67 protein-coding genes and 2 pseudogenes are annotated in these 56,500 nt (G+C 35.8%); 15 read left to right on the plus strand and 54 right to left on the minus strand.

Going from position 1 to position 56,500, the window contains the following annotated elements; genetic code table 11:
- Positions 1-430 precede the first annotated feature (430 nt).
- The 3 genes from BALCAV_RS04230 to BALCAV_RS04240 form a co-directional block, all read right to left on the minus strand.
- A complete protein-coding gene (locus BALCAV_RS04230; protein WP_003324620.1) occupies positions 431-748 on the minus strand; it encodes a hypothetical protein in 318 nt (105 codons plus the stop codon).
- A 341-nt stretch (positions 749-1,089) separates the two neighbouring features.
- Positions 1,090-1,554, minus strand: coding sequence for a GNAT family N-acetyltransferase (locus BALCAV_RS04235; RefSeq protein WP_003324621.1), 465 nt, complete (start codon positions 1,552-1,554; stop codon positions 1,090-1,092).
- 210 nt (positions 1,555-1,764) lie between these two features.
- On the minus strand, positions 1,765-2,853 hold the full coding sequence (locus BALCAV_RS04240) for a citrate synthase/methylcitrate synthase (RefSeq protein ID WP_003324622.1): 1,089 nt from the start codon (positions 2,851-2,853) through the stop codon (positions 1,765-1,767).
- A gap of 124 nt (positions 2,854-2,977) precedes the next feature.
- On the opposite strand from BALCAV_RS04240, the gene BALCAV_RS04245 reads away from it, so the two are divergent.
- Positions 2,978-3,856, plus strand: coding sequence for a LysR family transcriptional regulator (locus tag BALCAV_RS04245; protein WP_003323957.1), 879 nt, complete (start codon positions 2,978-2,980; stop codon positions 3,854-3,856).
- Positions 3,857-3,888: 32 nt separating this feature from the next.
- On the opposite strand, the gene BALCAV_RS04250 is transcribed toward BALCAV_RS04245, so the two are convergent.
- From BALCAV_RS04250 to BALCAV_RS04265, 4 genes are all read right to left on the minus strand, one after another.
- Positions 3,889-4,503 carry an NUDIX hydrolase gene (locus tag BALCAV_RS04250; protein ID WP_003323958.1) on the minus strand — a complete coding sequence of 205 codons (615 nt, stop codon included), beginning with the start codon at positions 4,501-4,503 and terminating at the stop codon, positions 3,889-3,891.
- A gap of 81 nt (positions 4,504-4,584) precedes the next feature.
- Positions 4,585-5,088, minus strand: a complete 504-nt coding sequence (locus BALCAV_RS04255; protein WP_003323959.1) for a hypothetical protein — start codon at positions 5,086-5,088, stop codon at positions 4,585-4,587.
- Positions 5,089-5,184: 96 nt separating this feature from the next.
- Complete coding sequence (locus BALCAV_RS04260; protein WP_003323960.1) at positions 5,185-5,727, minus strand: histidine phosphatase family protein; 543 nt, start codon at positions 5,725-5,727, stop codon at positions 5,185-5,187.
- Between the two features lie 185 nt (positions 5,728-5,912).
- Positions 5,913-6,704, minus strand: coding sequence for a MerR family transcriptional regulator (locus BALCAV_RS04265; protein WP_003323961.1), 792 nt, complete (start codon positions 6,702-6,704; stop codon positions 5,913-5,915).
- 129 nt (positions 6,705-6,833) lie between these two features.
- On the opposite strand from BALCAV_RS04265, the gene BALCAV_RS04270 reads away from it, so the two are divergent.
- Entirely contained in the window at positions 6,834-7,040 is a 207-nt protein-coding gene (locus tag BALCAV_RS04270; protein WP_003323962.1) for a DUF4017 family protein, read from the plus strand.
- Positions 7,041-7,043: 3 nt separating this feature from the next.
- Here the strand turns inward: BALCAV_RS04270 and BALCAV_RS04275 are convergent, their stop codons facing one another.
- From BALCAV_RS04275 to BALCAV_RS04300, 7 genes are read right to left on the minus strand one after another with little or no spacing between them, the layout of a single operon-like run.
- Positions 7,044-7,244: a hypothetical protein gene (locus tag BALCAV_RS04275; RefSeq protein WP_040323582.1), complete on the minus strand. Its 201-nt coding sequence runs from the start codon at positions 7,242-7,244 to the stop codon at positions 7,044-7,046.
- A 25-nt stretch (positions 7,245-7,269) separates the two neighbouring features.
- On the minus strand, positions 7,270-7,380 hold the full coding sequence (locus BALCAV_RS23215; protein ID WP_003323963.1) for a VOC family protein: 111 nt from the start codon (positions 7,378-7,380) through the stop codon (positions 7,270-7,272).
- Positions 7,381-7,836 (minus strand): NUDIX domain-containing protein, encoded by a 456-nt coding sequence (locus tag BALCAV_RS04280; protein WP_003323964.1) that lies wholly within the window; start codon positions 7,834-7,836, stop codon positions 7,381-7,383.
- Positions 7,837-7,846: 10 nt separating this feature from the next.
- Positions 7,847-8,302, minus strand: coding sequence for a GNAT family N-acetyltransferase (locus BALCAV_RS04285; RefSeq protein ID WP_003323965.1), 456 nt, complete (start codon positions 8,300-8,302; stop codon positions 7,847-7,849).
- Complete coding sequence (locus tag BALCAV_RS04290; protein WP_003323967.1) at positions 8,295-9,164, minus strand: serine/threonine-protein kinase; 870 nt, start codon at positions 9,162-9,164, stop codon at positions 8,295-8,297. Before BALCAV_RS04290 ends, BALCAV_RS04285 begins: the two co-directional genes overlap by 8 nt.
- 42 nt (positions 9,165-9,206) lie before the next feature.
- Positions 9,207-9,494 (minus strand): hypothetical protein, encoded by a 288-nt coding sequence (locus BALCAV_RS04295; protein WP_003323968.1) that lies wholly within the window; start codon positions 9,492-9,494, stop codon positions 9,207-9,209.
- Between the two features lie 31 nt (positions 9,495-9,525).
- A complete protein-coding gene (locus BALCAV_RS04300; RefSeq protein ID WP_003323969.1) occupies positions 9,526-10,512 on the minus strand; it encodes an HD domain-containing protein in 987 nt (328 codons plus the stop codon).
- Positions 10,513-10,726: 214 nt separating this feature from the next.
- Between BALCAV_RS04300 and BALCAV_RS04305 the strand changes: the two genes are divergently transcribed.
- Both BALCAV_RS04305 and BALCAV_RS04310 read left to right on the plus strand, forming a co-directional pair.
- Positions 10,727-10,945, plus strand: a complete 219-nt coding sequence (locus BALCAV_RS04305) for a helix-turn-helix transcriptional regulator (protein WP_003323970.1) — start codon at positions 10,727-10,729, stop codon at positions 10,943-10,945.
- A complete protein-coding gene (locus BALCAV_RS04310) occupies positions 10,932-11,696 on the plus strand; it encodes a hypothetical protein (RefSeq protein WP_003323971.1) in 765 nt (254 codons plus the stop codon). Before BALCAV_RS04305 ends, BALCAV_RS04310 begins: the two co-directional genes overlap by 14 nt.
- A gap of 18 nt (positions 11,697-11,714) precedes the next feature.
- Here BALCAV_RS04310 and BALCAV_RS21505 read toward each other — a convergent pair.
- From BALCAV_RS21505 to BALCAV_RS04320, 3 genes and pseudogenes are all read right to left on the minus strand, one after another.
- Positions 11,715-11,798: pseudogene (locus BALCAV_RS21505) on the minus strand (IS200/IS605 family transposase); the annotation flags it as partial.
- A 247-nt stretch (positions 11,799-12,045) separates the two neighbouring features.
- Entirely contained in the window at positions 12,046-12,306 is a 261-nt protein-coding gene (locus BALCAV_RS04315) for a PspC domain-containing protein (RefSeq protein WP_326938287.1), read from the minus strand.
- A 49-nt stretch (positions 12,307-12,355) separates the two neighbouring features.
- Positions 12,356-13,111, minus strand: a complete 756-nt coding sequence (locus tag BALCAV_RS04320; RefSeq protein WP_003323974.1) for a class I SAM-dependent methyltransferase — start codon at positions 13,109-13,111, stop codon at positions 12,356-12,358.
- A gap of 307 nt (positions 13,112-13,418) precedes the next feature.
- Between BALCAV_RS04320 and BALCAV_RS04325 the strand changes: the two genes are divergently transcribed.
- Positions 13,419-14,159: a hypothetical protein gene (locus BALCAV_RS04325; RefSeq protein ID WP_003323976.1), complete on the plus strand. Its 741-nt coding sequence runs from the start codon at positions 13,419-13,421 to the stop codon at positions 14,157-14,159.
- Positions 14,160-14,244: 85 nt separating this feature from the next.
- On the opposite strand, the gene BALCAV_RS04330 is transcribed toward BALCAV_RS04325, so the two are convergent.
- The 5 genes from BALCAV_RS04330 to lysS form a co-directional block, all read right to left on the minus strand.
- Complete coding sequence (locus BALCAV_RS04330; protein ID WP_003323977.1) at positions 14,245-14,487, minus strand: hypothetical protein; 243 nt, start codon at positions 14,485-14,487, stop codon at positions 14,245-14,247.
- A gap of 120 nt (positions 14,488-14,607) precedes the next feature.
- Positions 14,608-14,883: a hypothetical protein gene (locus BALCAV_RS04335; protein ID WP_003323978.1), complete on the minus strand. Its 276-nt coding sequence runs from the start codon at positions 14,881-14,883 to the stop codon at positions 14,608-14,610.
- A gap of 241 nt (positions 14,884-15,124) precedes the next feature.
- Positions 15,125-16,474, minus strand: a complete 1,350-nt coding sequence (locus tag BALCAV_RS04340) for a gluconate:H+ symporter (RefSeq protein WP_003323979.1) — start codon at positions 16,472-16,474, stop codon at positions 15,125-15,127.
- 24 nt (positions 16,475-16,498) lie between these two features.
- A complete protein-coding gene (gene gntK / locus BALCAV_RS04345; RefSeq protein ID WP_040323595.1) occupies positions 16,499-18,034 on the minus strand; it encodes a gluconokinase in 1,536 nt (511 codons plus the stop codon).
- A gap of 309 nt (positions 18,035-18,343) precedes the next feature.
- Positions 18,344-19,903, minus strand: a complete 1,560-nt coding sequence (lysS, locus tag BALCAV_RS04350; protein ID WP_003323981.1) for a lysine--tRNA ligase — start codon at positions 19,901-19,903, stop codon at positions 18,344-18,346.
- A 585-nt stretch (positions 19,904-20,488) separates the two neighbouring features.
- On the opposite strand from lysS, the gene BALCAV_RS04355 reads away from it, so the two are divergent.
- Together BALCAV_RS04355 and BALCAV_RS04360 are read left to right on the plus strand one after the other, a co-directional pair.
- Positions 20,489-20,749, plus strand: a complete 261-nt coding sequence (locus BALCAV_RS04355; RefSeq protein WP_003323982.1) for an autorepressor SdpR family transcription factor — start codon at positions 20,489-20,491, stop codon at positions 20,747-20,749.
- Positions 20,750-20,760: 11 nt separating this feature from the next.
- The gene (locus BALCAV_RS04360; RefSeq protein WP_003323983.1) at positions 20,761-21,381 is read left to right on the plus strand and encodes an SdpI family protein; all 621 of its coding nucleotides are present in this window, start codon (positions 20,761-20,763) and stop codon (positions 21,379-21,381) included.
- Positions 21,382-21,445: 64 nt separating this feature from the next.
- On the opposite strand, the gene BALCAV_RS04365 is transcribed toward BALCAV_RS04360, so the two are convergent.
- Both BALCAV_RS04365 and BALCAV_RS04370 read right to left on the minus strand, forming a co-directional pair.
- Complete coding sequence (locus tag BALCAV_RS04365; protein ID WP_003323984.1) at positions 21,446-21,748, minus strand: hypothetical protein; 303 nt, start codon at positions 21,746-21,748, stop codon at positions 21,446-21,448.
- Between the two features lie 17 nt (positions 21,749-21,765).
- Positions 21,766-23,343: a tetratricopeptide repeat protein gene (locus BALCAV_RS04370; RefSeq protein ID WP_003323985.1), complete on the minus strand. Its 1,578-nt coding sequence runs from the start codon at positions 23,341-23,343 to the stop codon at positions 21,766-21,768.
- Between the two features lie 284 nt (positions 23,344-23,627).
- Here BALCAV_RS04370 and BALCAV_RS04375 point away from each other — a divergent pair, with 284 nt between their 5' ends.
- Positions 23,628-24,551, plus strand: coding sequence for a TPR end-of-group domain-containing protein (locus BALCAV_RS04375; protein ID WP_003323987.1), 924 nt, complete (start codon positions 23,628-23,630; stop codon positions 24,549-24,551).
- A 263-nt stretch (positions 24,552-24,814) separates the two neighbouring features.
- Here BALCAV_RS04375 and glpX read toward each other — a convergent pair whose 3' ends face one another.
- The 7 genes from glpX to BALCAV_RS04410 all read right to left on the minus strand — a co-directional run bounded on the left by glpX (position 24,815) and on the right by BALCAV_RS04410 (position 31,815).
- On the minus strand, positions 24,815-25,783 hold the full coding sequence (gene glpX, locus BALCAV_RS04380; RefSeq protein ID WP_040323585.1) for a class II fructose-bisphosphatase: 969 nt from the start codon (positions 25,781-25,783) through the stop codon (positions 24,815-24,817).
- A 160-nt stretch (positions 25,784-25,943) separates the two neighbouring features.
- Entirely contained in the window at positions 25,944-26,591 is a 648-nt protein-coding gene (dhaL, locus tag BALCAV_RS04385; RefSeq protein WP_003323081.1) for a dihydroxyacetone kinase subunit DhaL, read from the minus strand.
- 18 nt (positions 26,592-26,609) lie between these two features.
- The gene (locus BALCAV_RS04390) at positions 26,610-27,614 is read right to left on the minus strand and encodes a dihydroxyacetone kinase subunit DhaK (protein WP_003323080.1); all 1,005 of its coding nucleotides are present in this window, start codon (positions 27,612-27,614) and stop codon (positions 26,610-26,612) included.
- Positions 27,614-28,078, minus strand: coding sequence for an RpiB/LacA/LacB family sugar-phosphate isomerase (locus tag BALCAV_RS04395; RefSeq protein ID WP_003323079.1), 465 nt, complete (start codon positions 28,076-28,078; stop codon positions 27,614-27,616). Before BALCAV_RS04395 ends, BALCAV_RS04390 begins: the two co-directional genes overlap by 1 nt.
- Positions 28,079-28,267: 189 nt before the next feature.
- A complete protein-coding gene (locus BALCAV_RS04400) occupies positions 28,268-29,536 on the minus strand; it encodes an MFS transporter (protein ID WP_003323078.1) in 1,269 nt (422 codons plus the stop codon).
- Between the two features lie 78 nt (positions 29,537-29,614).
- Entirely contained in the window at positions 29,615-30,703 is a 1,089-nt protein-coding gene (locus BALCAV_RS04405) for an erythritol/L-threitol dehydrogenase (RefSeq protein ID WP_003323077.1), read from the minus strand.
- A 335-nt stretch (positions 30,704-31,038) separates the two neighbouring features.
- The gene (locus BALCAV_RS04410; protein WP_326938288.1) at positions 31,039-31,815 is read right to left on the minus strand and encodes a DeoR/GlpR family DNA-binding transcription regulator; all 777 of its coding nucleotides are present in this window, start codon (positions 31,813-31,815) and stop codon (positions 31,039-31,041) included.
- 199 nt (positions 31,816-32,014) lie between these two features.
- Here BALCAV_RS04410 and BALCAV_RS21510 point away from each other — a divergent pair, with 199 nt between their 5' ends.
- Positions 32,015-32,203, plus strand: coding sequence for an aminoglycoside 6-adenylyltransferase (locus BALCAV_RS21510; RefSeq protein ID WP_081939211.1), 189 nt, complete (start codon positions 32,015-32,017; stop codon positions 32,201-32,203).
- A gap of 306 nt (positions 32,204-32,509) precedes the next feature.
- Here the strand turns inward: BALCAV_RS21510 and BALCAV_RS04415 are convergent, their stop codons facing one another.
- The 11 genes and pseudogenes from BALCAV_RS04415 to BALCAV_RS04460 all read right to left on the minus strand — a co-directional run bounded on the left by BALCAV_RS04415 (position 32,510) and on the right by BALCAV_RS04460 (position 41,322).
- Entirely contained in the window at positions 32,510-33,121 is a 612-nt protein-coding gene (locus BALCAV_RS04415) for a class I SAM-dependent methyltransferase (RefSeq protein WP_003323075.1), read from the minus strand.
- Positions 33,114-34,034, minus strand: a complete 921-nt coding sequence (locus BALCAV_RS04420; protein ID WP_003323073.1) for an NAD(P)/FAD-dependent oxidoreductase — start codon at positions 34,032-34,034, stop codon at positions 33,114-33,116. The genes BALCAV_RS04415 and BALCAV_RS04420 overlap by 8 nt, the downstream gene beginning before the upstream one ends.
- A gap of 12 nt (positions 34,035-34,046) precedes the next feature.
- Positions 34,047-34,466: an Rrf2 family transcriptional regulator gene (locus tag BALCAV_RS04425; RefSeq protein WP_003323071.1), complete on the minus strand. Its 420-nt coding sequence runs from the start codon at positions 34,464-34,466 to the stop codon at positions 34,047-34,049.
- A 415-nt stretch (positions 34,467-34,881) separates the two neighbouring features.
- A complete protein-coding gene (locus tag BALCAV_RS04430) occupies positions 34,882-35,214 on the minus strand; it encodes a TIGR04104 family putative zinc finger protein (protein ID WP_003323070.1) in 333 nt (110 codons plus the stop codon).
- 89 nt (positions 35,215-35,303) lie between these two features.
- Positions 35,304-35,844: pseudogene (locus BALCAV_RS04435) on the minus strand (GNAT family N-acetyltransferase).
- Positions 35,845-36,101: 257 nt separating this feature from the next.
- On the minus strand, positions 36,102-37,547 hold the full coding sequence (locus BALCAV_RS04440) for a serine hydrolase domain-containing protein (RefSeq protein WP_003323069.1): 1,446 nt from the start codon (positions 37,545-37,547) through the stop codon (positions 36,102-36,104).
- A 320-nt stretch (positions 37,548-37,867) separates the two neighbouring features.
- The gene (locus tag BALCAV_RS22530; RefSeq protein WP_168771621.1) at positions 37,868-38,032 is read right to left on the minus strand and encodes a hypothetical protein; all 165 of its coding nucleotides are present in this window, start codon (positions 38,030-38,032) and stop codon (positions 37,868-37,870) included.
- Positions 38,033-38,124: 92 nt separating this feature from the next.
- Positions 38,125-38,526: a VOC family protein gene (locus BALCAV_RS04445; protein WP_003323068.1), complete on the minus strand. Its 402-nt coding sequence runs from the start codon at positions 38,524-38,526 to the stop codon at positions 38,125-38,127.
- Positions 38,527-39,099, minus strand: coding sequence for a GNAT family N-acetyltransferase (locus BALCAV_RS04450; RefSeq protein WP_003323067.1), 573 nt, complete (start codon positions 39,097-39,099; stop codon positions 38,527-38,529).
- Between the two features lie 42 nt (positions 39,100-39,141).
- The gene (locus BALCAV_RS04455; protein ID WP_003323066.1) at positions 39,142-39,861 is read right to left on the minus strand and encodes a metallophosphoesterase family protein; all 720 of its coding nucleotides are present in this window, start codon (positions 39,859-39,861) and stop codon (positions 39,142-39,144) included.
- Positions 39,862-40,320: 459 nt separating this feature from the next.
- On the minus strand, positions 40,321-41,322 hold the full coding sequence (locus BALCAV_RS04460) for a glycosyltransferase family protein (RefSeq protein ID WP_003323065.1): 1,002 nt from the start codon (positions 41,320-41,322) through the stop codon (positions 40,321-40,323).
- A gap of 394 nt (positions 41,323-41,716) precedes the next feature.
- Between BALCAV_RS04460 and rsgA the strand changes: the two genes are divergently transcribed.
- Positions 41,717-42,769 (plus strand): ribosome small subunit-dependent GTPase A, encoded by a 1,053-nt coding sequence (gene rsgA / locus BALCAV_RS04465; protein ID WP_003323064.1) that lies wholly within the window; start codon positions 41,717-41,719, stop codon positions 42,767-42,769.
- 212 nt (positions 42,770-42,981) lie between these two features.
- Here the strand turns inward: rsgA and BALCAV_RS04470 are convergent, their stop codons facing one another.
- Positions 42,982-43,515, minus strand: a complete 534-nt coding sequence (locus tag BALCAV_RS04470) for a GNAT family N-acetyltransferase (protein WP_003323063.1) — start codon at positions 43,513-43,515, stop codon at positions 42,982-42,984.
- Between the two features lie 121 nt (positions 43,516-43,636).
- Positions 43,637-44,185 (minus strand): GNAT family N-acetyltransferase, encoded by a 549-nt coding sequence (locus BALCAV_RS04475; RefSeq protein ID WP_003323062.1) that lies wholly within the window; start codon positions 44,183-44,185, stop codon positions 43,637-43,639.
- A gap of 174 nt (positions 44,186-44,359) precedes the next feature.
- Between BALCAV_RS04475 and BALCAV_RS04480 the strand changes: the two genes are divergently transcribed.
- Both BALCAV_RS04480 and BALCAV_RS04485 read left to right on the plus strand, forming a co-directional pair.
- Positions 44,360-44,953, plus strand: coding sequence for a PIN domain-containing protein (locus BALCAV_RS04480; RefSeq protein WP_003323060.1), 594 nt, complete (start codon positions 44,360-44,362; stop codon positions 44,951-44,953).
- Positions 44,954-45,264: 311 nt separating this feature from the next.
- Positions 45,265-45,582: a hypothetical protein gene (locus BALCAV_RS04485; RefSeq protein ID WP_003323059.1), complete on the plus strand. Its 318-nt coding sequence runs from the start codon at positions 45,265-45,267 to the stop codon at positions 45,580-45,582.
- A 365-nt stretch (positions 45,583-45,947) separates the two neighbouring features.
- Here the strand turns inward: BALCAV_RS04485 and BALCAV_RS04490 are convergent, their stop codons facing one another.
- The 3 genes from BALCAV_RS04490 to BALCAV_RS04500 form a co-directional block, all read right to left on the minus strand.
- Positions 45,948-46,388 carry a GNAT family N-acetyltransferase gene (locus BALCAV_RS04490; protein ID WP_003323755.1) on the minus strand — a complete coding sequence of 147 codons (441 nt, stop codon included), beginning with the start codon at positions 46,386-46,388 and terminating at the stop codon, positions 45,948-45,950.
- 37 nt (positions 46,389-46,425) lie between these two features.
- The gene (locus tag BALCAV_RS04495; protein ID WP_003323753.1) at positions 46,426-47,043 is read right to left on the minus strand and encodes a GNAT family N-acetyltransferase; all 618 of its coding nucleotides are present in this window, start codon (positions 47,041-47,043) and stop codon (positions 46,426-46,428) included.
- A gap of 197 nt (positions 47,044-47,240) precedes the next feature.
- A complete protein-coding gene (locus tag BALCAV_RS04500) occupies positions 47,241-47,864 on the minus strand; it encodes a LysE/ArgO family amino acid transporter (protein WP_003323752.1) in 624 nt (207 codons plus the stop codon).
- Positions 47,865-47,978: 114 nt separating this feature from the next.
- Here BALCAV_RS04500 and BALCAV_RS04505 point away from each other — a divergent pair, with 114 nt between their 5' ends.
- Positions 47,979-49,358, plus strand: a complete 1,380-nt coding sequence (locus tag BALCAV_RS04505) for an aminotransferase-like domain-containing protein (protein ID WP_003323751.1) — start codon at positions 47,979-47,981, stop codon at positions 49,356-49,358.
- A gap of 397 nt (positions 49,359-49,755) precedes the next feature.
- Here BALCAV_RS04505 and BALCAV_RS04510 read toward each other — a convergent pair whose 3' ends face one another.
- Positions 49,756-49,971: a helix-turn-helix domain-containing protein gene (locus BALCAV_RS04510; RefSeq protein ID WP_003323750.1), complete on the minus strand. Its 216-nt coding sequence runs from the start codon at positions 49,969-49,971 to the stop codon at positions 49,756-49,758.
- A 10-nt stretch (positions 49,972-49,981) separates the two neighbouring features.
- A complete protein-coding gene (locus BALCAV_RS04515; protein WP_003323749.1) occupies positions 49,982-50,458 on the minus strand; it encodes a DUF2975 domain-containing protein in 477 nt (158 codons plus the stop codon).
- Positions 50,459-50,626: 168 nt separating this feature from the next.
- Between BALCAV_RS04515 and BALCAV_RS04520 the strand changes: the two genes are divergently transcribed.
- Positions 50,627-50,809 (plus strand): DUF4083 family protein, encoded by a 183-nt coding sequence (locus BALCAV_RS04520; RefSeq protein ID WP_003323748.1) that lies wholly within the window; start codon positions 50,627-50,629, stop codon positions 50,807-50,809.
- Positions 50,810-51,293: 484 nt separating this feature from the next.
- Here BALCAV_RS04520 and BALCAV_RS22685 read toward each other — a convergent pair whose 3' ends face one another.
- The 3 genes from BALCAV_RS22685 to BALCAV_RS04535 all read right to left on the minus strand — a co-directional run bounded on the left by BALCAV_RS22685 (position 51,294) and on the right by BALCAV_RS04535 (position 53,470).
- A complete protein-coding gene (locus BALCAV_RS22685; protein ID WP_003323747.1) occupies positions 51,294-51,539 on the minus strand; it encodes a hypothetical protein in 246 nt (81 codons plus the stop codon).
- Positions 51,517-52,146 (minus strand): TetR/AcrR family transcriptional regulator, encoded by a 630-nt coding sequence (locus BALCAV_RS04530; protein ID WP_003323746.1) that lies wholly within the window; start codon positions 52,144-52,146, stop codon positions 51,517-51,519. Before BALCAV_RS04530 ends, BALCAV_RS22685 begins: the two co-directional genes overlap by 23 nt.
- Positions 52,147-53,065: 919 nt before the next feature.
- Positions 53,066-53,470, minus strand: coding sequence for a carboxymuconolactone decarboxylase family protein (locus BALCAV_RS04535; RefSeq protein WP_003323743.1), 405 nt, complete (start codon positions 53,468-53,470; stop codon positions 53,066-53,068).
- 123 nt (positions 53,471-53,593) lie between these two features.
- Here BALCAV_RS04535 and BALCAV_RS04540 point away from each other — a divergent pair, with 123 nt between their 5' ends.
- Complete coding sequence (locus tag BALCAV_RS04540; RefSeq protein WP_003323742.1) at positions 53,594-54,007, plus strand: Lrp/AsnC family transcriptional regulator; 414 nt, start codon at positions 53,594-53,596, stop codon at positions 54,005-54,007.
- A gap of 153 nt (positions 54,008-54,160) precedes the next feature.
- On the opposite strand, the gene BALCAV_RS04545 is transcribed toward BALCAV_RS04540, so the two are convergent.
- The gene (locus BALCAV_RS04545) at positions 54,161-54,730 is read right to left on the minus strand and encodes an alpha/beta fold hydrolase (RefSeq protein WP_052044337.1); all 570 of its coding nucleotides are present in this window, start codon (positions 54,728-54,730) and stop codon (positions 54,161-54,163) included.
- Positions 54,731-54,818: 88 nt separating this feature from the next.
- The gene (locus tag BALCAV_RS04550; RefSeq protein ID WP_003323740.1) at positions 54,819-56,498 is read right to left on the minus strand and encodes an ABC transporter permease; all 1,680 of its coding nucleotides are present in this window, start codon (positions 56,496-56,498) and stop codon (positions 54,819-54,821) included.
- Between the last annotated feature and the right edge of the window lie 2 nt (positions 56,499-56,500).

Raw genomic sequence — 56,500 nt, forward strand, 5'->3', positions numbered from 1 at the left:
GCTTTGACGGAATTACGGTGCGTATTATCTGGAATACGTAATGAAATAGACGCGTTGAACGAATTACGGTGCGTATTATCTGGAATACGTAATGAAATAGACGCGTTGAACGAATTACGGTGCGTATTATCTGGAATACGTAATGTCATTGCCGCTTTGAACGAATTATGGTGCGAATAACTAGTGACGCAAATTAACAGTACGTGACTTCAACAAATGATATTGCAAATAAAAAAGCTACTCAAAAGCTCTTGATGAACTTTTAAGCAGCATACATATTCCAGCACTTAATTCTAATCCTTTAGTTTCATTTCCCATTAAAAAAGTCATCATCATGTCCTTCGAAAACATAACCAAGGGTCACAATAATAACATGAGAAAAATCTATGGAAAGCTCTTACCTTTATTCACAGCTGATAATTTGCTCTAGTCAAATAGGCGTATTTGATACAACATCCTTACTTTTTTTATAAAGAAAAACCGTTAACAATAGTTGACTCAAAATGATTAGGAAAATCGCTAGTGTTGCTCCACCAAAAAACAAAAGAGGATCCTTTTGAAACGAGTAAAAGAACCAAATTACTACAAGCAAAACATTTACAACAAAGTTAAACAGAGCAGTATGAAAAAGATAGGGAAATAATTTCTTGTTTGTCTCAATTCTTTTGGCACCTAAGTGATAACTGACGAAAAATGAAATCAAATAACCAAGGACAAAAGCGAAATAAGCTAAATCAATAGCTGTCATTTTGAATTCCCCCTTATTATGCTCCTTTTTTATTTACTTGTTTTGAAGACTTGTACAGAATGAAAGTTTATAAATTACTTCTCCATCCATAGGTTTTTCACCTGCTTCTCTATGAATATATCTCTTCTACAAACTACTTAATCTCTATTAAGCTTATGAACGTTTTGCGATAATCATGAGTGATTTCCATTAACTTATCAACATGAAAGACTTATTTTATAACCAGCCTGTTCCTTGACAATGTATTTCCCTCAACAATTAGTGAGCCTAATGGAAATAACTTAAAGTAGATAAAAAAGCCGAATCTAAAAAACATTAGACTCGACTGCTTGTTATCACACTTATTCAGGCAATTGTTTCACCATTTTGACAATTTCTGCTTCATACTGCAAATGTTCATAAAATTGAACCGCTCTTTCATTGCCTGTAAAGACATCCAAGACAATTTGCTTAAACCCTTTATCTTTTGCCCATTCTTCAGCAGTATTCATTAACTTTTTTCCGACACCTTTTCCTTCTCCTTGAGTAGAAACGGCAACAGAGGAGACATAGCCTTGAACTTTTCCAGTAAAATAATCTTCACTTGATCCAAGTTCAATATACCCCATCAATTCCCCATTATTTTCTTCCGCCACAAATATTTCTGTTTGAGTAGACCTTGGCTCCAATGACTGTCTTGCAATTTCAAACTGAACCCTTTTCATCTGTTCTTCATCTCGATAGCTCATAAGCTTAAAATCACTAAAGCGGCTAGATAATTTTAAAATAAACGTTCGATCTGTTTCTTGGTACGGTCTGATTTTCATCCATGTGAGCCACCTTTCATCTGTCATTCTTTAACAAATAAATATTTCTCGTCTATCTTACCTTATTTAAGGAAGCTCGTTATCATTCTAGAAAAATAATGATAGACAAAAAACGACAGAGCTCAACAGTTCTTGAACAGGTAGCGTCTGACCTATTTGCTTTTCACAAAACCCCTTCTCCTCAACAAACAACCAAAACAGTTGAACCGTTTATCTGTCCAATCTCCCAATATATTCTGCTTGTGGTCGATAAATCGTATTAAACTCGGCTTGCTCTAACACATGTGTCGTCCAACCGACAATTCGACTGGCTGTAAAAGTTGGTGTAAAAAGCTCGACGTCTAACTGGATTGACTTCATAATCGCTGCTGCGTAAAATTCCACATTCGTATACAGAGCTCGACCAGGTTTAAATTCTTCTAATAACCTCACAGCCACTTGTTCCACATGAACAGCTAAATCCAATGAAGCATCCTGTCCTTGTGATTGCTGTAACTTTTCTTTTAAAGCAACAGAGCGTGGATCATGTGTTTTATAAACACGATGACCAAATCCCATTAATTTTTCACCTTTTGTTAACTTTTCTCTAATAACTTTATCCGCTCTTTCTTTAACAGAAATTTCATCGAGAAGGTCCAAGACTCCCGATGGAGCTCCACCATGCAATGGTCCTTTCATTGTGCCAATCGCCGAAGTCATTGCTGAAACGAGGTCTGATTCTGTCGATGCCGTCACTCGTGCCGAGAAAGCTGAAGCATTTAAGCCGTGTTCTAATGTTAATATCATATAAGCTTCAAGTGCTTTTGTGATCGCAACAGATGGTATTTCTCCTGTCAACATATATAAATAATTTTCAATATGATTCAAATGTGACAATGGTTCATTGTACTTTGTCCCCTTCATAAAATGGTAACGGTAAGCAATAATAGATGGCACCAGGGCACTGATTTGAATCGCCTGATCTAATGTTGGTTTCCACTGAAATTCATTTGTTCCTAATAAAGATATAGTTGTTCGTAATACACTCATCATATCCATATTCCGAGGTAGGGAACAAATCCATTCCTTTAACTTTGGTGACAGCACACGATCCTGTTTCAACTTTTGTTCTAATTGAATAACCTCATCTTCTATCGGTAACTTAGCGTACCATAATAAATAAGCAACCTCTTCAAAGCGATAATTGTTTGCTAATTCTTTTGCATCATATCCACGGTAGATTAACTTTCCCTTTTCTCCATCAATATCGCTAATTTCGGTTTGTGTAGCAATAACTCCTTTTAAACCTTGATTGAACATAATTGATTTCCTCCCTAAATGTGAATAACCCTTCAATAAACTCATTTTATATCGTATAATCGATTAATAAAATTAAATAATATTAATTAATTTAATTAAAAATATTAATTATAGGGTGAATTAGATGGAGCTCACTTGGCTACAAACCTTTATTACCGCAGCAGAAAACCTTAATTTCAGAAAATCAGCAGAACAACTGTTTATTTCCCAACCATCTGTTACAGTCCATATTAAACAACTGGAAAAAGAGTTAGGGACGCTTTTATTTGAACGAAATGGAAAGAAGCTAAAGCTTACCGAGGCAGGAAGAAGATATTATCTCCATGCCAAACAGCTCGTTTCAATTTATAAAGAGGGCATTTCTGACCTTCAATCATATAATCAAGGTTTTTCCCGTAAGCTAACGATCGCCATTTCTCCATTAATTGCTGATACGATTCTTCCTTATGTTTTAAAACAATATGTAAAACATTATCCAGAGGTTGAGATTTCAGTAAAAATTATTGAATCGGTTGATATTGAAAATGCCGTCCTAGAAGAAATAGTTGATATTGGTTTTTCTTGTTTAGAAAGCTATCATCCACAAATAACGAATCAATTACTTTATGAGGATAAAGTTATTTTTGTCGCACCACATGATGGACAAGATTTTGAATCTGCTCTTCCCCTAGATGAAGAGGAACTTTTATTAAATAACTATCTCCTCACCCATCATCACCCTGGCTATTGGAATGAATTAATGAATCACATCAAAGTCTTTTACCCTTCTACCAAAACAATGAAGGTTTCACAAATTCATATTACGAAACGGTTTATCGTGGAAGGTTTAGGTGTGTCTTATTTGCCTGAATCTACTGTTCGCCGTGAGCTCATGGAAGGTCGTTTGCTTGAAGTCGAAACGTATTCCTTTCCTTTACCAACAGCAAAAACCTTTGCTGTGATGAAATATGAACACCAGCAGCAAAGGGATTTTTTATCCTTTGTTTCAAAATACCGTTTTTAATTCGGAGCGACTTTTACCTTAGCCATTTCCTTTTATATATGTAGACGAATGAGTTGCAGAAGCTTTTGATAAAAGCCTTGATCATGTGGAACAAACTGCTCAAGGCTTACTTCTTGTTCAATCCTTTCCATCTCTCCATCAACTGTTCTTTCAAAACCTTCTACTTTTAGATAGTTCTCATTTTTTAAACAAAGGTTTTCAAAATCATCTAAATATGCTCGGTAAACACCTGACACTTCTTCTTCCTGCAAATCAAAATCGCTCCATGAGCCAGCAAAAGTATAAAGAAAAACGTGAGCTATTTCTTTATCGATAAAATTTTCCTTTGTTGCACAATAATCAAGAACCCCAAGTGGAATGAGGTCTTCCATTTTGACTTCTATACCAAGCTCTTCATGAACTTCTCGAATTCCATCATTAATTGTTTCTCCTGCCAGCAAATGACCGGCGGCCGTAATATCAAATAGCTCCGGGTAATCTTGTTTGAGCTTACTTCTTAATTGAAAATAAATGACCGGTTTGTCCGCTTCTTCACCAACGAACCAACAATGAAAGGTTTCATGCCAATAACCAAAACGATGCACCTCATCCCGTGACTTGATTCCCACTGGCTCTCGTATATCGTTAAAAACTTGTAAGTATTCCATCTCCAAAAAAACTCCTTTTGCTATGTAAACCTTTTTCACTAAAAAATGCTAATTGGAGCGAGTGACATTCCTTTTCCATTATTAAAAAAATCGAATTCTTTTTTCTAGTTCAGAAGCAAAATGTCGATATTTAATCACTACTTCTCTTATGTTATCATTATGTACAATATGTATTGCGTATGTATCTACTTCACTTTCTTCAACTTGTCCCGTATACATCTCCTCGAGTTGCTTTTTCGGATTCGTATTACGAGGAATCTGAGCCTCCGCAATCGGAATAAACACGTGACCTTCATCGCTATCTACTAAAACATCGTTTGTCAAAAAACCTCTCTTAACATTACTCTGTTGGATTTTAACTCCTAAAGGAATTTCATTATCATTAATTAATACTTCTACAAACCGAATATTCCCGATTCTACTTTGATTACCTACGGATACGATTTGAACCTGCTTTCCATCCAAATGGATAGGGAGACTAGGTGTAGCAATTAATGGGGGGCGATTTGCCATGTAAAAAAAGGCTCCTGCTGAAGCTATTAATAAGACAAATAAAATGAATAAAACGTTCTTGCTTTTAAACAACCACTCTTCCTCCTTGCATTATGTTAATTGAATTCAATCCCCAATTTGATGCTACAATCATTTAGTTAAAACCCTCTTAGTCAATAAAAGTTATTATTAAGACCAGACTCTTCTAATAGTAGGACTTTCTTTCTGTATTTCTAGTACAAAAACATCCGGATTACTCAGCTTTTGCCACTGCTCAAAACCAAAGCTTTCATCAAAGTGATTCAAAATTAATGACAGGGCCCCTCCATGTGTAACGACAACAGCATGATTAACACCCTCGTCCATTATAAGACTTTCAAGAACAGCCATCACTCTTATCGCTGCTTCGTTATTAGATTCACCGCCTGCAAATTTCAAATCCCTATCATCATATGTATCTCTTAATCTTTCAAACCAGTCAGGCATATCCTGCGTACTTAACACTCGTTCTCTTAAATTATTTTCGACTTGAATCGTTTTCCCCTCTTGTTCACAAAAAGGTTCAATCGTTTGTAAGGCCCGCTTAAATGGACTAGAAACGACTCGGTCAATATTCTTATCAGAGAAAAAATCAACTAACATCTTCGCTTGCTCAATACCCACTTCCGTTAGTTCAGCTTCAGGCTCTTGACCAATAGCTGAGCAATGACGAACGAGATAGATTTTTTTCATTTCGGCTCACTCCTTTCCTTTCATAAAACTATAAATCTCAACAATAATGCTCCCCTTTTTGTAACTTTTATTCACTACCTTATTATAATGTACCTATCCACCTCACCAAAAGAAAAGAGATAAGATCTCCTACATGAGACCTATCCCTTCTATTCTATCCGATCTATCACTCTATAAAAAGTAAATTACTCAAATTTTGATTGTTTAAACTGTTCCTCCATTGCCTTACCAACCTCATCTAACCAAACTTCTTCCTCTTTCGTAAAAAAATTCGGTACTTGAAACTCAGCCTCAGACATAACAAATTCTACTTCAAATTTTTCAAATTGCTCAAGTAGTGCTTCTTTATCCTCAATGTTTCTTGTCATGATATCGGTCATCCGAATTACCACTTGGAATGCTTCGTTAGAATTTGGTGCTACCCCATTTTTCATTAACTCTTTTATCGTTGCCAACACATCAAGCATTTCCATATCGACTGCTTTTTGTTGTTCTTTTGGTAAATTAAAAAACTGTTCAACTAACTCCCTAGGCATATTCTCCTTCATCCACTCTTTTTGCTCTTGTTCATGTTCCATTTGATATAACAAGGCACTTAAAACGGTCCATGTCACAGGCTTTCCCTCTTTAATTAAAGTTTGTACGTGCTCTACCGCTTCAATTGCCTGATTTAATTCATTTCGCTTTTCTGTTAATAGTTGATGCTGCATCGGAAGTGAATTTTCAAGTTTGGCTAAAGCATCCTCATCTTTTCCTAACAACTCTTTAATTTCTTGAAGGGAATACCCGATAAACTTCAAGGATTGGATTTGTTGCAATTTCGCCAGTTCAACAAGTCCGTATAAGCGGTGTCCTGTTTGATTTTGCTCAGTAGGTATAAGTAAGCCAATTTCCTCATAAAATCGTAGTGTCCTGACTGTGATCCCTGTTTTACGTCCAAATTCGCTAATCGTATAAGTTGGATTTCCCATACTCATTCCAAATCACTCCTTTGTTAAATCGCACTGCCTGTTGACCAATATATTTCTTACATTACCATGTGACGTTACGGAAGGCACAAGTGCTAATGAACGATTTACAAAAAAACTGTGAGAGGGGGCTTTTTCTTGAAAAATTTACTTCCAGCCTTATTTATGTATGTAGTCGTCTGTATTATTGCCGTTTTACTTCCCGCACCAGAAGGGTATAACACTTTCTTTTGGAAATTAATTGTTGGTCAAGTGTATGCAATTCCTGCTTTTATTATCGTCACCATCATTACAGTTTTTGTCATTAAGAGTAACAAAGCCGTTACAGACGAGGAAGATGAATAAACCTTAACAAAAACAGATTTGAAGCCTATTTCCATCTAAATCAAATAAGTCAAAAAAAGTATTCGCCCCCACTTGAACAATATCAGTAACAATAACATCTTGTTTCCTTAATTGACGATGTACTTTTTCTATGTCACTAAAAAAAGATTGGATAAACTGAAGCACTCGCTTTAACTTCTCCAACCTCGATTGTAAAGGGAACATGAGAGTTACCCACCTTTAAAATCGCCTAATCGTCCTCGCGATAAATGACGTTAAGCTTCAGTTTATCTGCATACCAGTTTAGCGAGTTATCTAAATCACTTACCGTCACACAAATCGTATTAATCCGGTCTAACATTCACACCACTCCAACAAAATGCTTTTCAAAATATCTTTTTGTTTCCTCATGTGTTAACAAGGCTACTACTTCACTTTTATCGACCAAACGAACGGAACTAATTTCACTATCAATGGGTACGAGTGCTTCTTCACCTTTAAACTCAACTAAAAACATCGTCGTCTCTTGTTTCTCAAAGCCTATTTTTCTCTGAATCTCACTTGGAAAGACAAACTCAATTTTTTCATCAAATGACTTCATGATTTTATAACACTCAGAGCCTGTTTCTTCTTTTAATTCACGTAAAACCTCCTTTTCTAGATTTCCATCCTCTTTCTCTACCTTTCCTTTCACAAAATCCCATTCACCTACAATCGCTTCTTTCCCGTTTTTCGTATTGATTTTGGTTTTATGGACGAGTAAAAACTGTTCACCATGATAGACTATCGCTCCAACTGCTTGTCTAATTTCAGTCATATGTTCCTCCTCATAGTACCTTTTTGTTAAAATGAGTCATTGAAAATTGCTCAGTTATTACTTGCTTTCTGACTTCCTTAAATCCATTTTTCTTATAAAAACGTATAGCAGGCTCATTCATTGTTCCTGTTGCAACGCTGATGATCTCAAGTCCGTCCATTTCTTTCTCAACATAAACAAGAAGTGCCTGGGCAATGCCTTTTTTAAAATGTCTTGGATGTGTAACGAGCTTATGAATGTCGAGCACTCCCCTTGTCCGTTTACATGTAATAAATCCGCAAAGCTCTGCTCTTTGAAAATATCCATAATAGGTTTCCTTTGATTGCTGCAACTGCTCAAGTGTTTCCTGAAGCGGAGGTATTTGTTTAAAATTAGTGAGCTCAGCTTCAACTTGATAAGCCGCTTTTTGTAACTTCAAAGCCGTTTCCGCCTGGAGTTTATCTTTGAGATCGATTAATTTAATCATGGTGCAACACTGCCTCCCACTTATCCGCTAGCTGCTTGAGTGATTCAAAACGATTTTGACGGTCTTTCTCCACAGCCTTTTTCATCACTTCAAATAAAGATTTACTCGCTTCCCACTTAACAAATGAACGATCCAGTTCTCCACCTAATAAACAAAAAGCCATTGCACCAATATTATATACATTCGTTCTGCCGTCAATTTCACTCCCTAATTGAAACTCCTCTGGAGACATAAACCTTGAAGAACCCCATAAGCGACCAAGATGATTAATAAAAGGCTTTTGCTGGTAATAATCGATGTCACAAATTTTCAGCTGCTCTTGCTGAAAATCATACATAAGGCTGCCATCATAAAAATCAATCGCAACATAACCCTTTTCCTCAACATGAACATGAAATTGGATGATTTCACTCATCACCTTAATTCTTTCTGAAACCGGAAGTTGTTTAAACCGATAAAAAGGAGAGTCTGGATGAGTGTACTTTTCTGTTTTGGCAAACTCACCTTGAGGATACAAACCCTCCCCTTCAAACCATTCAAATATAAGAGCATACCCTTGACCAATTTCACCAGAATCAATTAATCGAACTAATGAGGAATGTTTTAATGTTTCATAAATCGGAACAGATTCTTTTAACTTTCGAATCGCTTCCTCGATATCATCAGAAAACTTCAGTGTGTTTGCTCCAGCATATTTGATAAAAAATTTCTTTCCAGCTTTTTTTACACCAAAACAAATATTGCCCGAATCTTGTTGATCAAATACTTTAAATACTTCTCCATAATTTGTAATCCAGCTAAAATCATGATCTTCCTTTAAGTGAAATTCGACTCCATCCATCGTTAAAGAGACTTGATTCATGCTCTGCTCCCTCCATCTGGAACTTAAATTATTATGTACAGCTTACCATTCGTATCTGGCTGGATCTTTCTTATAATCTCTCAATTCTTTTTTATACTGAAACATCCTAAAAATAAAGGCTGTCCAAATACTCCCAATGACAATCATAAGTGGGGCGATAACAGCAGAAAATAAACCTATTCTATTATAATGGCCATCTTTTATATCCAACCATAACCCACCATACACTGCAATTCCAATTAAGGTCATAAGAATTGGCAGAGTAACCCCTGGTTTATACGTTCTTTGAAGGAGACTAAGAGCTTCTTCCCTATTCAGTTTTTTATTCATTTTCAGTCCCCATAAACATAGCCTAAAATAGTTAACTAGACATAGGCTTCTTCATGTTTTCCTTTCCTAAATATTCATCTAAAATATTTACCTCATAAGTTTTAAGAAATGAGGCTAACCGCTCTTTATGGCCTCTACCTTCTTTTGTCTGCTCAATTGATTGTCCATTTTTTAAAGGCAATCTTCCGTAGATTTTCCCTGGCTGAATCAAAATACCTTCATCTGTAACATTTTCAGAAATATTGATTTTGTTCGGTTCAAATAATAATGTATCGATAATTTTTTTTACCTTTGGAATGGGCGATTCGAGAAGCTTTGTAGTCACCTCAGAATCAATATAAAAAGGAAAATCGACTTCTGGTTCAGGCCAATGGAGCTTGACCGCTTCTGCTAACAAACGATCAACAGCTAACTGTAAAGGCGATAACATCATTTGATGATCATTGTAAATGAGTTCAAGTAAACAACTAACCGTTGCTTCATCAGCACTTATCCCTTCATTTGAACAGCTTATTTCTTCTAAAAGGGAGTAGACAGATTGATGAATAGTACCGTTCATATAATTATCACGGAAAAAGCTATCTAAATGGTCAAGCCCAAGTACTTCCACACTTCCCGTTAATGGAGATTGCGAATTAAGCAATTGAATAATATCGTCTGGTTGAAGGTTTACTTTATTTAAGATCTGAGCAATTTCGTTACTTTGTATGTACTGATTTGCTAGTTGATGGTGATTAAGCTTAAGAGTTCGCTCAACGGCATGTGAAAAAGGTAAATGCCCGATGTCATGAAGAATCGCCGCTGCTCGAAGTGGTAAATCGTTAGGAAAGAAATGAACAACAAGTTTCCAAACCCCGACTGTATGCTCAAAACGTGAATGAATTACGGGAGAAACAAAGGCTCCCCCACCATAGTGAGCTAAATGCTTTAAGCGCCTGACATACCTTGAGGAAAAAAGATCATTTTCCCAGTCTAGTGGTTGTATATGAGGATAGAGCGGTTCATTAATCGTTATCATATCGTCTCCTTCATTATCCGAATTGGAAGAATATTCATTATAACAATGGATCTAATTTTGTGTAAATAGCCAGAGTTATTTCCCCCTTATAATACTACTCCTTTTAGATTTATATATTTCTGACTTTTTGTTAATAATCATTGACTTAATGTTAAGTATTATTTACAATTTGTATATATTAATTAACATCATTTTCATTTATTAGGAGGATCTGATGCTTCGAAATCGTGTAAAGGAATTAAGGGCTCGACATGGATTTTCGCAAACGGAATTGGCCAATCGTGTTGGAGTGACAAGGCAAACGATTGGTTTTATTGAAAAAGGCGATTTCTCCCCTTCTATTGCCTTATCTTTACGGTTAGCAAAACATTTAGAAATAAAAGTTGATCAATTATTTTGGTTAGAAGGAGAGGATACAGATGAAATTAAGTGATTTTCGCGTCCAAATTCCTTTATGGAATGCTGTTTTAATGATTTTTCTTATGATTTTTATGTATGGGGTCGTTTATTATACCGATATCTTTTTCTATAGGATGGATGAGTTTGTTCAAATCATTGATGGAGAAGTCGTAACAAATTGGAACATACCTGCTTTATATGCCATCATCATTGGCTTTGTTCTTATCACCTTATTTTTAATCATTTATGCAACCAGAATAATAAAACATAATAATGAGAATCCAAGTCAAAAAATCGATGCTCTTAGCTTAATCAAACAGGCAGAATTTCTTGAAGATGATGAAATGCTTCAAAAAGTAACCGAAAGAGCGACCAAAAAAGTCTATATCTTATATACCCAAGCAGTACCACTACTTATTATGCTGATGATGTTTCCACTCAATCGTTACTTCTTTATTACATTCGGTTTCCTAATTATCATCGCTCATAATTTAATTTTTTATCGTGATGTTTATAAATACATTAAAGGAACATACAAGTTTTCTCATCAAAATAAAAAAGCACCTCAAAAGAGAGTCACTAAAAAACCGGTCATCATTACAACTGTTGCTGTGCTCTTGATCATAAGCTCGCTAGTCACATTTAGACTATTCCAAATCCATCAGAATCAAGAAGAAAATCTAGCGAAGTTTGAAGCGTGTTTGAATGAGGGAGCTACAGCTATTTATCAAACGGAAAGCTTATTTTCTTTAAGCACGGTGACATGTGAGAAAGAAGACTACTGAAAAAGTCTCCTCCCTAGCTTGCCTTCTATATTTAGGTGCCAAAACAATATAATACTTACAATCCCACTTTGTATGTGCTAAACTATTAGTGTCTTTTGACATAAAACTCCTCCAAGTGCTTGATATTCTGGTTGGCGAACCAAAATATATTTTAGCACCTTGTAGGAGTTTTTTAATACCTCGCTATAAGCTTTTCGAACCCTAATTCAAGTCTAGATTTTCACTTTCAAAAAAAGAAGGCGAAGATACCAAGCATTAAATAATGACCCCCTCTATCATAATAGGCGAGTCATACAGAGGCTCCCGTGGGCTCTAGTGGCAGGATCGCCACGATGAATTGGATTTATCTTTAATAATCAGGTAAAAGTAAACCCATAATCACATAAGCAACAAGCGAAATAGGAAGAATTATAAATAAAATTCTGACGAGGAAAGATGATACATTATAATATTCTGCAATTCCACCACACACGCCAAGTATAACTCGGTCATCATATGATTTTCTTAATCTCATAACCATTTCCCCTTCCTTTTTAAAACTTCTAATTAGATTTACGTAATGATTATTAGAAAGGTTGCAATTATTAAATTCATACAGAAAACACCCCATAGGTTACCACTACGTTACAGAGTGCTCGTTAATACCACCTTACAAACGGCTACTTTTTGGATGCTTTTATAATAAATGTTGCGGGGATGAGCTGTGCTTTTTCCGTCGAGTACCACTTATTAGGCTGAGTCGGCGTATGGTCATTAGGTAAGGCTACATCATCAATCACCTTCTCAATTGTAAACCCTGTTTCGATCAACGTATTAATATATGTACTAAGTTTACGGTGATAAATGACGACCTCTTGATGCCAAGCCTCATTTAATTCTGGTCCTTCGATATTATATGACTTGTTCAAGATATAGCCTACTTCTTCATTATAAAATATTCGATCGTGCATTGGGTGTTCCCAGCTAAAGACAAAAGTACCGCCGCGTTTCAAATAACGATATATATTTTCTAATGTTTGTTTTAGATTGACCGTCCAACCTAATGCATAGATCGAATAAATAATATCAAAATAATTATCAGGAATGCCCGGATTCTGTTCCATTGGACTTTCAAACAGTTGCACATCAACTTTCTGATGTTGTAGAAGAATCTTTGCCGTCTCAATTTGTTTCTTTGTAAAATCTATTCCCCATAATTCCTTTGCCCCAGAATCACCCATATATTGTAGGGAATGTCCACTCCCACAACCAATATCCAGCACCTTTTGTTCATAAATGTTTCCTAATAATTGAAGCTCATTTTCCGTTGGTGCTAATGGGCCATACTCTGGCAATGCCGTTCTTCCAAAAAATCGCTCAGCGGCTTTCTCCCAACTATTTTTGTTCAGTTCAAGAATACCTCGTGTATCTTTCAATCATCCTCCCCCCTTTCTTGAGATCGTATTCGATAAGGCATGCGTTTTTTCCTTTGCTTAAATGCCAATATAAACCGTAAAAACGCCAGCACAACATTTCCTTCGTTTTGTTCCAACCACACTCTTTCAAACCTAATAGTCATATGTCCTTTCTTATTAAAAAGTCTTAAGTACCTTTTCCTACTTTGTGAAAACAGAGCCTATGTCCAAGCACGTTTTCCCTCTTTTTTAATATGCTTTAACGTGCTAGTTAATTTATGAAGCTATATTACAAATGGCTTCCACCTATTTTAAGGGAGGAATTTACTTGAGGAATATATGGTTTAAAACAGTAATTACTATTTCAACCTTGCTTTTCTTTACAACTGGATGTAATTCCATTACAAAAGAAAATTTATTGGATGAAATGAATGAAACTGCCGAAACGATTGAAACCTATATTGTAGAAAATAAGATTTCCGTACAAGTGACAGAGACAAATGGACATGTTCAAGATTATGGGGGACTGACGGTCCAAGGACAAATTGACCTTAAGGAAAGCAAAGGCTTTATTGAGATGCAGGAGGATTATATTACAGAGCAATATGAAACTTTTGCTTACTTTAATGGTGATGAGCATTTTGTGAACTGGCTCGGAAACGGTTGGTATGATGAGAATTGGACGACCGAGCAGATGCATTTCTATTTTCTTACAGATTATAATCTTGTCATTGACGCAATTAATAGTGTCACGGTTCCAATAAATGCAGACTTTGAAGAGACTAGGGACTATTATTTACTTAACTACACTGAATATAACGCCGAAGCCTTCGAAAAATTCGCCCAAATTTTAGGGTTTGACTTATACGAAGATGTAATTAAAGAAATGCATCTAACCATACAATTTCAGAAAAAGCCATTCGCTCTCCAAAAACTTGAATTCACTTTAATTGAAGAAGCAAACGGGGTCACAAGAGAAGCCGTTATGGAAATCGAATTCCAGCGAGTTAATGAAGATTTTGAAATCGAAGTACCGTATGACATTATCGGTGAAGAAGATCAATTATAATACTAAAACAGGCTACTAATTAAACCTTTTAGTAGCTTGTTCTCTTATCTGTCTATAACCTCAATGAATTTTCACCTTAAGCACCTTAATATCTCGGGGCATAAATACGATCCGTATCCAGGTCAATCACAAAATCTACTTCAAGATCTTCATCAGCTACTAACTTCTCAAAGCTATGAATACGGCAAAAAAGGTTAGGCAGGTCCTCTAATTGACAACCAGTGCTTTTCACTTGAAAATACTTTTGACGAAGCTGCTTCATTGTACACCTTTTTCCCTTTAATAAAACCCTCTCTTTAAAAAAACAGCCATCTACCTCTATAATCAATCTATCACACCTTCTCCCCTTTTCATTCACTTTGCTAGCACGGTTGTTAGTTATAAATATGCTCTTTATCATCTAGCTCAAAATTTCTTAACCTATGCATTACAAAGCTGATCTTTCTATTTAAACAAATATGATTAACCATGCTAACCATAGTGGTAATATCATGACAATAACCGCCTTTAATATCGTCATCCCTTCATATCCTTTCAGCTTTAAAAGAAAGGCTGTCACGATTATATAAACGGGGTGAAAAAAGGTCATCGCTACTAACGAAATCACCACTGTGGACGGGAGTATATCAACGATTGAAGAAATAAAAAACAGCACTAAACTAATTTCCAAAATAAACACAATCGCATAACTAAACCAGAACATTTTTGGTAATGGTTGATTCATCCTATTGCTCCTTTTCTTTGAACTAGCCTTCTTATTAGTTTGCTGTTTGCAACTAAGCTTTTGTAGGATCGTTTGGACGGCGTTCCTCTTCCTTTTTTACACACCAAGCCCGGCCAAAAATCCACAATGTCCCAATTTTGTTCAAACACATCCTTACTATTCGCTGTAAATCACGCTTTCTCCTTTTTTTCCCAACAAAAAAAAGAAGCAGCTCACAAGAACTACTTCCGAATAATTCATTTTATACAAATAAACTTAAAAGTAATACAAATGCTAAACCACTAATGGAAATAACGGTTTCTAATACTGTCCATGTCGCGAATGTCTCTTTGATCGTTAAACCAAAAGATTCTTTAATAATCCAAAAACCCGTATCATTCACATGTGAAGCGATAATACTACCTGCTCCTGTTGCAAGTACCATTAAAGCAAGGTTGACATCTGAGCCTTGCATCATTGGAATAACGAGACCCGCAGTAGTTAAAGCAGCGACTGTCGCCGACCCTTGAGCAACTCTTAAAACAGCGGCAATGAGCCACGCTAAAATAAGAGGAGAAATCGTGCTTCCTTCAAAAATTACTGCGACATAATCACCGACTCCCCCATCAATTAATACTTGCTTCAAAGCACCACCGGCACCGATAATCAACAGCATCATTCCGATTGTTTTAATCGAATTCTCAGCCGATTTCATAACATCTTTCATCGGGATGTTTCTAGCAACTCCCATCGTATAAATCGCAAGTAAAACGGATAATAACATAACGGTTGTTGGAGCACCAATCATGGCAATTGCATCAAAAAACCAACTGGCATCAGCGAGCGATTCTTCTAATAATGATACGACAGTAGCCGCTGCCATTAAAATGACCGGGAATAAAGCGGTAAATGCACTAATGCCAAATCCAGGTGTATCTTCTAATTTAAACTGCTTCGCATCGCCAATTTCAGTCATACTTCCCCCACCCATTTTCTCAAAGGCAGATGGAATGTATTTTTTAGCCACTTTTGTAAAGAGCGGACCTGCAATAATTGTCGTAGGAATCGCTACAATAAAACCATATAGTAAGACCATCCCAACATTAGCCCCATACTCTTGCGAAATAACGGTTGGACCAGGATGTGGCGGTAAAAATCCATGTGTCACTGATAAGGCTGCTACCATTGGAAGCCCTAAATATAAAATCGGCATTTTAACTTGTTTCGCAATTTGATAAATGATTGGAATTAATAAAACCAATCCAACTTCAAAGAATAGAGCAATACCAATAATAAAGGAGGCAACCACGACCGCCCATTGAATATTTTTTTCACCAAATTTATGTATTAATGTCATCGCAATTCGCTGGGCCCCTCCAGCATCTGCAATTAATTTACCGAGGATAGCCCCTAAACCAAATACAAGGGCAATTCCTCCTAATGTTCCACCCATGCCTGATTCAATCGATTTAACAATATCAGCTAAAGGCATTCCAAGTGCTAAAGCAATAAAAAACGCGACAACGATTAATGAAATAAACGTATTAATCTTAAACTTCATGATTAAGATTAATAAAACCACAACACCTAAAGCAACAATTAATAAAGGCATTTTCTCACTTCCCCAAGTAAAAGATTATTTATCTTCTTCAATTTTTCGTTGATAACGGGCAATTTGTGTATATTCCGATTCTAATGTGCGAGATAGATTGATAAATATTGGAATTAATTCTCTATATTCCTCAACATGTTCTCGTTTTGGCTGATGCTCAAATGAATGACCAACCAACTCTTCTACAACATCAAGACTATCGACTTTACCTAAACCATATAAGCCTAATATACAAGCACCTAAACACGATGATTCATAACTTTCAGGAACTAAAACCTTTTGATCAAAAATATCCGCCATCATCTGTCTCCATATTTCAGAACGAGCAAACCCTCCTGTTGCTTTTATGCTTGTTACCTTTGAATCCATCGCTTCCATTAAAGCTAAAAAGACCGTGTATAAATTAAAAATAACGCCTTCAAGAGCAGCACGAATCATATCTTCTTTTTTATGACTGAGAGTCAGGCCGAAAAAGGAACCACGTACATCAGGATTCCAAAGTGGTGCACGTTCACCTGCTAAAAACGGGTGAAAAAGTAAACCGTTTGAACCTGGTCGAACCCGACTAGCAATTCTTGTCAGCACCTCATACGGATCAATCCCTAATCGTTTCGCTGTTTCTACTTCACTCGCCGCAAACTCATCTCGAATCCATCGTAACACCATACCGCCATTATTGACTGGTCCCCCAATCACCCAATGATCATTGGTTAAGGCATAACAGAACGTTCGACCTTTTGGATCGGTTTTAGGTTTAGGAATGACGGTACGAATCGCTCCACTAGTTCCAATTGTAATCGCCACTTCGCCTTCTTTAATTGCGTTAACACCGATATTAGATAAAACGCCATCACTCGCCCCAATGATAAAAGGTGTTGTATGTAAAATCCCCATCTCACGAGCCAACTCTTGATCACAACCAGTTAAACTCTCCGTTGTCGGTACCAATTTTGATAATTGGTCCGCGGTTATTCCCGCAACTTCAAGGGCTTCTTCATCCCAATCTAATTTCTCTAAATTAAATAAACCCATGGCTGAAGCAATAGAATAATCGACAACATATTGATTAAATAGTTTCAAAAAGACATACTCTTTTATACCTATATATTTTTTTGCTTTTAAGGAGATATCTGGACGGTCATTCGTTAGCCATGTAATTTTACTTAAAGGTGACATTGGATGAATTGGTGTCCCTGTCCGCAGATAAATTTCATGACCATTCATTTCCTCTTTAATTTTCCGCGTCCAGCCCTCACTTCGGTTATCAGCCCAAGTAATACAATTTGTTAAAGGTTGATCGTTTTCATCGATTGCAATGACAGCATGCATGGCACTACTAAAAGAAATAAACGATAAATCTTCAGGAGTGATTTTTGACTTTTTCATTACTCCCTTAATTGACAAAAGAACAGCATGTAAAATATCATCTGGATCCTGCTCAGCCGTAGCACTGTTAGGAGTATATAACTCATACCCATTGTTTTCCTGGGCAATAATTTCACCTGTTTCTCGAAATAAAACAGCTTTTGTACTTGTCGTACCTATGTCAAGGCCCATCATATATTTATGTTTGTCCACTACTCTCGCCTCACCCTCTAATATTTTCCATCACACAGACTTTTCAACACGTAAAAAAACGCTTACTTTTCTTATATAATCAACCCGAATATCTACTATGCAAGAGATCGGATCACCTAACTCCTATAGCGAATTATTATACGTCTTCCCAACAAAAAATTCTACTATTTTTAATTAAATGATAAATTAGGAGGACATGCTAATCCATGTCTCTCCCTTATTTTTTTACTTCTATAAAATCTATCTTGATATTGATTCTATCCGCTCTCCTAACTTTTTTAACAGCCTATCTCACCTGCGAAAGTCGATTAATTCGACCACCTTCTTTATGCCTAGGGCACTTATTAAAAGTGACAACCGTGGTCCACTTTTCTCATTTAATAAAAGTTTGTAAATGTTTTGGAATAATGCTTTTTGATTTGCTTTCATTTCTTTTTTGTCCTCTTGAGCACATATCGCATAAATGTGAGTCATAAGTGCCTCAGCAGGTAGTTCAATATCACCTTTGATTAAATCAACAAATTTTTGTAAGTGTTCTTGCTCTTGCCTAGGCAAAGAAGCATAATACGTTTGATTCGGCTGTTCATTCACATTGATTACACGGTGCTTATTATATTTTTTTACCCATTCCTCAACCCGATCACTCACCATTCGTAATTCATCTAACGAGTATTTCTCATCAGCTGTATTTAACACTCGCTGCAAAGCGTCCAATTGAAAATGAACAAGTGGGTAAATCCCTGCGATTTGATTAAAGCTTGGCTCTTTTGTGTGCACTTTAGCACAAGCCAACTTTAATGCAGAAATGATAAAGTCATCCTTTAGTTGACCTTTATTAAATGCCAATTGATACCTGTCAAATTCAACATAATTTCTTAAAACATCTTCATCCAGTCCAATATGAAAAGACATCTCTGGCTGATATTTAGCAAATAAGAACAAAATTAACTCTGGCGAATAAATTTTGAACAAATCATCAAGTGTTAGCACATTTCCAGCTGAGCTAGACATTTTAACATCTGCTCCTTTTAAACGAATAAAATCATAGGCTGCGTAATCAGGAGCTTCATATTGAAAAATCTCTTTAGCTATAACTTTTGAGACGTTATAACTCCCCGTCTCAGAAGAATGATCCCTCCCTCCTGGTTCAAATACGACATCTTCCAGTTTCCAACGCATCGCCCAATCCACTTTCCAATTTAGCTTTATTTGATGACGGTTTGATAGTATCTTTCTTTGATTCCGGGTACAAACACAACGATAAACAACTTCTCTTCTCTCCAAAACAACCATTTGAATATCAGTTGAATCCTTACCACAATCCTCACAATAAAGAGTAATTGGATAAAACTCCTCCCTTTCCTCTTCTTTTTGTTCACCCGTTTTAAATTGCATTAAAATATCATAAATTTCTCGTCTTTTTTCTACTGCTAACCAAATATAACTTTCATAACGGCCAGAACGATATTGCTCCGTTTGGTAAATAAACTCCGGATCAATATCAAACCTTGTTAAAGAATGCTCGAACTGCCACTGGAAGTATTCGGCGTAGGTGCTCTTTCCTAAAGGGTCAGGAACGTCTGAATAAGGAAGTCCAATATATTTTTCATAAGAAGCTGGTACATTTTGTGGAACTTTTCGAAAGCGGTCAAAATCATCCCAAGAAAAAATAAACCTCGTTTTTTTACCATAGCTCTCTAATGCTTTTACAACAAAATAAGTCGTTACTACTTCCCTAAAATTCCCGATATGAACAGGTCCAGACGGACTAATGCCGGAAGCACAAGTAAATACCTCTTTCTCTGGATACTTTTCGATTAATCTTTCTGCTATTTTATACGCCCAATGCATTATCATCACCTCAGCTCATTTTTTACACTCTTTCCTCTTCAACTTTTACAAAATAAAAAACTCTCACCACCCAAGATTTTCATCTTGAGGGCGAGAGTTCAGATTTCGCGGTACCACCTCAGTTTACTTATTGATCGCTCAATAAGCCTTATCAGGTACGGCTTTATTTGCGATACCCTATCCCGATAACGTGGGAGACCGTCGTAACATCCCTAAACTTTAAAAGTATAGTTCCATACGAAGCTCAGAGGATTTTTTCAAATAAGAATTCCCACCCCTCTTCTCAGCAACCGAGGGTCTCTGTCGTTTTCCTTCTTATCTACTCGTCTCGTCATAGCCAATAATATTATGAATAAATTACCAGAATTCCAGATTAATTTCAAGTTTTTTTTAAGGATACCTATTTAACAATAATCAAAAACTTCCAATAGAGCTCATTTTAATCAGATCGATAATTTAATGCTCATAACTATCAAAGAACATTTTTCATCATGATGTTGCTTACATCATAAAAATTGTATATAATTGTATTTAGATAATTATCTAAATATCTAATTTTACAATCTTTTTTAGGTGGCGAAAGCAATGAATGACGTATTTAAAATTTTAGCAGATCCGACAAGGCGAAAGATTTTGGAACTTTTAAAAGAGCAAGATTTAACAGCAGGTCAAATTTACGAGCACTTTACTATTAGCAAACCTAGCATTTCCCACCATTTAAGTTTGTTAAAAAGCGCTGATTTGGTCGTGGCCGAGCGAAAAGGTCAACATATTTATTACTCAATCAATACAAGTGTCTTTCAAGATATTATTCATTGGGTTTTACATTTTCGCGAAAAAAATTGAGGAGTGGTTTTATGAAGAAGTACTTTATTCAAGTTACGATGATTTTGGTCACGCTCATTATTGGTTTTATCGCTTACCCTAATCTTCCTGAGCAAGTTCCACTTCATTGGGGGCTAAACGGATTTGGCAATGAAGTTCACAAATTATTTATGTTGCTGTTCTTTCCAACTTTAATGGCTTTTACACATGTCACAATCTCTTTATTACTTAAAGGTCATAAGGGGATTCGTAATCAAAAAACCTTACTATTTATTGATAATGGGATGCTCATATTATTATTAATCTTGCAATTGCTCTTTTTAGCTTCGGGATTAGGGTGGTCCTTAAACCAAAACTTCTTTATCGGAATTCTTATTGGCTCCGTTACCCTTTTAATTGCTAATTTTATGCCAAAATCAAAAACGAACTTTCTATTTGGACTTCGAACTCCATGGACTTTAAAGGATGAACGAGTCTGGCTCAAAGCAAATCGATTCAGTGGAAAACTATTATTTTTTGTTGGTATACTTATTGTCTCGTTATCATTTATTACTCCTAAAGAAATTGCGATGATTAGCTTGATTTTAATTCTTACAGCAGCCTTTATCGCCACTCTAGCTTCTTACATCATTTACCGAAATATAAAAGCATAATAGTTGATCATAAAATCGAGTGGTTTTTTGCCACTCGATTCTTAACATTGACTATAATCTTCACCTACTCATTCTCTTCTATTTTAAATGTCAGAAAAACTTTCACGAGTACAATTAAACCTAACACCACTGTAATCATAAAGGTAATCGGATCTCCAGAAAGGTTAAATTCATCCACAATAATCCCTTGTTGAAACAACAATATCGCAGCAATCAAAACCGTTAAAACAGAATTTATTAAAATCACATAAGTGCCTTTCCACTTTTTTTGTCCGAATACTAAATATAGAAAGTTTAGAATAACAATGAATGATATAACAATATAAACTGGCCGAAATAAATCAAAAGTTCCAAAAGTCTCATACATCCTTAACTACACCTCTCTTACTCCCCGCTTAATTCTTCTAACAAAATTTCTAATTGCTCTCGGTCATTAGTATAAATGTCATCATATTGATCGATAAGTGCTTGAATTAACCATTTCATATCTTTTTCACTTGAAAAAAAGCCGCTTTGAATAAAACGATAGTACGCTCGATATGGATTCTCCTCATCATAATCAGCCGCGATATTTCTTATTAACTCAAGATACGATTGATATTGATTATGCTCAAAAGAATCGAGCCCTTCTGCCATTATGTTAATCGCTTGCTCTAAATCGATCACAAGGTAAGCACTTGATAGATAATAATAACGATGTAAATTGTTCGGATCTAATTCCAAGGCTTTTTCATATGCAGCGACTGCTAAATCCGGTTGGCTTTCTTCTAAATAAATCGCTCCTAATTGCTGGTAAGCTTGGACCGCATTCGGAATTGTCTTGATGATTTTTTCTAATTTCTCGATCTTTTCCTCCGCAGTAAAGTCTGCTTGATGAGCAAAAAGCCATTCATTCGCAAAGCGATAAGCCTCAAAAAACTCTTCTGCATAGCTTTTTAATGGTTGACCAACAACTATTTCAAAAGCTTCCTCTACATCCTTTTCAAGCATTTCATCATATAATAGGACTAAAAAATCATTGCCTACCGTTTCAAACAATGTATTTAATAAAGCTCCACTTTGCCCATAAATGTCATAAGGAACGACTAAATGCTCGTCCCACCCTTGCTCATAATTAAAAGCGTCAAACTCAGCCACTTGAAATCGAGGATCAAACTCAATCTTTTTTTCCTCCCTCTCTAAAGCAACACTAACCCCTTCTATTAACCAATCAGGCGCATAAACTCCATCATCAAATGAAAAGTAGAGATGATGGATATACTCATGTGCTAAAATGCGTTCATAAAACTCTTCGTCAACATTTGTTTTAATCGGCACGTGAATAGATTCGGAATAAGGTTGATAGACTCCATAAGCATTCGAGTCCTCATATGGTAACTGATAGGGGTGCTCATAAAATACAACTGATACAGGAGAATGATACTGTTCACCAAAATAGTCCTCCCACTCCCCTTTACGAGCGTCAACCATTGCTTCAAAATCGGCAATAGCTTCCTCAGCACGAGCTAAATCCATATTATAATAATAAGTGAATTTACCATTAGTAATCTTCGGAAAATCTAAATAGCTATCATCATGCCAATCACCACTTATAATATAAAGATAATCTTGGACTAATGCGATTCTCTCTGCTGGCCCAGCTACCTCTGTTCGACCATATTGCTGTTCATACAGGTCATTCAATGCCCCTTGCAACCCTATAAACAGCATACTCACTCCGATAAAAATAGCCGTAAATAATAATAGATATAGATTGTTATACCATCTCTTTATCGGATGAAAGGGTAATCGAAAAAAACCAATTAAGGCAAAAATAACGACAAATAAAGCTAAACTACTAACCAGCTCACCGAAAAAAAGCAGTACATCATAATGAACAAAAAAACTTAAAATAACCCAAAGCACAATACTTAAAATGACCGCTAAAACAAACCAACCAGTACTTTTTAAAAATGGATGCAACGTCTAATCCCCTTTAAAATTCTCTTACTTAATTCCATTCGACAAAGACGCTCTTATCCCTCTTTTTACCTAGTCCTAACTGATACTATCGAAACCAGTCGACTCTTAATTTACCAATTATATTCAAATAACGGAATCATTTATATCCACCTCTACTAAAAATAGTTCCTTTCCAAAAATATACTACAAAAGCAGCATCACGCATATGAAATTTCGAACTTTTTCAACAATTCAACTCATAACCTTATGATATAATCTTTAAAAAAGAGAAGAGGTGCAATCGCATGTCAAATGTAGAATTTATTAAGCTACAGAAGGAAATGTTTACTCTCTTTGCGACTAAAAACTTTGAGGAAATTCATCGGTATATCGATAAAGTACAAACTTCTTTCCCAACGCGATTAGACAAAACCCTCTTTTGGACAGCTTGTGCCTACTCCTTACAACAAAAAACGGACGAAGCAATCTCAACTTTTTATCAAGGGCTAGAAAAAGAGATTTGGTGGAACCCAAACCTTTTAACTAATGACCCTGATTTACATAATCTCCAAGACGAAAAAAAATTCCAAGAACTTTTAACCAAATGTGAAGATATTTATGAGACCGAAAAATTAGCAGCTACTGCAAAATGGAACACATATGGTAACCCTGAATCTAATACCGGCATCTTTACGCTTCATTGGCGTGGTTCAAGCAATCAAGACTTTGCCCCATACTGGCTAGATGAAAAAACAGAAAACTATCATTTTGGCTTTCTACAATCCTCTCAAATCTTTAGTTACAACTCTTATTCATGGGATAACCATGTAACTTCCCTAAATGACATTACCTATTTTTACGAAAAATTTGATCAAGAATATAAGCATCCAAACCAAGTTTTTGCCGGTGCATCCCATGGTGGTCACTTAGCGATTGAACTTGTACTCAAACAAACTTTTCCAAAGGTAAACAAATTCATTGCTGTTATTCCAGCCATCAAAGATGTCGACTATTTTGAAACCTTGATTAAATCAACTCTCCCTACAAATATTAAGGGTTACATCATTACCGGGGACGAAGATCCTTTTTACCAAAACACCTTACAATTAATAACCCTTTTTGAAGCTTATCAAATCGATTGCCAATTTATTGTGAAGCAAGGGCTTGGGCACTTTTTCCCTGATGATTTTACTAGTTTGTTGTCTATTGCTTTAAAACAATTGGCTTAGCACAGAGATGTTTTTATAAAATATTTTTAGATTACTTTTAGTTGCACTTATTAATAGGGACTTGAACAGTCCAATGACGCCTTCACGAAAAAACTAGCGAGCTGAAATTCCTTTCATTCGCTAGTTTTAATTCAATTCTAGTATTCTTTTTTCTATATAAAAGCTTTTTAACCTTTGTCACAACTTTCTCAACAGTAAACCCATTTTCTCTAATCACTTCGTAGTGCAACTGATTGTAATATAATCCATTACAAAAACTTTCCTTAATAATTGGATTTTATAAATTGAAAAAAGCGGTTATCTCCACCAACCGTAATAATTGAATGAGATTCAAATCGAGCCGACGTCTTCTTTATTCCATTTAATAACAAACCGTCCGTAATCCCAGTTGCAACAAAAAAGCATTTATCGGATTGTACAATTTCATTCAATGCAAAAACTTTACCTGGATGATCAATGCCCATTTTTTTACATCTCTCTTTTTCTTCTTCATTGTATGGAATAAGCTGTCCTTGAAAATCTCCCCCCAAACATTTTAAAGCTGTGGCGGCAATCACCCCTTCAGGAGCTCCTCCAATACCTACGAGCATATCAATTTCATACCGATCAAAAGCCGTCGCAATCGCCCCAGGAATATCTACATCATGAAATAATTTAATTCTTGCCCCTAAATTTAAAACCTCATTTATTAGTTCCTCATGTCTCGGTCTGTCCTGAATCATGACCGTTAATTCCTTCACTTCTTTACCTAGTGCCTTCGCAACGGAGTGCATATTGTCTGTTAATGACTTATTTAAATCAATATAACCCTTTGCTTTAGGTCCAACAGCCATTTTTCTCATATACATATCTGGTGCATGAAGTAAGCTCCCTCTTGGTCCTCCTGCAATGACCGTTAACGAATTTTCTTGTCCCTTTGACATTGGTGTCGTTCCTTCAACTGGATCAACAGCTATATCTAAATACGGACCACGGCCACTCCCAAGCTCCTCGCCAATATAGAGCATCGGTGCCTCATCCATTTCTCCTTCTCCAATGACAATTTTGGCATTCATATCGATCGTATTCATTTGTGAGCGCATCGCTTCTGTTCCAGCACCATCTGCCTCATTTTTTTGCTTCCTGCCAATCCATGGATACGATGCCACCGCTGCTTTTTGTGAGACAGTAACAAACTCAAGAGCAATTTTTTTTAAATCTTTTTCCGTTAATATCGGCGTTTCAATATTCATGACTTACCTCCTCAACCAAGAATATTAATACAAATTATTTTATTTTTATACATTATTAATTATAAATTATCCCTTCCTCTAAAATCACATCGAGGAAAAAGTCTTATGATTAATATAGGCTCCATCTTAATGAAGGAGCCTATAATTTGTCAGCCATCTACTATGCTACTTGACTAGTTTTTAAAGTTTGTAGAAATGTTTCAAGCATTAAATAGGCAGAAGTAGCACCAGGATCTTGATTTCCGATAGAGCGTTCACCTAAACGACTAGAACGACCTCTTTTTGATAATAAATCCTTTGTAGACTCCATACCTTGTTTAGCCGAAAGGACGGTTTTTGTAAAATATTCAACAAAAGACATATTGTTTTCATAAGCAGATAAGCTTTCTAAAGCAGGATGCAATGTGTCAACCATTGTCTTATCTCCTACTTCGGCTTGACCACGCTCTTTAATTCCTTTAATAAATTCAATCCAGAAGTTTTTTAAATCTTCTTCTGTTAGTTCAGATTTATTTTGAATCGCCTTTGCTCCCTTTAAAAAGCCTGTCGCGTATAATGGACCAACGGAAGAGCCAACTGCACTTAAGAATGTACGCCCAGTCGTAATACAAATACGGGAACAATCACTTTCTTCCTTTAACTCATGTTCTAGCTTTTCATTTACTGCTTGCCAGCCAATTGACATCGTCACCCCATGGTCCCCATCTCCAAGTTTACGGTCAAGCTCACATAAATAATCTTTGTTTTCTTCCATTACATGAACCACATTTTTTAAATAGGCTAAAAGATCTTGTGCTGAAAAATTCATCTTTCTTCCCCCTAAAATTTACTTTTGTACAAACATTGGACAATCTGCTGAATGGTCAATTAATTCTGCTAATTCATCATCTAATTTCATAATGGACACAGATGCACCACCCATTTCAAGTGATGTACTATAGTCGCCTACATAAGATCGGTGAAGGTTAATCCCTTTTTCCTTTAACATTTCGTTTACTTTGTTAAACATAATATATAATTCCATTTTTGTCGTTGATCCTAAACCATTTACTAAAACTACGACCTTTTCCCCTGATGAAATCGGCATATCCGTTAAAATATCCTGCACTAAACGCTCGGTTACTTCATCAGCTGTTTGAAGCTTCCCCTTTTCTACACCAGGTTCACCATGATGCCCTAACCCTATTTCCATTTCATCTTCACCTAATTCAAAGCTCGGTTGACCTGTTTGCGGGAGAGAACATGGTGTTAAGCCAACCCCCATGGAGCGAGTGTAATCGTTTGCTTTATTAGCAACACTTACAAGTTCATTTAATTTATAGCCTTTTTCAGATGCAGCTCCGGCTACTTTTGTGATGAAAAATTCTCCTGCAATTCCTCTCCGCTTTTCTTTTTCTTCTATTGGAGCAGAGGCAACATCATCGGTTACAAGAACAGTTCCGACTTCAATACCATACTCTAAATCAGCCAAATCAGCAGCCATGCCAAAATTCATAACATCCCCTGCATAATTTCCGTAAATATATAAAACACCTTCTCCTTTATCAATCACTCGTGTAGCTTCTAAAATTGGGTCTGGGGGAGGAGAAGCGAAAATATTACCTACTGCGACGGCATCTGCCATTCCATCTCCTACATATCCCATAAATGCTGGTTCGTGACCGGAACCACCGCCAATAAGAACACCTACTTTACCTTCAATAGTTGGTTTTGCTGTTACAATGGAACGTTTATTTTCTTCAAGAAGCTTGACATGATTTGGATGTGCTTTTATATAGCCTGAAATCATTTCATCTACAACATGATTTGGATTATTTATTAACTTTTTCATTATTTAATTACCCCTTTCAAGAACTCCTGTTCCTTATCATTAATCTGTTTAACCTTTCGAGCAGAATTATCACTTGGGGAACCTGATTCTAAAAAGACCTTTACAATTTGTTTAGCTGGCTCTATCCCAATAACTTTTGCACCCATCGTCAAAATTTGAGCTTCATTGCTTTCTCGAGCTCGTTCAGCTGAATAAGTATCATGACATAAAGCCGCACGTATTCCTGGTACTTTACCAGCTGCAATGGCCACTCCGATGCCAGTTCCACATACTAGAATTCCTCGCTCGATTCTGTTACCCATTATATCACCAGCAACATCAAATGCCACTTGTGGATAATCAATCTCACTACAATTATCCTGACAACCATAATCGACAACTTCATAGCCTAATTGAGTCATATATAGCTTTAAACTTTCTTTCATCTCAAAAGCATTATGATCAGAACCAATACCAATTTTCATTATGAATCTCCTCTTTCTATCTTTATGTCTGAATAAACAACCCTTTTCATTTATACGTTTATTTTTTCACTTTATCGTTCGTAAGTCAATAATTTTTTATCGTTTATTTTCATTTAATTTTATTTATTTTCACTTTAAATTAAAAAGGACAACGCCATGTTAAAGTTACGTGACGTTATCCTTTTAATTTTATTGTGCCGCTTTCAATCTTTCTGCTATTTCTTTATTCTCAGATTTAGGCAACGTAACATACTTCATTAGGAAGGCACTAAATAAATGTAACCCAGCAAAAATCCACACAATTCCAGCAGTTCCAACCGTTCCAATTAATAAACCGACTATAACAGGTCCAATAAATGTACTTAAGCCTGCCCCTAAATTTAAGATAGACATTGCTGCCCCTTTATTTTCTGGTGATAAGGACGGTATTAATGCAGATAAAGGTACATAAGCAGCTAAACAAGCTCCAAACAAAATTGCCGCAAACGTAGTTGCCCAATAATTGGCTCCAACAAATGTCGGCACATAAAATAAGGCTAAGAAAGTGATACTACATCCGACTCCACCAAACCACATAATTGTATTTCTCCAACCCAATTTATCCCCGACTATTCCAAAAATAAGGTTGAATATAACATTACTTGTCCATAAAGCTCCATAGATTTGTAGCCATTCGGTCCTAGTGAAACCAAGATCCATCATATAAGTAGGTAAGAAGACGACTAATCCATAAGCGGCTGCCGTATTAATCGTTCTAACAATACCACCTAGACCAATCTTCGGATTTTCAAAAGCGATTGTCACTCCTTTTGCCACATATTTTAACGCATCTGCTTTTGTATTAAATTGTTTACTTTGAGAAGAACTTTTATTATTGTTTAAGAGAATAGCTATTGTCGTTCCAAGTAATGTGAATATTAAAGCACTCCATAATGTATTAACTTCTCCTAAATAAGGCAAAGCAAAGCTAGAATAATAGGCTCCAAGTACATTTAATCCTCCAGCAAAAGATACCCAAAACCACCCAACTGCGGTCCCTAGCTTTTCTTGTGGTGCATAGTAAGTAATCCACACTAAAAAGGAATAAGCAAATAATGGATAACCTAAACCACGAAGCGAATAAGTCGGTATCATCACACCAAGGTTCATTGATGGGATTCCTGCTGTTAAGAAAATAACTGTACCTGTAGCAAACATCGCTACTCCAATTAGCATTGCTTTTCGCACCCCTAAGATTTCAGCGAGTACCCCTGATAACCATGCGGCAATCGCAACCGCAAACCCGTAAATGCTAAACAAAAGAGCCGATTGCTGAACCGTTAAACCGCTTTCAATTAAATAAGCTGAAAGCCAACCCATTTCAAGGCCTTCCCCTACCATAAATATCATGACACCGAGATAACCAAGTGCCATTTTTCCATCCATGCCAGCTTTCCCTAATAAACCTCCTGAATTCATATGCATGACCACCTTTATTTAGTTGTTTGAGAAGTAAGCTAAGTTAATATTCACTTACTTCTCAATTAAAAATGTTAATTAGTTATGTGGATTTAAAATAACTTTTAATGAATCCCTTCCTTGTTTAACTAAATTAAACCCTTTTTCAAATTCCTCTAAAGGTAATTGATGTGTGACAACACCTTCTGTTGGCAAATCTCCATTTTCAATTCCTTTAATAACCGGCTCATAACAATAGGGTCCTAAATGTGAACCTAATACATCAAGTTCTTTACGATCACTAATAATACTCCAATCAACCGTTACAGGCTCTTTAAATACACTAAACTCAACAAAAGTTCCTAATTTACGAATCATTGATAACCCTTGTTCAACAGATTTTTGTGCACCAGTTGCTTCAATATAAATGTCACAGCCATATCCTTCAGTCAAGCCTTTAACAATAGCATCCACATCTTCTTTTGCTGGATTAATGACCATATCAGCTCCAAATTTCTTTGCAAGTTCTAAACGATCATCGAATAAATCAAGAACGATTAATTTCCCTGCTCCAGATTTCTTAATCGCTCCAATCATCCCCAACCCTAAAGTTCCCGCACCAGCAAGAACGACAACATCACCAAGTTGAATTTTGGCTCTTTGAACCGCGTGCATTGAGCAAGCATATGGCTCAATCAGAATCGCTTTTTCAATTGGTAAATCATCAGGTACTTTATAGTTAATAGCTTCTTTAGTAAATTTCATATACTCTGCCATTGCCCCATTTACATTATTTTGGAACCCGTAAAGATCATGCTTTTCACACATCCAATACTGGCCACGCTTACAAAAACGACAAGCCCAGCACGGAACAATTTGTTCAGAGATGACTCTGTCCCCCACTTCAAATCCTTCTACACCTTCCCCTAGTGCAACAACATGGCCAATAAATTCATGTCCTGGAATCATAGGAGCTTTAATATAAGCTGGTTGATTCTCATCTCCCCAGAAACTAGGAGCTCCATCATAAGCCTTAATATCACCGGCACAAATCCCGCATGCCTCAACTTTCACTAAAATTTCTCCCTCATGAATCGAAGGAACATCCACAATTTCATATCGATAATCTCCAGGTGCATAAGCTATAACCGCTTTCATTTTTTCTGGAATGCTAGCATTTTCACACATATTACAAATCTCCTCCACAAAGTAAATTTATGATATCCCTTAATACCACTCTAAAAACGACTACAAGACCTTTTTATTGAAAGTAAATAATTTGAAAACACTTTTATTTTCTATTGTTTTCGTTTACTTTCAAATTAACTTTCGTTTTTTATCATTATAGTACCTTCATTATTAATTAGTCAATTTATTTTTTTGATTTTATTATCTTTTTTGAATAAATTAAAAAATGCCACCCTAAGTAATTAGGACAGCAAACTACATCATTACATTAACTAACATCAATCATAATACAGCATCAACATATTCAAATACTCTAGTAGACATCTTTATTAGCTTTATAGAAGTTTAATATCCGACTTCTCCATAAGCTGAATATATTCATTTGATAGCTGGCCATCTGTAATAATCGTGCTAATTTCATCCACAGTTGCAAAAGTGACTAATGAACTTTTGCCGAACTTGCTATAATCCAAAAGGGCAATTACTTTAGAAGACGCTTTCACCATTTCCTTCTTTAATTCAACTTCATATACATTAAAATCTGTTAGTCCCTTTTCGAAATCAAAACCACTAGCTGAGGTAAACATTAAATCAATATTAATTTTACTTAATAGTCCCGCATCAATTGTACTTTCTAAAGAACCCGATCCTGTTCTAATTACGCCACCTATGAGAATAACAGTAAATTCAGGAACATCTCTTAATTCAAGTGCGGTATAAATCCCATTGGTTACAATCGTTAACCTTTTTGGATTTTCCTTTAATCTTTTTGCCAATTCTAAAGCCGTTGAACTAGCATCCAATAAAATACATTGATTAGCAGAAATGAGCTTTTCTGCTTTTATACTGATTAATGATTTTTCTTCCTTGTTTTTCTTTTCACGGTTTGAAAAGCTAAACTGTTTTTCATCAAACTGACCAATTATCGCCCCACCGTGAGTTCTTTTTAATAAACCTTCCTTTTCCATATCACTAAAGTCCGTTCTAAGTGTTGCCTCTGATACGCTAAGCCTTTTAGCTAACTCCTTTACAGTCACCCTTTGTTCTTTATTTAAGTAATCCAAAATTTTACTTCTACGCTCATGCATAAACATTTTCGACACAACAATCATCCTTATATTATATTAGTTATCTCTATAATATTTTATTATATCTATTTCTTCAACTAAGATCACTACAAAACGAAAAAGAAATGATGGTATTCAATGACAATCAATAGTTTTCGAACTATTCAAATGATATAATAGCAACTATACTCACATACTTTCTTCAGAATGTTTACTTCATTATTTGTAATTCTTCCACCTAGTAATATATTCTAGTGGAGATTATGAGGATTTTTGGCGGGCTATTTTTATAACATGTGAATTATTTAGGCAACTAGCACAAGATGTCGCGAATCACTTTAATTTTACTTACCCACTGGAAGACGACGATAATATGACAAAGTATCTTAAACATATAAGTACCTTACCTGCTGATGCAAAAGAAGTTTATTAATTTAGCTTTTTATCAGAAAAGGAGATATCACAACAAAAAGAGAAGCCGATTTACTTGATTAATTGGCTTCTCTTTTTGTTGATTCTAAAATGCTCTCTACATTTTCAAATTTTCACTGTTTTGTATATCTACCTCAAAAGAAAATAGATATTGGACCCTTACATTAGCCCTAGTATATCAATCTGTCGTGTCTGCCCTGTTATCCTCGCTCAAGGAATCGAACTCATTAACTACATATTATGGTTTATAGTTAATTAGATACTTTAGAGACACTTAATATCTGTAATTTAACAAAAAATTAATCGCTTAATCCACTTTCTGCACAACGAGCATGTATAGAGACTCCGCAGGAAAAAACTTCTCAGTTATCTGGAATCCTATATCCTTCATTTCGTGCTCCATTTCTTCCATTGTAATTCTTGGTGCTTTCTCAGAACTTCCTTTTGGCTCAAGTTCCAGACAAATTAGATAGCCCCCTTTTTTAAGTACATTTTTCATTTGCTGTAATAGTGGTGCCAGTGTCTGAATTTCATGCAGTACTAGAGAAGCAATAATCATATCGATAGAGGCATCAGGTAAAGGAAGTGCCACCATACTTCCCTGCACAGGGACAATATTCGTGAGCTGTTCCTTAATGGCTTTCTCATTTATTATTTCAAGCATAGCAGCGTCGATATCTAGCGCGTATACGTTGCCTAGAATCCTTTTTGCCGCAGGGATGGAAAAATAACCGGTTCCAGCACCAAAGTCTAATATGCTATCCGTTTCTTTTAAAGGAATCATGTTCAGCAGCTGTTCCGAGGAGAATTCTTTTCTTCGTTCAGGACTTTCCAAGTATGATACTTTTCCATTACTGTTCTTACAATGTGAGCGATGCATATATATATCCTCCTTTTTATAAAGCAGCTGTTTAAGCATGCCGTTTCTCCTGGTTAAATTTTTCTTCAATCAGTGCTGCATTAACAGCCATAGCAGCCATGCTGCCTTCCCCAGCCGCCATAATTAATTGGGAGGGGCCAGCCATTCGTGTATCTCCGCAAGCATACACCCCTTCCGTATTCGTGCGTTGCCAGCTGTCAGTTGCAATCCCGCCTTGCTCGTTAAACGTATATTCGAGTGAACATTCAAAAGAAGCTGCCTGTTTCCATTCTGCAGATATAAACCCTCCTTTACGGAGTACTGTTGTTCCATCTTCAAACTGGATTTTTTCCAACATCCCTTCTTCACCAATGAAAGTGGCAATCTTCTTTTCATTAATTCTGATGCCTTTGCTTTTGAGCAATTCTTGTTCTTCATACGAAAGAACTTTACTGCCATTGGTAAAAATAATTAAATCGTTCGTCCAGTTCGACACCAGCTTTGCCATATGAAACGCTTTATGATCATCTGCAATCACTGCCAGCGGTCGATCCCTTAATTCCCAGCCATCACAGAAAGGACAGCTAAACAGGCTCTTCCCATAGAACTCTTTCACCTGCGGGATATCCGGAAGGACTTCCTTAAAGCCAGTTGCGAGAATGATTTTTCTCGCTCTGTATACTTCCCCATTTTCTGTCTCCACCTCGAATAAATTGTTTTCTTTATTTATAAGATGCACCCGTTGCTTTTCAATCCTCACGTCCGGGTACCGGCTTAATTCTTCCTGGGCAACCCTTTTAAGTTCCTCGGGATGTATGCCGTCCCTTGTGATAAACCCGTGAGACTCCGAAGTAACCGCATTTCTCGGTTTATTATCATCAAATAGGATAGTTTTACGTCTTGATCTTCCAAGGACTAAAGCAGCATTCAGCCCAGCCGGTCCTCCACCAATAACAGCACAATCTACTATCATCTTATACACTCCTTAATTTGAATTTTTTCCTTTGTTTTGTTTGGATTCTACTTCTTTAGCAGTATCAATCAAAAGTTTGGATTTTAGTTCATCCTTCATATTTTCCTCTGCCTGCCTCATAACATTCTCAATCAAGCAGCCTTCGTGATGAATGGAGCAGTCGAACAAGCTAGTTTCACCTTCAATCGCATGAATAACATCCAAAAAGGATATCTCATGCTTGATTCTTGAGATTTTATAGCCTCCCTTCGCACCAGGCGTCGACTCGATCAAACCAGCTTTCGTAAGTTTGGTTAAGATTTTAGAAAGGTACGTTGGGGAAAGCTGCTGCATTTCAGCTAATTCCTGCACTCCGACTGTGTTTGCCCCAGGCTGTACTATTAAATAAATCATCGTATGCAGGGCGTAGTTTGTCGCGTTTGAATATTTCATATATAACCTCCTCACAACAAAAAGATATTAAAGAGTCTTAATGTCTTTAATTTAAATAAATTTATCATTAGACGTGGAGGAAGTCAACTAAGGGGTTTTAAAAGCCCATTTCAGTTATTTGGAAATTAAGTATTTAGAAAATGTTAAAGAGTTAAAATTGAAAATGAATGGAAATAATTCTCTTATGTTATTATCTTTGAGGATAAGTTGGTTAAAGCTTTAAAATTATCATAAAGTATTATATTTCATGGGTCACACATCGAGAATATGATTTTTCATTAACTGAAGCTTTAGTTGAAAAAAAAGGCACAACATATTAGTCATATATAATATGTTTGCCCTTTAATTTATCTATCTTTTTTCAATTTAGGTCTTGATAACCGAAAATATCCAACCTTCTAAAATATAGGCTCAATTAGGAACCATCTTTGTCCTCTTGTTTAAATAAATATTTAAGTGGATGCTGCTTCTCATTAGTGAATTCCAAAAGGAAAGGTCGAATCGCATATAACATAAAAATATAAACTAATGCGTAATAGGAAATAGACAATTCTAACTGCGTTGAGATTAAGAGGGCAATGATCGTTAACGGTAAAGTTAAAAGAATCAATCCGAGTATTCTTTGGCTCGCCTCCGCAGTTAAAAATTGATTCTTTTTACATTTCGTACAACTTTTCCTATCATAAAAAATAAATAACTGACTCCATTTAAATAAATGGCCACAATTCCAACATTTCGCTTTTTTCATTTGCTCCCCCCTATATGTTCACTTTCTACATTTAAATGAAAAAAGAGCTACCTCAGCAACTCTTTTTTCCTACTCGTTAACAGCTTAGTTTAATAGGCTGCTTTCTCCCATTCCTCACGTAAAATCCCCATTCGAATAGAATCATAATATTGATTGTTATAAAAGCGAACTTTACGAATCCGAGCTTCCATTGTCATTCCGAGCTTTTCGGCAACTCGAATCATTCGCTCATTTCCAGACCATGTCGTTAAACCAACTCGCACTAACGGCATTGTATGAAATAAATGACTGATCCAAAGTTTGAGAGCACGTGTCCCAAGTCCCTTACCCCAATTTCCTGGTTGATAAAAAATAATGCCCATTTCAAGCCAGTTCTTTTGAGCATCTTCATAATAATATGAGACGGTTCCGACTATTTCACCCTTGACCGTTATAACCCAAATGTTTTCTGCTCCAATCCAATTCGTACAATCTTCAAAAAAACTTCTCATACGTTTTGGCTTTATGAGGAAAATAAGGAGCATCCCACTTTTTCCATTCGGGTTGTTCTTCCCTAAAAGTGAGCTCCCAAAGTCGTGGTAAATCAGCTTCTATGATTGGACGAATTGTCACTTCATTATTGGTATCCATTCAAATCCTCTTTTCAATTAATTAGTATTCCGACAAGATTGAAAAGAAGATAGCTTATACTAACTACTCTTCAATCACCTTAGTTGCTAAAATCTGTTTCATCTAAATCCCACCTTCCATTAGTTGTCAGAAATATCATAACATTATTATTTTATTTTGAATAGATTCCTTGGACCATAATCGTGACAAATCATGTATATGACAACCCAAAGCTAAAGTTTTTTATGTTCCATTCACTCAGAGCAATTTCACTAACCTTAGCCCTCTCTCAACTCTTCTTCAACAAGTGCTCGCAAATGCTCAATCGCCTCGTCATTTGTTGGATCTAGCTCGATCGCTTTTTTAAAATAACGAGTAGCTTCCACGCGGTCACCTTTTGCTTGATACATCTCACCTAAGCTATCATGTAAATTAGTAGATTCTAGGAAAAGCTCTACTGCCATCTTTAACAGAGCGATCCCTTCATCTATTTTCTTATCTTCAAAAAGCTCGTATGCGACATAATTTAATTCTGCCTCTAATACATTAAAGCTAGCCTCTATCTCTCCGCCCTTAATCTGCTCAAATTTTTCAAATGTCAGATTCTCCCCCGACTCTATCAATGACTTCGCTAAAAAACGGGCTAGCGAGCGTTTTACCCGTTCAACCTTTTCACCTAATATAACATCAAGAACCGCTTTCCAGATAATAGCCGTGCCGCTGTAATCATTATTTGTAAAAAGGATAATGCTTATTTTTTCCTTTGGTAAGACGATTAAATTGCTACGAAATCCAGTATCCAAGCCTGAATGAGAATACATCTTACGGCCTTTATATTTGCCCATAAACCATGCCAAACCTACCTCATCCATCTCTTCTCCCCAACTTGCCTTTTGTATTGGGTCAAACATTTTCACAAAATAATCTCCACTGATTAATGATTGTTTCTGAAATAAACCGTTATTGTGTAGCATAATTGCATAATTTGTCATTTCCACTAAGCTTGTACATAACGTCGAGCTAGCGGCATGACGACGGTTATAAGGAAAAACGGAACTAACTTTAGGTCCATAAGTACTGTCCATAGATAAAATATGTGGAGTCGCGATTTTACTACTATTAAGTGCCGCCTTTAAGAAACTACTCTCATTCATTCTTAAAGGTTTTAAAATTCGCTCCTCAACATATTTTTCAAATGGTTGACCAGATACCTTTTGAATGATATCTCCTAATATTTCAAAGGCCGTATTGCTGTATTCAAATTTTTCACTAGGCGTAAAGTTTAACTTCTCATTTTTTTTACTCTTAACATATCGTTCAATTGCCAACTCGTCATATTCAGGATTTTCCCAATTAAATTCATATTCATTAGGGATACCAGAACTGTGACTTAATAGATCGCGTGTTGTAATAAAACGATATCGTTTATCTGCTAAGCAGAAATAAGGCAAATAAGAGATAATTGGTTCATGAAGGTTTAAATCACCTTTTTCAACTAATTGCATGATAGCTAAAGCAACAAATGTTTTGGAGATAGAAGCTGTATGAAAAAGAGTATCCTTCGTCACGGCTTCATTCATCTCCATATTCATCACTCCAAAACCGTTCATATATGTCTTCTGATTTCCCTGAACGACCGCAATTGCGAGTCCTGGAATCGGTTCATTCGTCATTAATTCTGTTAAGATTTCATCTAGTTTATTCGTTATTTGTTTTATAAACATCACTTTATTCCTCCAATTAATCGTTTTGTATTAGAAAAATAAAGCCCTGTATCTAAGAGATATTCAAAAAAAAAAAACCAGAGCAACCCAAAAAGATGAGCGCTCTGTAGTATTTGTAAAAACACGATACAAGAGGCTTCATAATGGATAAAAAGGCATACTTATCCCTTGTTTTCTATCAACAGAAAAAAACAAGGTCATATACACATTTCATTAAAATCCATTATAAAGTTACCATTGGTCGTATTTTCTCCTCTCGAATATCTCCACATTAATCGTACTTTTAATTTATCTGAAAAGCAAGAAAAATACTAAAAAACTTAATGCTTCTTTCCTTCTTTTATTTCTTTTAAAAGAGTTATGATTTCTTTATTTTGCTCGACTTGTAAATTTGAATTTAACTTTATGATTTTAATCCATCTAATCACTAATGCACCTAAAACAATCGATACAAAAAATAAAAACACTCCAAAATCAATCTCCAATTGAGTTCCACCTTTATTCTAATATTTTATGAAAATGGCCAGTGAACATAAAATCATCAAAAATTAATAAACTTTCATCAGCTTTGCTCGACTTATTCACTCGGTGCGACCAACTCAACCTTAATACGGTCTGGATCCTCAAAATAAACCGCATAATATTCAGGACCACCTGCAAAAGGATGTTTCTCCTGATAGAGGAGCTTTACCCCCTTTACTTTTAACTGCTCAGTCATTATATCTACATGTTCTCTTGAACTTGCAAAAAAAGCCAAATGATTTAAACCGACACGACAACGGTGATAACGTATGTCTAAAAAGCGTTCCTCTGCTTGTACAAAAACGAGGTATGAATCTCCTAATTTCCAGCTCTGTCCCCCGTCCCATTTTTGAAATGTTTTATACCCTAGTTCCCCCAATAACCAGCCCCAGAACTTAGTACTTCTCTTCAGATCAGAAACATAGATTTCTATATGATGAATAGCTCCCATTGCCAATTACCCTTCCTCTACTTTCCTATGTAAATTTAAAAAGTCAGCTTTAATCATCGAATACATATACAAATCATCAAATTTTCCTGCTGTAAACTCATAGTTTCTTAGTAAACCTTCACGAATAAAGCCGTGCTTTTCAACCAACTTTTGTGATGCTAGGTTAGCAGGTTCAATTAATGCCTCAATTCTCTCAAATTCTAATTGTTCAAATCCATATTGAACGACTTGTACAAGTGCTTCTCCAGCAAGACCTTTACCCCAATGGTTATTACTTAATTCAAAACCAATCTCGGCTCGATAATGTTTGTGGCTCCGGTTTAAAAAACCACAACTTCCGATCACTTTTCCTTCTTCTTTTAACGTAATTCCCCATCTCATTCCTGATTTATTTTCTAAAATGGAGTGATACCAACCGATCTCTTCTAATGCATCATCAATTGTTTTAAAAGGAGTTAACCCCATATGTTTGACGACTTCTTCCTTCGATAAATAAGAAAGCAAGTCCTTCGCATCACTCTCCACTACTTCCCTAAGTATCAATCTTTCTGTTTCTAAAACGGGTAAGCGATTAATCATTTTTCCCTCCTATGTTTTCTCGTTTTTTAAATCATTTTCCTACTATTTTGGATGACGATATTTTCCTAACAATATTTCATCACGGTATTTTTCTAAATCTGGTAGCCCTAACTTTTCGGCAATCGCTAATTCTGCCTCTTTATCGTACTCAACTCTGATAAATTGGATGGAATTAAACGAGCTTGTACCATCAATAATAGCATAAGACGCTGAGGTTAAATCGAGAGAATTGCCAACGCTTCCAACATTACAAAGAATACCTTTTTTGTATGTATGCATAAATGTAGTATGGATATCGCCGTAGAAAATAACATTCGGGCTTCTATCGGGATCAGCTTCATTTAATGTTTCACTATACTCAAACATCGAGAGTAATTTTTCTGACGAGTGAAATGGTAAAATCCGTTCAAATTCACTTCTAGGTGAAGCATGAAAACAACGAATCAACTGACCTTTTAGTTCTACATCAATAGAAAAAGGCAATGACTTTAAATACCGAAAATCTGAGTCCGTTAACCTTTCTTGAAACCACTGAACAAATTCACTATCTGAAGGGTTTTGGATAAAAGTATCCCAGTTGCCTCGAATCACTTTGTGACAATTCTCTTGTACAAGTTTAATACATTCCGAACCCTGTGGACCTTTTCCAATTAAATCCCCTAAACAAAAAATTTGCTCTATTCCTCTACTTCTAATATCTGATAAGACAGCTTCTAATGCCGTTTTATTTCCATGAATATCTGAGATGATTGCTATTTTCATGTTGTACCTCCAATATTTGAGAATGACTAACTATAAATTCGCTGTTGTTGCGTAAGGCCGTACATAGCAATATCAAGCTCCAGCCAACAAATGAAACGATCATAAACATCAGGGTTATCTTTATTAAGATATTACGATTCTCAATCTCTAATAATTTTTTCTACATTCATAGTCGTTACTAAAAGCCACAAGAAAATTACTAATATTTACATTCGACAACTCCTCCCAAATACCTTTGTAGTGAGATAATTCAGCTAAAATTACAGTGCCTATTAAAAAATCTCGCTTCTTCATGATTACGGTCCCTATCAGGCTCTCGCCCACCTATGTACTATCTGTTCAATACTCAGTAGCTTTAACAGAAAAAAGCCCAGAATAATCTGAGCTTTTTATTGGATACTATGTGATTTTTGAAGACTATTGAACCTTAACCTAGTAAAACATCATTTCTCATTTCCCTTATTTTACGACCTTTTTTATTGCCTCAAGCATTTCCACAGCCCGATGCTCAATCGTATGATTTTGATGAGCAAACTGATATCCATTCGCCGTAATTGCCTGTCTTTCTGCTTTATTTGTTAAATAGTACATCGTTTTTTCATAGAAATCATCAACTGTACAAGCAACAAAATTCTTTCCATCAATAAAACCTAATTCTTCAATGTCCTCATTCGTTTCAGCTAAAAGCAAGGTATTACAAGCCAATGCCTCGAAAAATTTAAGGACGGCAATGCCACCTGTCTCATTCCGACTTCCACAAGTATAAAAGATTTTGGCACGATTCAGTTCTTTCGCATAAGCTTCCTTAACAAAATTATTTTCTTCTTCCGTTACACGATGTCCTGGATGGGGATGAAAAACAAAACCATTCTCTCCTAGCATACGTTTCAGCACTTGATCGCGGAACTCATACCTACCTTTTGGTGGAATCATTTTGGGCACTGCCACATTCTTTTCTTGCATTTCTTCTGAAGTAGTGTGAACAAGACCTAATAATAATGATTGAATGTCTTTTGGTTGCTTCCAGTCTTTCATTACCTCTTGATTAATCGCCCAAGGTACCCAACTTAACTTCTCTTCAAATTGTGGAAATACTTTTAAAAAAGGGTTTTTAGTTGGAGAAAAAATAAGATCAATTCGGTTATTTCTTATATACTCTATTCTTTTATCTGGATCCCAGTGAAGGTCAATCACATAGGCACCTTTGGGAATGTTTACGTCTTCCAATCCGGTAATATTAGGACTAAGGCCGTTCCTCCATGCAATATCATAATGTAAGATAAAATCTGGCTCAAATTTCAAAAAATCGATTATTTCATTAATATGGCCATCTTCATGCCAGTAGCGAACAGTGGCTATTTTTTCAAGGGCTTGAATCATGTCCCATTTAGGTTTATGTTTTAAATATTCATAAAACGGTTTGATTAGGATTAGAATTTTTAACCTTTTTTCATACTTCATTTCATCACTCCCTAATACGGTTTCTTATATATCTCCATCTTTTTATCCTATTCTTGTACGATATGTGATGTAATGGGAATGAAACCCAAATTCCAAAAGAAATTTATCCACCCTCTCGATTTAAATAGAATTTTTAAAATTAATAAAAAACAGCCTTTACATTATACAAATATTGTTATATGATCTTTAATATTAAAGAGGAAAGAAGGTGATGGCATATGAAATACGTAAATAAAAACAGACAATCATCTATTTTAATGCTCATCCATCATCCTCAATTATTGATCGGTTAATTTAGAATCGTTTCAACTAGTTAAGCATGCAGTAGCACGGATGATGGGTGACCTTGTCCGGGCTTTTTTTGTATGCATAAAAACACTAGGAGGAACACCATTTGAATTTATTACAATCACGTTTAGCTTATAAAGAGGAAATTAATTTTACAGGAAATGAAGAGCTGCTCGCTCGAGTCATTAATGAACAAAAAGGAAGATATATTGTCGAGACAACTACAGGGCCTCGCTCTGCACTTGTAAAAGGGAAAATGCACTACGAAGCTTTTTCACGAATGGATTACCCTGCAGTTGGTGATTGGGTCATTCTTAGAGATGTCGCCACCACAGATGAAGTTATTATCGATGAAATTCTACCTCGCTATAGTAAAATCACGCGAAAGGTTGCCGGATTAAAAACAGATGTGCAGATAGTAGCAACAAATGTGACGAAGGTTTTTATCGTCGTTAGTGCGGAGGAACCTTTAAATGCCCGGAAACTCGAACGTTATTTGGCAGCCGTTTGGGATAATGGAGCTTCCCCGTTTATTGTATTTTCTAAAGCAGACTTGGCTGAAAATAGCGAACAAATCAAACAGGATGCAGAACTTATCGCCTTTGGGGTACCCGTGTTCTTATGGAGTGCAGAAACAATGGACGGTAAAGAGGAGATTCTCGAACATATTGATACTGAAGATACGATTGTGTTAATTGGCAGCTCTGGCGTCGGAAAATCTACACTGATTAATGCTTTGTTAGAAGCAGACATTCAAAAAACAGGTGCCGTGCGTGCTGAGGATAAAAGAGGAAGACATACAACGACACACCGTGAGCTTCTCCTTCTGCCAACTGGTGGAGTCATTATTGATACGCCTGGAATGAGGGAGCTGCAGCTTTGGGCGGAAGATGACCAATCCTTAAGTGGCTCATTCAATGATATCTCTACCTTATTTGAACAATGTCGATTTGCAGATTGTTCCCATAAAACCGAGCCAGGATGTGCTGTTTTGTCTGCCCTTGAGAACGGGACATTGGAGAACAGTCGATGGCAGAGCTACCTTAAGCTTCAACGAGAACTAGCCTATGCCGAGCGAAAGCAAAATGCACGACTCGCTTCAGAAGAAAAGAAGCGCTGGAAGAAAGTCACGCAAAAGAGGAAAAAGGATAAATATTAAGATTTAAAAAAATAAGCCCCCTAATGAGTGAACGGCTCGTTTTAGGGAAGCTTAGTTTTCCTAGTTATAGCTAGCTAATCCTCTTTGAAGGATTGACTATTGCACGACCATTAGTGGAGCAGCACTAATGGTCTTTTTATCGTCTGTTTTCTTACTTGTATTATGACCGGTCTTTTATTAATTTTAATCATCTCATATCATTTTCTCAATAATCATAGTTGACTTTCCCGAAATCCTTTAAAAGCAATAACCGGTCCCTTCCAATGTTCATTGTCTAAATAATCTTCTTTTAAAACTTCCCCATCACGATAACCACTTACTACTTTTCTCCAAAAATGTTGTGCCGCTATATTTTTAGCAGTCTGCTTAATTTCCCAATTCCCTCTATATTGATTAAAAACTTGATGAGCAACTTTGAGTCCGAGCCCCTGCTTTCTAAACTTCCTCATAATAAAAAAGTCGCTCATCACATGTGTTGTTTCTGCTTTATTTAATTTTGTATATGCTTTTGGTACATCTAAAATTAGCAAAACAAAACCAGCAATTTCGCCATTCACCTTAATTAACAGTGGTCTCCGATAATCCTCCGTCCATTGATGGTCTAAATATTTATAAGAATACACCCCATGCTCTGTCAAAGAGTGCCCCTCACATTCACTGCTATCATATCGATACAACTGAATCAGCTTTTCTAAAATCGACTTATCCTCATAAGGAATAGCTGTTAATGTAAACTCAATACTCAACTAAATCTGCCCTTCCTTTCATTAACTATTTATAAAAAACAACTTGCTCTTTCATAAAATCCAAAACTAAAATGACTTAAATTAATTTAAGGAACATTTTGTAAAAAAAGGAAGTTCCTTTTTACTTAAACTTTTTCCAATCACTTTTTAATAAACTATATGTCACTAGATCTTCAAAATGATCATACAACCATTGTCCTTGCCTTTTTATTCCCTCTTTTTGAAAACCTAACTTCTCGGGAATTGTTCTGCTTTTTTCATTATTGACTGCACATTGGATTTCCACTCGATTTAAATTAATTTCTTCAAATAAATATTTTAAAAGAACACATACCGTTTTTGTGATGATACCTTTTCCTTGCATATTTTCAGCTAGAAAGTAACCAATACTTGTGCTACTATTCTTCCAATCAATAAAATGCAGACAAACCATACCAATCAATTTACCATCATAGCGGATTCCTGCATCAAACCCATTATTTTCTGCATAGTTATGGATCCACATTTTAATTATTGGTTCAAAATCATCAGGGGTCTTCCTTTTATCTACCCAAAGCAGCCATGGTCTTAAATGTTGTCGATTGGAATCCACTAATTCAAATAACTCTTCTTTTTGGTGTTGTTGGATTAATTCTACTGTTATTTTCTGGTCGATCTTAAAGGAAAACAAACACTCACCCCCCCCCCTTATAAATCCAATATTCTGTAAATTAACTTTATCATATCATACATTATCCTATTAATTGATAAAATAGATTTAATAATCATTTATTCCTTTCTCCTACCTCCCTTCGTCCCATAACTGCTATACTATAGAAAAGACTTGAAAGGAAGCCGACTTCTAATGAAACAATACATGCTAGATACTAATTGTATTCGCTATACTGTCTCTAAAAATAAACACTTAAAAAAGGCTTCCAAACGTTTTTTTCAGATGGTCGAGGAAGAAAAGAAAATAAATGAAGTTCACTTAGTCATCCCTGAAGAGGTCAAGGAAGAGCTCATCAACCAAATGTACGGATTTCGAGAAGTGTTTCATAATGAGCGGGAAATAGAAAATATTGAAGCCTTTTTGCCACAGCTAAAAGTTGTGCCAAATGATATTAACTATGAAGAAGAAAAATTGATCCGTAGAATGGCCGCCATTGTCACAACACGTTACCGCACTCCTTTAACTCAGGAAATCAATAAAAATTTCCGCTTTCCATCAGCCTCAGATGCCCGAATATTAGGCTCAGCCCTAAAAACGGATTCCGTTATGGTTACAAATAATACCCGAGAATTTATTCTATTGCTTTTCTTAGCCCAACCAAAGCAACAAATTTTATATGATTTAGAAGAAGGGCAGTACTTAAAAATATCACAAACTCTGTATGATTTAGTCTGGAATGATCCTGAATTTACCCACTTGTATAACGACTTGAACAAGTGTTACTAATAACTTAATTAAATGTTATTAGCTGTTTTTTTATTTTATAGATTATAGCACAAAGAATGCTTAAAACCGCTGACCATTTACTAATTTTCATACCTCAACCCACCCCCACGTTCATTTAATTCAGTCTATACACCCATTAAATTAACATTAATGTATAATTGATACATATCATTATGTTGGATTGGAGGAAAAATGAAAAAAACACTAAAAATAGGGTTACTAATTATAGTGATCGGTTGGCTGCTCTTAATCGTTGCAGGATTTCTCGGGGTGTTTTTTAATAATTAAATAGATAAAGAGAGGTGTTGATGATGAAAGTATTTATAAAAGATGTAGGCAGATCGATTGAGTTATTCTTCTTCGTGGCCATTGGTTTGTATTTAGTGTATAACTTTGGTGAGAGATTCTATGGAACTTACGGAATTACATTCACGGGAAATATTTGGGTTAATTGGTTTGGATTATCCTATTTCTTGTTTGTTCTATATGCCTTATTAATGGGGCTCGTGTTCTTTAAAAATGTGAAATTTTATAACGATTTTTTAACCTCTAAAATGTCTTGGGCTTTATTAGGTGTATCTATTTTTATTCTGGTCATTCCATTTATAAAAGGAGAGAATCCTTTTTAATGAGAGAAAAAATCTTAAATCTAGAGGCTGGGACAGAACCCTCTTCTGATACGAAAAACAGGTAACGTTTATTGGAATCGTAGTGGATGGCGTTCGACTCACCGCTCCCGAAAATCATGCTTCGCGTCCTGTGGGGTGGCACTGAACTAACCGGCTAAGCCGGTGGATTTCAGCCCTGCCACTAGGTCCCACGGGAGTCTTCGCATGTTTTCGTCCGCTAAGACAGAGGATGAATCTTTTCATTCCTTTTGTAATATAAAATAAGAAATTTCCAATAAAAAAGTTAAATGATCGTCATTTTAGTCATTCAACTCTTTTTTTATTGGTTTTGTCCCAGCCTCTTTGGTTTAGTAGTATCTCTTTAGCTACAATCCGAGCTCATAATGATAAAAATTCGTATCCTTTTGATAACCATTTTTTTCATAAAGCCTCTGTGCTGCTTGATTATCTGGTGCAGTACTCAAACTAAGACTCACCGCTCCCGTTTCGATCGCAAATTTCTTTGCTTTCTCTAATAATTGTTCACCTAGGCCACGCTTACGTGCTTCACTAGCAATATACAAATCATTTAAAATCCACGCTCTTTTCATAGATATAGAAGAAAAAGTTGGATAAAGCTGGGTAAACCCTAAATAATACTTATCTTCTTTCACTACAAATATGACTGAATCTTTTTTCTCCAGACGAACTGTTAAGTAAGTTTTAGCCCCCTCAAGATCAGATGCTTGTTCATAAAACTGCCGATAATGATTAAATAAAACGGATACCCCTTCTAAATCTTCCATAGTAGCTTGATAAATTTCCAACGACCTTCACTTCCATTTCTTTTTGATAATTTGATAGTTACAATTCGGGAACCATTTTGGTCCGACTATTAGTGAACACTTTTTGATAACAAATGCATTCATGGACTCTTTGAAACTGCTCTTTCATAAACTCTTTTTTATCTCCAACGAAATGGGCAAAAGCCTGGATAGGATGGAGGTCAGGAAACTTACCTACCAATGTTCTTTTTATTTCATCACTTGTTTCCAGATAAACATGTAAATAAGAATGAACATTTGCAAAACCTTGTTTGTTATACCAATCATTTACCCAGTCATCATCTCTTGTCCACGCTTCAAAATAATGAAGTCCTTTTCTTTGAGCTATTATTTCAGCCTCATGTAAAAGTTTGGAAGCTATCCCTTTTCGACGAAAGTCAGGGTGCACAGCTATATGCCAGATCATTCCACCAAGCCCCGTACTTTTTGAACATATCGTTTTTCTCTTAAGCTCATATTCAATGTCTAATAATCCAACTATTTGGTTATCAACAATAGAGACTAATTCAATGGCTGGATTTTCATACGTTTCTTTTTCCTTCAGTACATTGTCAAAATAAGCCGTATCTAAAAAAGCTAAAACGCGACATCGAATCCATCCTGTTTCATCTTCTTTTTTATATTGTCTAATCTTCATAAAAGCTCCTTCCACATGTTTAGACCGACCTGTTTTATTAAGTGTGGACCCATTTACTTGGATTATTAGATATCTATTTCAGTCATTATAGCATGAATTTCCAATTTAATAGCTACATCGCCTTACTTAAAAGCCTAAGTTATCAGAATTTATCAAACTTAATAAGACTCACCTACCTCATTTTGTTCCTTTCTTATTTACGATACTAAAGACAACAAATAATAACCAATCAACAAAGCCACCGCCCAAATAAAAAGAGCCGATATTTTATTAATAAGGTTTAACCACTTCCCTGACTGGTCCAGTCTCTTTACCACTTTTCCAAGATAGGAGAGTAATAAGAACACAATCCATGAAACTAAGATACAAGCTATAGTAAAGGCGATTTTTTCTTCTATTAATTGATAAGGAAGTGAGCTTGTTCCAATCACACCGACTGTATCCATCAGAGCATGAGGATTTAATAAGGAAACCGACATCGCAAATGTTACCTGCTTTCGAGTAGAAAGAGCTCTCGATTTCTCATGGACAGTGTGGTTGGACGTTTTCCAAATCGTGAACCCCATATAAAGTAAAAAGAGAAAGCCAACTAAATATAAAATGAGTTGCACTGTCGGAAACGTCATCACAAATACAGAGACACCCATCACCGCCAATATAATTAACACCGTATCACAAAGAGCAGCTGTAATGACGACTGGCAGTGTTTGTACCCACTTGGGCTGAGTAGCGCCTTGATTAAAGATAAATAAATTTTGTGGACCAAGCGGTAGAATTAAACCAAGTGATAAAATAAAACCGTGAATAAAAGCAATAATCATGTTGGATATTCCCCTTTCTTTTGCTCTACCGACGATGATATGCTAAAGACAAAAGAAGGAAAACAACCAATTAATAAAAGATCAAACCAACCAATTTTATAAGGAGTTTTAATGATGAGTTGGAAACCAAACCGTTCGTCTTCTCAAAGTCTATACGAACAAATTAAATCATGGATGATTACCAAAATTAATCAGGGCGAATGGGTCATCGGTGAAAAGCTACCGACACAGCGAAAACTTGCTGAACAGTTAGAAGTAAATAGGAGTACGATTATTCAAGTATTGGAGGAATTAAAAGCAGAGGGCATTCTTGCTTCAAAACAAGGTGGATATACTTATGTAAAGAGCAAAAGCTGGAATCAATTTATTAAGAACCAACCAAAATTAAATTGGTCTAGAACGATCAATCAAGGCTTGTATAAATCAAACCTCGACACGATTCAGAAAGTGAATGAGTATGAATTTTCACCTGGAATTATTCGTTTAGGGACAGGGGAAATGTCACCAGATTTAATGCCCGCTAAATTAATCAAAAATGCAATAGTAAATATCCAGCTAGACTCAACCAATTTAGGCTATTCTGAGTCACAAGGGGACCTGGTATTACGCGAGTCTTTGTCCAAGCATCTTCTCAAAAGAGGATTACACACATCACCTGAAAACATTTTAATCGTGTCTGGAGCCTTGCAAGCCTTACAGTTAATCTCGTTAGGTTTGTTAGACGCCAAGTCCTACATTTTTTATGATCGGCCTTCTTATTTGCCATCGATTCCTTCTGTACATTCATTATATTGTGCACAATTAAAGGATAACCAGAACAAAGGGTTTTACTATACGATCCCAACATTAAATAATCCTACTGGTGACATTTTAAACATAGAAGAAAGGAAAGAAATTCTCTCTTCCACAAACATGCCGATTATTGAAGATGATGTTTATCATGAATTAACCTTTGAACATGCCCCAAATGCACTGAAGTCCTTCGACCATGATGGCCAAGTGATTTATATCGGTAGTGTATCGAAGGTTATAAGCCCAGGACTAAGAATTGGTTGGGTTGTCGCTCCAACATTGGTCATCAATCGGCTAGCAGACTTAAAAATGCAGCTTGATTACGGATGTAGTACATTATCACAACAAGTGATTTCGAATTTATTAAACACAGCTGCCTATGATGATCATGTGACTCACCTACGCCAACAATTAAAAGAGCGGGCCTCTTTTATGGAGAATCTATTAGAAAAACTTTTTTCACCTATTTCAACATGGAACACTCCCAAAGGTGGCTATTATATTTGGATAAAATTTGAAAAGCCTGTCATTACGAAATCCCTTTTTCAAAATTTGCTTAAGAAAAACATTTTAATCAACCCAGGCTATCTTTATTACCCAAAAGACTATTACCACTTAAGACTGTCATTTGCGTACTGCACATTTGAAGAGATGGAACATGGATTATCACTGTTATATGAAGAAGTAATGAAGGTTATTTAATAACTTAGTACCTAGTTATCGTAAGCCCCGTTTTCAGAATGGAGCCAACATACAATCAGGAAAATAACTTAATGCTCTTTTAATTCTGTATTTCTAATTCATCTAAACTGTCGTCGGTGTTCCTTGATGAAAAACCATTTGCCACTTGTCTTCTTTTCGTCTCCAGATTGAGTTCCTTATAGAAGATATATTATCGGTATGTCTGAGCGTTTTGTTACGTCTGTAGAAATAACATTTAGACCTAAGTTTACTATTATTCTTAAAGAACAAATTAATGATTAATCGAATTTATTCAATTAGAAATTTAATATGAACGGGATGGAACTAAACAAAACTCTCATTATAAATCCATCCCCTTCTAACGGCATTTAAATCAAAGCTATAAAGTAGCTTCTTCTTAAGTATCATTGTCCTTTTTATATTCAAGAATATCACCAGGTTGACAGTCTAATGCTTTGCAAATCGCATCTAAAGTCGAGAGGCGGATCGCTTTTGCCTTGCCATTTTTCAAAACAGAAAGATTCGCCATCGTGATTCCTACTTTTCCTGATAGCTCTGTTACACTCATCTTTCTTTTCGCTAACATCACATCAATGTTGATTATAATCGACATAGTTATCACCTCAAACTGTCAGATCATTTTCTAGTTTTATATCTATAGCACCTTCTAATAGCGTTTGGAGAACCGCAGAAAAGACTGCAATAACTAGTGAAGAAAAAATAATAATGATCCCGACAAGCCCAATTCCAGGATGTAATGCATTTAACGTTACCAGAAGAATACTCCCCATTACATATAAAATGCTAATCATCATTGCACAGTATTTAATATTTTTCAACGCTATTACAGAGGAGGTTGAGAAGACACTATTTTTATCAATGTATTTTAAAAGCCTTAATGCTTGGTATAAAGCAAAGAAAAATGGAATTGTCGTTACATATAAACCAATTAAGACCGGATAATGTAAATACGCATATTCAGGAGCCACTTTTACCGATTCATTAGCTATCCAAGGTAACCAAAATATAGACAAAGCAAATATAATAATCCCAATCAGAATAACAACTACCTTTAAAAAAATCGTTTTCCCTCGTACCATAAAAACACCTCACTTGTTTATCGTTATTTTTAATATATTATAAATTTTATCGAATAACAATAAATTATTATCCTTTTACAACAATATATTAATACCTTAACGATTGTGTAAAAAAATGTTATCATCGATAGAGAATTCCATTTTAAATTAAGAAAAGAGGTTAAAAGTATGCAGTACGACATTCCGTGGGGATCAATCCTTTATCAGATAATTTCTGTTGGACTTATTATCTTGTTCGTTTATTTGATTATAAAGCTAGTCATGAATTCAAAAGAAAAAAAGAATCAACAAAAAGAGCTTGAACAGAAATTGGATAAAGTAATAGGAATACTGGAGAAAGAAAAGAAATAGAAAGCCCATGCTAAAATGGCCACAAAACGAAGACTGCTAGTCGCCCCGTAGTATTCGTTTTGTATAGAGTGAAAAGGGTGCCAAAAAGGATAGTGTGAACTGTTGGTCTTGTTCACCTACCCTTTTTTTAAAGCCTTGATTCGTTTTGTTCATACTTCATATATAAGTAATAGTTAATTCCGCTGAGCTTGCTATGTTTTTGCTTAACACGTTTAACCTCTTTAAACCCTAGTTTTTCGTATAATTTAATCGCACCTGTATTGATATCTGCAACTCCGTCGAGAATGTACTCATTGTACTCTGGCAAAGCAAAGAGATGGTTTTTTTATAATGGCTGATGCGACACCTCTTCTTCTATATTTCTCGGCCGTTGCGACAAAACCAACGGAGGCCACCTTTTCTCCAGTTTTAGTGGACGGTTGTTGAAACTCTTTTTTGAAGACGATATTAGCAATCGTTCCTTTATACAGCCCTAAGTGCTTTCTTAATTCTTTTTGTCATGGTTAATCGATTGGGTGTGACCATCTGATAACACCGTAATACCTGCAACCTCTCCATCAATCAAAGCAACATAAAAAACATCAAGATTAAACATATGTTCTAAAGCCTTAGCGAGCTTCTTTTTATCCTTTGAAAAAAACCTAAGGTCATGACCAAACCCATCAACAAAAGCCTGACTTACCATTTCCCTTGCCTTTTCACCTAATTCACTCGCTCGTTTGATTTCCATCATCATTTGCCTCCTTCATAAGAAATGCCATGACGATTTTAGGATTCGGAGAGATAAAACGTTCCTTCATCGTTAACCTAATATTTGTAAGGCCTTGTAATGTAGCTAAATAAAAGAAGGCCATCTCCTTTTCATCTCCGTCTTTAAATTGTCCAAGCGTTTGACCCTTTTTAATCAAAATAGCCAATTGATTCAGCATCGCTTCACTTTGTTCATTTAAAAATTTCACTTCTGGTGGTGGATTCTCCATTGTACTAGCCTGATTCATAAGCATAAGAAACTCCGAAAATTGCTCATTTTTGTTGAGATCATTTAAAATCTCCAACGTTAACCTTTGAATAATTTCTGTTGGGGAAGCATCACTCTGAAACATTTCAACATTTTCTTTCAAGCCAGTTGCGGCCACGTTAACAAGTTCATTAAACAAATGATCCTTCGATTTATAATGACGATACATAAGACCTGTACTAACTTGAGCCTTGTTTGCAATATCCTGAACACTCGTTGCCGAAAACCCTTTTTGAGTAAATAATTTGATCGCAGCTGATTGAATTTTTTCTCTTGTAGCCATTCTCATAGCCTCATACTGTTCCTTTGTTCTAGGCATTAAAACCACCTCTTTTAATGAATGAATATATATTCATTATAAAACCACTTATCCAAATGTCAACTAACCTTTTACCCATTAAGCTTTTTTTAGTAACTACCACCATTTGTCCGTAGCCACTTCCCTTTTTAAAGAAATGATGCTATACTGATCTAGCGATGAGCTAATTTGCATAAGACGAGATTGACATGCCTTAATGGCAGGCACAAATGTGGAGTGCCGTCTCTCGCCGCAAAACGCCAAAAAAGACGTCCGAATGGACGTCTTTTTTTCATTATTCTTAAGTAATCGAGCTTGCTGATTTACACAAAATATAACCTGCCTTATTTAACTTTTGTCTCTTAAAGCCTTTTTCGTAAATTCATATCCAAGCCCACTACTAGCTCCAGTTATAAACCATACCCTTAATTTATTCTTACTTGCAGATGTCATTATACATCTTCCTCCCTTTTATAAAAAACACTTATTAACAAACAAAAAGCACAGGCAGCGGCCTATGCTCAACATAAATAAAATGAAACTTTAAGAGAATACCCATTATATTTACAACTCTTACCTCAAAACGAATCATTGAATCGCTTCAAAAAATATTTGACAAAATGATCGAATATTGGTTGTAATGACTTAATGTAGGTAAACAAAAAAGAGGGTCATTGAGCCTCTTTTTGCACCACATATAAATGGTTTTCCTCTAAAAGACAGATCAATTCTATTATCTCGGCATAAGCAGAGCCTTTGAACGTATTAAATTAACGCTTCAAAGTTAGAATGATCGATCAAAAGGAAAACCTCCGTTCACTAAAGTTACCTAAACTTCAACAGTAATTACAACAACCGTCAACCCCATTTAAGAATCGGCTAATAAAAACCTCCTTCAATATAATCGGAAACATCTACCGCTCGTTCCTTTATCAAAAAATCACCTTATCCCCATCACAGCCCCAAAATATTGCTGGCCGATTGTAAAACAAATAAACGCACATAATTCACTAATTTCCTTATCGGAAAAACCTTCTTTTAACACAGCAAACATCGGCTCTGACATCTTTCCATTTTGTTTGACTACCACCTCAGCAAACCCGACGGCTAATGACGTTTTTTCATCAAAAATAGCTGTATTTGGTCCACCTTTTGCCTTGCAGTATTCACAATGATTTTGCTGCGCAAGACTTCTTCGTACTTGTTCTTTTAGTTGAGCAGATAAACTACCGTCCTTTTCAAGTTCATCTCCTAAATCGGTCCATTTAGTTAATATATTTCGATTATGACCAAGCAGTTGTTGGAACGATGTTTGACCGTATGCAGATTTTTTTATTCTATCCACTTCATCTCCTCCTTTAATACATCTAAATATAATCAATATAAAGTTGTTTCTCTATAAAGTTTTTAAGGTATTATGTATGTATACTTAAATATTTCAAGGAAATGAGAGGTATCAGCATTAAAAATGAAAATTGATGAAATAGATAAAAAAATCATTGAGGAACTAATGACAAACAGTCGTATATCAATGACTGAATTGGGGAAAAGAGTAAGTTTGTCATCACCAACTGTTACAGAAAGAGTTAGACAAATGGAATACTATGGCCTCATAAAAAAATATACGTTAGAAGTCGATTATGAGAAGTTAGGACTCCCCGTACAATGTATCATTGAAGCCACGATAAAAAATGGAGAATATCAACGATTTAAAACTTATATTAAGCAACTACCTAATGTTGAATTCTGTTACCGAATAGCTGGAAATTCTTGTTTTATGCTTAAAATGCATTTTGAGAAAATCGGTGATGTTGAACAATTTATTGATAATGTCAATCCACTTGCTCACACCTCGACCTATTTTATTTTCTCCAAGGTTTGATAGAGTTAACTAATGAGGCCATTGAAAAAGTCTTGTTAGTTAGAATAGGTTTGGAGCATGTAGCTTACCGCCAGCTACATGCCACAGCAATCGTGGGTGAGTCGGGAGCCTCCGGGGCTTCTCACTTGCTCTATTTTGGATGAGTTTCTTACGTCATAATCTTTCTGCCTTTTTGCCAGCACAAATGACTTTTAAAGGGATATTACTCTTCTGTTCAACCCGATCTTTTAGCTGCTGCAAACTCTCCATGAACTCATCATAATTTCCTTCAATCGTAAACTGCTGGTTATATGTGGCTTGAAACTGGTGCGACATCGTCGGAAGAAATCTTTCTTTATAAAGCTCCGGTGTTGAATCAATCAAAACTAATCCTCCCACTTTATGAGGATAAGTAGAAGCAAATAATCTTGCATTTACACCACCAAATGAATGACCTACTAATATGTATGGAAGTTCAATATCAAGGTAGTTTAGGAGTGAATTCAACTCCTCTACCATCTGCAGACTCGTCCTAGGATGGCCGCTTTTTTCACTTTTCCCTAACCCAGCCCTATCATAAACAAGAACATTTGCCAATTCAGATAATTCATTCACGATACTATCCCAAGTCGTCGAATTATCACCATAACCAGCTTCCATAATGATAGTTGGCTTGTGTTCGTGATTTTTATATAACTTCACAAATAAATGAGTGTCGTTTACTGGAACAATGATTTCTTTCACCTAATTATGGTTTTGTTTAGGCATTTCATTCCTCCTATAAGAACTATGACAAAAAAGCCTGACATAGTAAAAATCAGGCTCAATTAAGTCAATATTTCTTTAATAAATATCGTAATGGAATAATAGACACGATGACGATTAATAAAGCGGCTGGTGCTGCCATATGATAAATCGCTTCACTCGCTTCCACCCAAATCCTAACAGCTAACGTGTCAAAACCTGGTGGCCTTAATAATAATGTTGCTGGTAATTCTTTAATGCTACTAACAAAAACTAATGCTCCACCAGCCAAAATACCTGGCAAAATCGATGGAATAATGACTTTAATTAACACTTTCCATGGCGGATGCCCTAGACTCCTTGCCGCTTCGTCCATTCGTGGTGATAATAGACTCAATGAGGCATCTGTTGATTGCATAGCTTGCGGTAAGAAACGAATTACAAAAGCAAAAGCAATCAAATAATAGGTATTATAAAGAACTGGTATATGATTATTAAATATAAAAATAATCCCTAGTGCCACAATTACTCCTGGAAGAGCATAACCTGCATAACTAATTTTTTCAATAAAATAAGAAACTCTAGATGGATATCTGGATCGTAAATAAACGACTGGTAAAGCCATAATCATACAAATAATTGCAGCTAATCCTGAAACTTTGATGCTATTCCAAGCATACATCCAAAAATTCGCATTTAATGCCCCTTCTTGAATTCCTAAGACAGACCAGTATATAAGCACACCAATTGGTAAAACAACTGAGATTATAAATATAAACCAGACAAACAATGTAGCGAACCATTTCCATTTTCCAAGTGGAAGATTATCGGTCTCTTTAAAAGAATTACTTGATTGATGATAAGATTGTTTCTTTTTTGACTTTGCTTCAATCCAGAGAATAATTAATGTCAAACCGATTAAAACAACGCTTAAAACAGTCGCTGACACATTATCGTAACTCCCCATTTGATAGTAGATCGCAGCGGTAAATGTTGTATACCTCATCATCGCAATTGCCCCAAAATCAGACAAAACATATAAAGCGATCAGAATAGCTCCCGCTCCTATAGCCGGTCTTAAAAAGGGCAGATTAACTTTCCAAAAAACTTGCCATGTTGATAATCCTTGCGACCGTGCAACCTCTTCAAAGTTACGGTTCATCTTTCTGATAGACGCACTTGCAATCAGGAAAACGTATGGGTATGTAAATAGAGTTAACACTAAAAAGATGCCCGTAAATGAATAAATATTAAAAGAATATTCACCAATAAGATTTACTAACCAATCATGTGACTCCCATTCCCGTGCAACCCAACCTCTAGGGCCAAAGACAATAATATACGTTACAGCTCCAACATACGGGGGAATAACAAGAGGTAAAGCTAAGAGCCATTGCCACATTTTCCTGCCTGGTAAAGAAGTTCGATTAACAAGCCATGCTAAGGCCACTCCAATAACGACAGCGGCAAATGTTACACTTACCGTCAAACTTAATGTATTCCAAATTAATCGTGGAATCCTCGAATCTAATAAGCTTATCCAACGATCGGCCCCTGCAAATAATGACATCCCAATTACATAAAGGACCGGAATCGCCATCATAATAGCCGTTACGACGGCAAACATAAATAGAATGCCTCCAGGTTTGCTCCCTTTTTTCCCTAATACAAACTCTTTAATTGAAAAACGGCGAGAGGATGGAGATAAAATATCCCCATCCTTAGTTTCTTGCTTATGTTGTTTATCATTGTTTTCATGATGACTCATCT

Origin of the sequence: Alkalihalobacillus alcalophilus ATCC 27647 = CGMCC 1.3604, assembly GCF_000292245.2 — a bacterium.
Classification (GTDB): domain Bacteria; phylum Bacillota; class Bacilli; order Bacillales; family Bacillaceae_D; genus Alkalihalobacillus; species Alkalihalobacillus alcalophilus.

Bases quoted from the DNA above. Each gene is read 5' to 3' on its own strand.
- dhaL (WP_003323081.1), bottom strand. From the start codon at position 26,591: ATGAATTTTTCAGCACAAGATCTTTTAGCCTATTTAAAAAATGTGGTT.
- BALCAV_RS04520 (WP_003323748.1), top strand. From the start codon at position 50,627: ATGCAGTACGACATTCCGTGGGGATCAATCCTTTATCAGATAATTTCT.
- BALCAV_RS04375 (WP_003323987.1), top strand. From the start codon at position 23,628: ATGTCAAATGTAGAATTTATTAAGCTACAGAAGGAAATGTTTACTCTC.
- lysS (WP_003323981.1), bottom strand. From the start codon at position 19,903: ATGCATTGGGCGTATAAAATAGCAGAAAGATTAATCGAAAAGTATCCA.
- BALCAV_RS04510 (WP_003323750.1), bottom strand. From the start codon at position 49,971: ATGTCGATTATAATCAACATTGATGTGATGTTAGCGAAAAGAAAGATG.
- BALCAV_RS04415 (WP_003323075.1), bottom strand. From the start codon at position 33,121: ATGCTTAAACAGCTGCTTTATAAAAAGGAGGATATATATATGCATCGC.
- BALCAV_RS04500 (WP_003323752.1), bottom strand. From the start codon at position 47,864: ATGATTATTGCTTTTATTCACGGTTTTATTTTATCACTTGGTTTAATT.
- BALCAV_RS04395 (WP_003323079.1), bottom strand. From the start codon at position 28,078: ATGAAAATTGGTATTGGTTCTGATCATAATGCTTTTGAGATGAAAGAA.
- BALCAV_RS04285 (WP_003323965.1), bottom strand. From the start codon at position 8,302: ATGATTAAATTAATCGATCTCAAAGATAAACTCCAGGCGGAAACGGCT.
- BALCAV_RS04310 (WP_003323971.1), top strand. From the start codon at position 10,932: ATGAAATTAAGTGATTTTCGCGTCCAAATTCCTTTATGGAATGCTGTT.
- BALCAV_RS04305 (WP_003323970.1), top strand. From the start codon at position 10,727: ATGCTTCGAAATCGTGTAAAGGAATTAAGGGCTCGACATGGATTTTCG.
- BALCAV_RS04280 (WP_003323964.1), bottom strand. From the start codon at position 7,836: ATGACTGAAATTAGACAAGCAGTTGGAGCGATAGTCTATCATGGTGAA.
- BALCAV_RS23215 (WP_003323963.1), bottom strand. From the start codon at position 7,380: ATGTTAGACCGGATTAATACGATTTGTGTGACGGTAAGTGATTTAGAT.
- BALCAV_RS04485 (WP_003323059.1), top strand. From the start codon at position 45,265: ATGAAAGTATTTATAAAAGATGTAGGCAGATCGATTGAGTTATTCTTC.
- BALCAV_RS04450 (WP_003323067.1), bottom strand. From the start codon at position 39,099: ATGATTAATCGCTTACCCGTTTTAGAAACAGAAAGATTGATACTTAGG.
- BALCAV_RS04405 (WP_003323077.1), bottom strand. From the start codon at position 30,703: ATGTGTGAAAATGCTAGCATTCCAGAAAAAATGAAAGCGGTTATAGCT.
- BALCAV_RS04540 (WP_003323742.1), top strand. From the start codon at position 53,594: ATGAAAATTGATGAAATAGATAAAAAAATCATTGAGGAACTAATGACA.
- BALCAV_RS04505 (WP_003323751.1), top strand. From the start codon at position 47,979: ATGAGTTGGAAACCAAACCGTTCGTCTTCTCAAAGTCTATACGAACAA.
- BALCAV_RS04495 (WP_003323753.1), bottom strand. From the start codon at position 47,043: ATGAAGATTAGACAATATAAAAAAGAAGATGAAACAGGATGGATTCGA.
- BALCAV_RS04250 (WP_003323958.1), bottom strand. From the start codon at position 4,503: ATGGAATACTTACAAGTTTTTAACGATATACGAGAGCCAGTGGGAATC.
- BALCAV_RS04340 (WP_003323979.1), bottom strand. From the start codon at position 16,474: ATGCCTTTATTAATTGTTGCTTTAGGTGTTGTGGTTTTATTAATCTTA.
- BALCAV_RS04230 (WP_003324620.1), bottom strand. From the start codon at position 748: ATGACAGCTATTGATTTAGCTTATTTCGCTTTTGTCCTTGGTTATTTG.
- BALCAV_RS04275 (WP_040323582.1), bottom strand. From the start codon at position 7,244: ATGTTCCCTTTACAATCGAGGTTGGAGAAGTTAAAGCGAGTGCTTCAG.
- BALCAV_RS04300 (WP_003323969.1), bottom strand. From the start codon at position 10,512: ATGATAACGATTAATGAACCGCTCTATCCTCATATACAACCACTAGAC.
- BALCAV_RS04515 (WP_003323749.1), bottom strand. From the start codon at position 50,458: ATGGTACGAGGGAAAACGATTTTTTTAAAGGTAGTTGTTATTCTGATT.
- BALCAV_RS22685 (WP_003323747.1), bottom strand. From the start codon at position 51,539: ATGGAAATCAAACGAGCGAGTGAATTAGGTGAAAAGGCAAGGGAAATG.
- BALCAV_RS04295 (WP_003323968.1), bottom strand. From the start codon at position 9,494: ATGAATAAAAAACTGAATAGGGAAGAAGCTCTTAGTCTCCTTCAAAGA.
- BALCAV_RS04365 (WP_003323984.1), bottom strand. From the start codon at position 21,748: ATGTATGAGACTTTTGGAACTTTTGATTTATTTCGGCCAGTTTATATT.
- BALCAV_RS04265 (WP_003323961.1), bottom strand. From the start codon at position 6,704: ATGAGTATGGGAAATCCAACTTATACGATTAGCGAATTTGGACGTAAA.
- BALCAV_RS04420 (WP_003323073.1), bottom strand. From the start codon at position 34,034: ATGATAGTAGATTGTGCTGTTATTGGTGGAGGACCGGCTGGGCTGAAT.
- BALCAV_RS04335 (WP_003323978.1), bottom strand. From the start codon at position 14,883: ATGAATCAACCATTACCAAAAATGTTCTGGTTTAGTTATGCGATTGTG.
- BALCAV_RS04410 (WP_326938288.1), bottom strand. From the start codon at position 31,815: ATGATTGTTGTGTCGAAAATGTTTATGCATGAGCGTAGAAGTAAAATT.
- BALCAV_RS04430 (WP_003323070.1), bottom strand. From the start codon at position 35,214: ATGAAAAAAGCGAAATGTTGGAATTGTGGCCATTTATTTAAATGGAGT.
- BALCAV_RS04530 (WP_003323746.1), bottom strand. From the start codon at position 52,146: ATGCCTAGAACAAAGGAACAGTATGAGGCTATGAGAATGGCTACAAGA.
- BALCAV_RS04290 (WP_003323967.1), bottom strand. From the start codon at position 9,164: ATGAATCAAGTCTCTTTAACGATGGATGGAGTCGAATTTCACTTAAAG.
- BALCAV_RS04240 (WP_003324622.1), bottom strand. From the start codon at position 2,853: ATGTTCAATCAAGGTTTAAAAGGAGTTATTGCTACACAAACCGAAATT.
- BALCAV_RS04455 (WP_003323066.1), bottom strand. From the start codon at position 39,861: ATGAAAATAGCAATCATCTCAGATATTCATGGAAATAAAACGGCATTA.
- BALCAV_RS04315 (WP_326938287.1), bottom strand. From the start codon at position 12,306: ATGGGGTGTTTTCTGTATGAATTTAATAATTGCAACCTTTCTAATAAT.
- BALCAV_RS04440 (WP_003323069.1), bottom strand. From the start codon at position 37,547: ATGTTTATAAAACAAATAACGAATAAACTAGATGAAATCTTAACAGAA.
- BALCAV_RS04390 (WP_003323080.1), bottom strand. From the start codon at position 27,614: ATGAAAAAGTTAATAAATAATCCAAATCATGTTGTAGATGAAATGATT.
- BALCAV_RS04235 (WP_003324621.1), bottom strand. From the start codon at position 1,554: ATGAAAATCAGACCGTACCAAGAAACAGATCGAACGTTTATTTTAAAA.
- BALCAV_RS04260 (WP_003323960.1), bottom strand. From the start codon at position 5,727: ATGAAAAAAATCTATCTCGTTCGTCATTGCTCAGCTATTGGTCAAGAG.
- BALCAV_RS04480 (WP_003323060.1), top strand. From the start codon at position 44,360: ATGAAACAATACATGCTAGATACTAATTGTATTCGCTATACTGTCTCT.
- BALCAV_RS04550 (WP_003323740.1), bottom strand. From the start codon at position 56,498: ATGAGTCATCATGAAAACAATGATAAACAACATAAGCAAGAAACTAAG.
- BALCAV_RS04360 (WP_003323983.1), top strand. From the start codon at position 20,761: ATGAAGAAGTACTTTATTCAAGTTACGATGATTTTGGTCACGCTCATT.
- BALCAV_RS04400 (WP_003323078.1), bottom strand. From the start codon at position 29,536: ATGAATTCAGGAGGTTTATTAGGGAAAGCTGGCATGGATGGAAAAATG.
- BALCAV_RS04460 (WP_003323065.1), bottom strand. From the start codon at position 41,322: ATGAAGTATGAAAAAAGGTTAAAAATTCTAATCCTAATCAAACCGTTT.
- BALCAV_RS04245 (WP_003323957.1), top strand. From the start codon at position 2,978: ATGGAGCTCACTTGGCTACAAACCTTTATTACCGCAGCAGAAAACCTT.
- BALCAV_RS04425 (WP_003323071.1), bottom strand. From the start codon at position 34,466: ATGAAATATTCAAACGCGACAAACTACGCCCTGCATACGATGATTTAT.
- gntK (WP_040323595.1), bottom strand. From the start codon at position 18,034: ATGATGGGCCTTGACATAGGTACGACAAGTACAAAAGCTGTTTTATTT.
- glpX (WP_040323585.1), bottom strand. From the start codon at position 25,783: ATGAATATTGAAACGCCGATATTAACGGAAAAAGATTTAAAAAAAATT.
- BALCAV_RS04355 (WP_003323982.1), top strand. From the start codon at position 20,489: ATGAATGACGTATTTAAAATTTTAGCAGATCCGACAAGGCGAAAGATT.